The 57,671-nt window shown below is 39.4% G+C and carries 26 protein-coding genes (2 of these 26 cut by a window edge); 4 read left to right on the top strand and 22 right to left on the bottom strand.

What is annotated here, in order from left to right; all coding sequences use genetic code 11:
* A protein-coding gene (locus G4P69_RS08125) for a non-ribosomal peptide synthetase (RefSeq protein ID WP_208340926.1) crosses the window boundary here: on the bottom strand, positions 1-8,681 show its 5' portion. It extends 2,251 nt beyond the left edge of the window; the window shows 8,681 of its 10,932 coding nt (coding positions 1-8,681); its start codon is at positions 8,679-8,681; its stop codon lies beyond the left edge, outside the window.
* 110 nt (positions 8,682-8,791) lie between these two features.
* The gene (locus tag G4P69_RS08120) at positions 8,792-18,079 is read right to left on the bottom strand and encodes a non-ribosomal peptide synthetase (RefSeq protein WP_208340928.1); all 9,288 of its coding nucleotides are present in this window, start codon (positions 18,077-18,079) and stop codon (positions 8,792-8,794) included.
* Between the two features lie 564 nt (positions 18,080-18,643).
* Here G4P69_RS08120 and G4P69_RS08115 point away from each other — a divergent pair.
* Positions 18,644-20,065, top strand: a complete 1,422-nt coding sequence (locus G4P69_RS08115; protein WP_243902910.1) for a cytochrome P450 — start codon at positions 18,644-18,646, stop codon at positions 20,063-20,065.
* A gap of 144 nt (positions 20,066-20,209) precedes the next feature.
* Positions 20,210-20,875, top strand: coding sequence for a TMEM175 family protein (locus G4P69_RS08110; RefSeq protein WP_208340932.1), 666 nt, complete (start codon positions 20,210-20,212; stop codon positions 20,873-20,875).
* A 54-nt stretch (positions 20,876-20,929) separates the two neighbouring features.
* On the opposite strand, the gene G4P69_RS08105 is transcribed toward G4P69_RS08110, so the two are convergent.
* From G4P69_RS08105 to G4P69_RS08025, 17 genes are all read right to left on the bottom strand, one after another.
* Complete coding sequence (locus G4P69_RS08105) at positions 20,930-21,571, bottom strand: TetR/AcrR family transcriptional regulator (RefSeq protein WP_208340934.1); 642 nt, start codon at positions 21,569-21,571, stop codon at positions 20,930-20,932.
* 250 nt (positions 21,572-21,821) lie between these two features.
* On the bottom strand, positions 21,822-25,163 hold the full coding sequence (locus tag G4P69_RS08100) for a non-ribosomal peptide synthetase (RefSeq protein ID WP_208340936.1): 3,342 nt from the start codon (positions 25,161-25,163) through the stop codon (positions 21,822-21,824).
* Positions 25,164-25,273: 110 nt separating this feature from the next.
* Entirely contained in the window at positions 25,274-26,383 is a 1,110-nt protein-coding gene (locus G4P69_RS08095) for a TauD/TfdA family dioxygenase (RefSeq protein ID WP_208340946.1), read from the bottom strand.
* 55 nt (positions 26,384-26,438) lie between these two features.
* Positions 26,439-38,795, bottom strand: coding sequence for a non-ribosomal peptide synthetase/type I polyketide synthase (locus G4P69_RS08090; RefSeq protein ID WP_208349271.1), 12,357 nt, complete (start codon positions 38,793-38,795; stop codon positions 26,439-26,441).
* Positions 38,792-40,867 (bottom strand): acyl-CoA dehydrogenase family protein, encoded by a 2,076-nt coding sequence (locus tag G4P69_RS08085; RefSeq protein WP_208349270.1) that lies wholly within the window; start codon positions 40,865-40,867, stop codon positions 38,792-38,794. Before G4P69_RS08085 ends, G4P69_RS08090 begins: the two co-directional genes overlap by 4 nt.
* A gap of 197 nt (positions 40,868-41,064) precedes the next feature.
* A complete protein-coding gene (locus G4P69_RS08080) occupies positions 41,065-42,798 on the bottom strand; it encodes a fatty acyl-AMP ligase (protein WP_310834044.1) in 1,734 nt (577 codons plus the stop codon).
* An 86-nt stretch (positions 42,799-42,884) separates the two neighbouring features.
* Complete coding sequence (locus G4P69_RS08075) at positions 42,885-43,115, bottom strand: MbtH family protein (RefSeq protein WP_208349267.1); 231 nt, start codon at positions 43,113-43,115, stop codon at positions 42,885-42,887.
* A 685-nt stretch (positions 43,116-43,800) separates the two neighbouring features.
* The gene (locus G4P69_RS08070; RefSeq protein ID WP_208349259.1) at positions 43,801-44,091 is read right to left on the bottom strand and encodes an NHLP leader peptide family RiPP precursor; all 291 of its coding nucleotides are present in this window, start codon (positions 44,089-44,091) and stop codon (positions 43,801-43,803) included.
* Positions 44,092-44,366: 275 nt separating this feature from the next.
* Positions 44,367-44,708 carry an NHLP leader peptide family RiPP precursor gene (locus tag G4P69_RS08065; protein ID WP_208349252.1) on the bottom strand — a complete coding sequence of 114 codons (342 nt, stop codon included), beginning with the start codon at positions 44,706-44,708 and terminating at the stop codon, positions 44,367-44,369.
* A gap of 44 nt (positions 44,709-44,752) precedes the next feature.
* Complete coding sequence (locus tag G4P69_RS08060) at positions 44,753-45,088, bottom strand: NHLP leader peptide family RiPP precursor (RefSeq protein WP_208349243.1); 336 nt, start codon at positions 45,086-45,088, stop codon at positions 44,753-44,755.
* A gap of 265 nt (positions 45,089-45,353) precedes the next feature.
* The gene (locus G4P69_RS08055) at positions 45,354-47,036 is read right to left on the bottom strand and encodes an ABC transporter ATP-binding protein/permease (RefSeq protein WP_208349234.1); all 1,683 of its coding nucleotides are present in this window, start codon (positions 47,034-47,036) and stop codon (positions 45,354-45,356) included.
* A gap of 200 nt (positions 47,037-47,236) precedes the next feature.
* Positions 47,237-47,569, bottom strand: a complete 333-nt coding sequence (locus G4P69_RS08050) for an NHLP leader peptide family RiPP precursor (RefSeq protein WP_208349231.1) — start codon at positions 47,567-47,569, stop codon at positions 47,237-47,239.
* Between the two features lie 614 nt (positions 47,570-48,183).
* Positions 48,184-48,525: an NHLP leader peptide family RiPP precursor gene (locus G4P69_RS08045; RefSeq protein WP_208346750.1), complete on the bottom strand. Its 342-nt coding sequence runs from the start codon at positions 48,523-48,525 to the stop codon at positions 48,184-48,186.
* A gap of 280 nt (positions 48,526-48,805) precedes the next feature.
* Positions 48,806-52,135: a type 2 lanthipeptide synthetase LanM family protein gene (locus G4P69_RS08040; RefSeq protein WP_243902909.1), complete on the bottom strand. Its 3,330-nt coding sequence runs from the start codon at positions 52,133-52,135 to the stop codon at positions 48,806-48,808.
* Between the two features lie 18 nt (positions 52,136-52,153).
* Complete coding sequence (locus tag G4P69_RS08035; RefSeq protein WP_310834045.1) at positions 52,154-53,278, bottom strand: quinone oxidoreductase family protein; 1,125 nt, start codon at positions 53,276-53,278, stop codon at positions 52,154-52,156.
* 376 nt (positions 53,279-53,654) lie between these two features.
* Positions 53,655-54,011, bottom strand: coding sequence for an NHLP leader peptide family RiPP precursor (locus tag G4P69_RS08030; RefSeq protein WP_208346022.1), 357 nt, complete (start codon positions 54,009-54,011; stop codon positions 53,655-53,657).
* 45 nt (positions 54,012-54,056) lie between these two features.
* The gene (locus tag G4P69_RS08025) at positions 54,057-54,413 is read right to left on the bottom strand and encodes an NHLP leader peptide family RiPP precursor (RefSeq protein ID WP_208349218.1); all 357 of its coding nucleotides are present in this window, start codon (positions 54,411-54,413) and stop codon (positions 54,057-54,059) included.
* Positions 54,414-54,471: 58 nt separating this feature from the next.
* On the opposite strand from G4P69_RS08025, the gene G4P69_RS08020 reads away from it, so the two are divergent.
* Entirely contained in the window at positions 54,472-54,642 is a 171-nt protein-coding gene (locus tag G4P69_RS08020) for a hypothetical protein (RefSeq protein WP_208349211.1), read from the top strand.
* A 157-nt stretch (positions 54,643-54,799) separates the two neighbouring features.
* Here the strand turns inward: G4P69_RS08020 and G4P69_RS08015 are convergent, their stop codons facing one another.
* The 3 genes from G4P69_RS08015 to G4P69_RS08005 form a co-directional block, all read right to left on the bottom strand.
* Positions 54,800-55,156 carry an NHLP leader peptide family RiPP precursor gene (locus tag G4P69_RS08015; protein WP_208349209.1) on the bottom strand — a complete coding sequence of 119 codons (357 nt, stop codon included), beginning with the start codon at positions 55,154-55,156 and terminating at the stop codon, positions 54,800-54,802.
* 44 nt (positions 55,157-55,200) lie between these two features.
* Entirely contained in the window at positions 55,201-55,557 is a 357-nt protein-coding gene (locus tag G4P69_RS08010; RefSeq protein ID WP_208349199.1) for an NHLP leader peptide family RiPP precursor, read from the bottom strand.
* A gap of 301 nt (positions 55,558-55,858) precedes the next feature.
* Positions 55,859-56,203, bottom strand: a complete 345-nt coding sequence (locus tag G4P69_RS08005) for an NHLP leader peptide family RiPP precursor (RefSeq protein WP_208349190.1) — start codon at positions 56,201-56,203, stop codon at positions 55,859-55,861.
* Between the two features lie 1,223 nt (positions 56,204-57,426).
* On the opposite strand from G4P69_RS08005, the gene G4P69_RS08000 reads away from it, so the two are divergent.
* Positions 57,427-57,671, top strand: the 5' end (the start) of a protein-coding gene (locus G4P69_RS08000; RefSeq protein WP_208349186.1) for a sensor histidine kinase. 1,030 nt of this gene lie beyond the right edge of the window; only the first 245 of its 1,275 coding nucleotides appear in the window; its start codon is at positions 57,427-57,429; its stop codon lies beyond the right edge, outside the window.

Below are 57,671 nucleotides of genomic sequence, written 5' to 3'. Positions count from 1 at the left end.
ATTTCACTCCAGCCTTGAATATCTACCAAACGGCTATAGGAATATTGATTAATTTCCAACTGGCGATCGCGAATTGTTGGTAACCAATCTACAACAGGTTCAGCATTATTTAAATGCACTCGCAAGGGTAAGGTATTAATAAATAGACCGACCATCTCTTCAGAATTTGCTAATTCTGGAGGTCGCCCAGAAACTGTAATACCATAAACCACATCGTTAGAACTGCTGTATTTGCTTAAAAGAATACTCCAAGCTGCTTGCACAAGGACATTCAGTGTAACTCGATACTTACGAGCAGCAGTTTTGAGTTGGGTATAAGTTTGTTGAGATAATGTTTGAGAGTAGGTTTGGTGTTCTGTTGAAGCAGCTTTTAATCCTAAACGGGTTGCTCCTAACAAACCCCTCATAGCCGATTTCCAGAAAGACTCAGCCAACGCGGATTTTTGCTGCTGCAACCAATGGATAAATTTGCGATACAAAGGTGGTTCAGGGAGTTGATGGGGTATTCCTGTGGTTTCTACTTGGTAAAACGCGATCGCGTCCCGAAAAACAATTGGTAAAGACCAGCCATCTAAAAGTAAATGATGGTGAGTCCATAAAAATCGCCATTTTCTCTGTTCAAGTTTCACTAGCAAAAACCGCATTAACGGTGCTGTGTCGAGAGCAAACCCCTCTTGGCGATCTGTTTCTAGCAATTTAGCCCATTTCTTCTCGATCTCGTCTTCGTTAGACCAGTCATAGGATATAAAAGGCAAAGTGACTTGTCGCTGGATTTGCTGCTGAGGTTGCTCTAAATCTTGCCAAATAAATGCAGCACGCAGGCTGGGGTGACGCTCAACGCAGCACTGCCAAGCTTTTTGAAAAGCTGCGATATCTAGAATTCCCTCAATATCACCAATCAACTGCTGCAAATAAAGCCCTTGTGAAGATTCGTAATTGCTATGAAATAATATTCCTTCTTGTACCGGTGTCAGCGGATAAATATCTTCTGTTTCTGTTCGATTAGAAACATCTTCTTGTGAACGGCTTGCTGTTAACAGCGCGAGAGTGTGTTGATAAAAGTTATTTGCTAACTTCTCAATAGTTGCTTGAAGATGTAAATTCTTGCTGTAGACGAAGCGAATTTGTAATTGTTCGTTAACAATTAAACCAATAATTTCCAATTGAAACGGGCGTATTTCATCTTGATTGCGAGAGAATCCGGTATCTTCGTCAGCAGGAGAGAATGGTGCAGTTGCGGGAAAATTATCGTCGAATTGTCCTAAATAATTAAAGATGATACCTTGAGGAATTGCAGGTAAAGTGGGAGCTACTTCCGGTTGGCGGCTCAGTATTCCGTAATCTAATCCTTTGTGAGGTAGTTTCTGAAACTGCTCTTTGATAGCTGCTAGGTTAGCTAGATGGTCATCGCTACTTTTTTCTAATCGCAAGGGGAAAAGACTAGTAAACCATCCTACAGCGTCAAACACTTCAAGATTGCTGAAATCACTATCTCGTCCGTGACTTTCTAGTGCGATCGCTACTTCTGAGCGATTAGTCCAATCAGTTACTGCTCTTAGCAATGCTGTTAACAAAACTTCCTGAATTTTCGCTTCAGAGGTACGAGGTAGTTCGTAAAGTAAACTAGCAGTTTCGTCTTGACTAAAATTACATTCAACTTCAGCAGATGAAGATTCTTTATTTCCTGATATGGCGTCAGGAAAATCGAGAGGTAAAGAGAAATTTTCTACTTTTTGTTGCTGCCAGAAATGCAAATTTTCCCGATTTTGGTAATTCTGACTCAAACGCTCAAGTTGCAAAGCCCACTGATCGAACCCTGCAAATTGTCTAGGCATCACATCCATAGCTAGGTCTTGTAAAATAACCCGCCAAGAGACTCCATCTACAATTAAATGATGAATAATCAGCAGTAGTTTATCTTGTACTTTTGTCTGGAAATAAACTGCTCTAAATAAAAGACCACGTTCTAAATCAAGTTGAGCTTGAAACTGGTTAGCGATTGTGGTAATTTGTGTGGGGATTTCTGCATCTGGAAGTGTTCTAAGATCGATCTTATCGAAACCCAACAAATTCGATTCTGGGACTAATTCCTGTTTCCATCCGTTGGCAGTTCTGGAGAATCGTAAACTAAAAGCTGGGTGTTTCTTGGCAATTTGCAGCAACGTCTTTTCTAATTGCTCAACAGGGAATTGAGGCTTTAAATTGAGTAAAACTGCTTGATTCCAATGTTCGGGACGAATTAGGGGTTGTTTAAAGAACCATTCTTGGATCGGTGTCAGAGGAATCTCCCCAGTAACAGAAATTGTTTGTGTATCGGCTACAGTTTTCGCGCGCCCAATTTGGGCAGTTAGTTCAACTATTCGAGAATAGTTGAATAAATCACTTGGTGTAAAATAAATACCAATTACACGAGCTTTAGCAACAATTTGCATAGCCAAGAGGGAATCTCCCCCTAGTTCAAAGAAATCGTCCTCAATACCGATTGGTGATATTCTTAGCACTCGTTCCCAAATTTCAGCCAAAATTCTTTGGGTTTCGTTTTGGGGTGCAACGTATTGTCTTTGTAGCGCGGTGTTTTCTAGTTGTGGTAGGGGTAAAGCATTTAAATCAATTTTACCGTTGACAAGTAAAGGCCAATTCTGTAAAGGTACGAACAGCGATGGCATCATAAAATCGGGAAGAACTTGCTTGAGTGAACTACGCAATCTTATTTGCCAATCTTCAGGAGCTTGGTTTAGCTCCACGTAAGCCACTAACTGATTTATTCCTTCTTCTAAAATTACACCCTTAACTGCTGCACGTACGATCCAAGATTGAGCCTCTATCGCTGCTATAATCTCCCCTGGTTCGATGCGAATCCCCCTAATCTTCATTTGTCGATCCAAACGACCAAGAAATTCGAGCGTACCATCAGGCAAATATCTGGCGCTATCTCCAGTACGATACATCCGACTTCCTGGTTGATCTGAAAATGGATCTGGTAAAAAACTTGCTGCACTCAGTTGGGGAGCATCCCAATAACCGCGAGCTAATTGCTCTCCAGCAACAAAAAGCTCACCAGGAGTTCCAATCATCACGGGTTCCAGGTTGGTATCTAAGACGTATAAGCGAGTATTAGGTACTGACTTGCCAATCGCTATAGTATCAGTAGATTCTTGCTCTTGACAGAAGTGATAAGCAACGTCAATAGTTGTTTCTGCTGGTCCGTAAAGATTGACTAAAGGAACAGGTAGATTTGTGCGGAACTTGTTCCATACTCTTTGCTTGAGAACTTCCCCACCACTAAATACTAATCTCAGACTGGAACATTGAGCAAAACCAGGCTCTTGCAGTAGAATTTCCAGTAAAGTAGGAACTACTTGTAATAAAGTTACTTTTTCAGCTTTTATTGTCTCGACTAGATAGTTGCTTTCTTGATGACCTCCAGGTTTAGCCATCACTAATTTAGCTCCAGTCATTAAAGCAGCCCAAAATTCCCAAACAGAAGCATCAAAACCAAATGGTGTTTTTTGCAAAATTACATCTGTTTTATTAACAGCAAAAGCTTGTACAAACCATTCCATATGCTTAGCTAAAGCATGATGAGTAATAGCAATACCTTTGGCTCTTCCTGTTGAACCAGACGTAAAGATGAGATAAGCTGTATTTTCTCCCCGGATGGGTATGTCTAAGTTTTCTGCTGAGTGGCTGGCAATTTCGTCCTGAGAATTGTCTAAAAATATAACTTGATCCTTGGAATTATCCCCGTAATCCACGGCTAGATTGGATGTTGTGAGAATAATTTTAATTTGAGCATCTGCGATTATGGACTGAATGCGATCATCAGGATAATCAGGATCGAGTGGTACGTAACAACCACCCGCTTTTACAACCGCCAAAATAGCCCAAACCATTTCTAGAGATCGTTCCAGACAAATCCCTACATTACACTCGCTTCCTATACCGCGATCGCGCAAAAATCCTGCCAATTGATTGGCTTTTTGGTTTAGTTGCTTATTCGTCCAAATTTCACCCTGATAAGAGACTGCTGGTAAATCTGGGTTTGTGGCTGCAACTTGGGTGAAGATTTCATGAACCCATACGGTAGGTGAAGGGTTCAATTCCAACTGGTTATTTTCTGGAAGAACTAGATTTTTTATAGCATTGCTATAGTTCGCCTTAGGATCGTCAGCTAACACAGCACACACTTTCAAGACGTAATCGACCATTGCCTCTACTTGATGTTTGCCAAATTCATTGCTGTCGTAAGTTATATTAAAATGCAACTCTTTAGTGCTAACGTCTTCATTCCAAGTAACGTTTAAAGGAATATTAGTTTCCTTAAGAGATTCTGACCCAACTATCTCGATCTCTGAGGAATTCAGCAGTTTTTGATAAACGTGAAAGTGGACGAAGTTAAAAGAAGTTTCATAAATGGGTTGATTTTGATAAATTCTTTGTATTTCTGCTAAAGGAAAGCGCCGATAAGGCATTAAGTTTTGTTCATAATTCCAGGTAGCACGAATTAAGTCAAGCCAAGAACCTTTGGGAAGTTCGAGACGAAAAGGAATAGTATTAACGAACAATCCTAAAATGCGATCGCCACCTTCAACTTCTGGTCTACCGTTAGTGACCAATCCTGTAACGACTTCATTTTCTCCTGCACAAAAAGCAAGAAGTCGCAAATGAACTGCCAACAAAATAGTTTTAATTGGAATTCCTAACTCACGAGCTAGCAATCTCAAATTCTGAGCAATTTCTTCGTTTAATGTAACATTTATTTTACCGAGCCCAGGTTTCTTTATTCCAGGAATACGAGGTAACCTGGTAAAAGGAATCCCTGTCAGTTGTTCTTGCCAAAATTCTCTTTGCTTTCTATCTTTAATAGCTTCTCGTTCTAACGCAACAAATTGAGCGTAGGATATTTTTGGCTCTAAAGGTAATGTTATAGTTGCTTTACCCTCTAGGAGATGAAAATATAAACTAGTCAGTTCAGTAATGAAATTAGCTAAACTCCAGCCGTCAAGAATACCGTGGTGAACGGCAAAACTTGCTTCCACAAGATCGTGATCAAGCAAGTGGATATGACATCGCATTAATGGAGCTTTTTGCCAATCGAATTGAGTTTTAAATCCTTTAGTAAGAAAGGATTTAAAATAATTTTCCCGTTCTAATTCGCTCTTATCTGTTAAATCTGTAAATTGACTTTTCGCTGAAACATTATCAAAAATTATTTGTAATGGCTCGCTGAATTCTCCTAAGTAAAAAGCTGTCCGTAGCACTGGATGTTTTGCCAACACTTGAGCGTAAGCCTGCTGCCATAGTTCGAAGTTAAAATGACTACGAACCCGAAAACTAAAAACGTCGTTGTAGGCGGTTGATTTAGCAGTGTAATGGCTATGAAAAAGCATACCCATTTGCAATTGTGTTAAAGGATAGGCATCTACTACACCACCCATTTTTTCAAGTTTGGCTCTGTCTTCGGAAGAAATTAAGGCAAAAGGTTGTTCTAGCTTATTGATACTAGCTTTTTCTGTATCTGGGGTAATTGCTGCGGCTAAATCAGCTAGTACGGGAAAAGAAAAGATTTGTGAAATTTCTACCTTTAATCCTTCTGCTTCTGCTAGAGAACAAACTCGAATGCTGCGGATCGAATCTCCTCCTATAACAAAGTAATTATCAAATCTTCCTACTTTGTCTACTCCCAAAACTTTTTGCCAGATTTGAGCTAGTATTTCTTCTTGTTTTGTAACTGGAGCAACAAAATTTGTGTTGAGATGGGATCTATCGATCTCAGGATCTGGTAATGCTCGACGATCAGCTTTGCCGTTGACTGTAAGGGGTAATTGGTCTAAATAGACAAAATGAGAGGGAATTGCATAATCTGGTATATATTGCTGGAGATGAGTACGTAAACTTTCAATTGTGGGTTTACGGTCAACCGAGCAAACTAAATAAGCTATTAAATGTTTTTCGTGATTTGCATCCTCACGAAGCACAACGATGTTTTCTTTTACCTCAGAAACCTTAGCGATCGCTGCTTCAATTTCACCAATTTCGATGCGAAAACCGCGAATTTTAACTTGTTGATCGATCCTACCCAAATACTCTAGATCGCCATCAGGAAGAAACCGAGCTAAATCTCCAGTACGATACAAACGCCTGTTATCATCTCCAGAGAAACGATCAACCATAAAACGTAAAGCATTTTCTTCGGGTCGGTTGAGATAGCAGCGCGCTACTCCAGCACCTCCGACATAGATTTCTCCAGTTACACCTGGAGGTAGAAGATGACCATTAGCATCAACGACATAAACAGAAAGATCAGGAATTGGCTCACCGATAACGCTAGCTGAGATATTTTCTACATCTTGACGGCTAATTGGGCGATAAGTCACGTATACGGTGGTTTCAGTTATACCGTACATATTAACGATACGGGTTGTCTCCTCACCGTGGCGATCAAACCAGGGTTGGAGACTAGATAAATTTAGTGCTTCACCAGCCAAGATGATCAGACGTAATGTAGTAGGCTGTAAAGTTGGTAGCTGCTCTTCGGCTAGTAATAATTGTAGAAATGCTGATGGAGTTTGATTGAGTACGGTAACTTGGCGATCGCGGATGAGTTCTAAAAAGCGTTTTGGGTCGCGGCTAACCTGATAAGGTACAATCTCTAAGCGCCCTCCATAAAGGAATGCTCCCCAAATTTCCCACGCAGAAATGTCAAATCCACAAGAATGGAAAAATGTCCAGACATCTTGGCAATTGAATTCAAACCAATGTTCTGTGCTGCTAAACAAACGGGTAACATTATTGTGTGTGACCACTACTCCTTTGGGTTGTCCTGTGGAGCCAGAGGTATACATGATATAAGCACCGTTCTCTGGTTGTAGAGTTGGTGCTATTACTGGTTTGCTACTGACTTGTTTGTAAGGAGCATTTTCTTGATCGAGACAAATTGCTGGTACGGATTTTGGTAGTAAAGAAACAAGAGCAGTAGAAGTGAGAATTAGTTCTGTTTGGCAATCAGAAACGATAAATTTTATTCTTTGTACGGGATAAGCAGGATCTACAGGAACATAAACTCCTCCTGCTTTCACTACTCCAAGCATAGCCACAATAAGTTCCCAAGAACGTTCTAAAAACAGAACTACTGGTTTTTCCGGTTCTATACCTTGTTCTTGTAAAAACCGAGCCATTTGGTTAGAAAGTAGGTCTATTTCTTCATAAGTAAGATTACCTTCTCCCCAAGCAAGGGCAACTCGGTTACTATATTTGCTAGCACTAGCAGCAAAACGACTGGCTAGAGTTGTTCCGTCACTTCTAATTTGTGTCTGGGGTTCAATTGCAGCAGGAAGTTCTCTCGAAGCAAAAAGGGACAAAGAACTTAAAAAAGCATCATAATTATTTGCAGCATTAATTAAAAGATTCTTCCAGTGTTGTAGGAGTAGTTCCATCCCTACGTGATCGAAAATTTCCGAACTGTAAGTTAATTTAAATAACAGTTCCTCTTCTGGAACTACTGCTACAGTAAGAGGATAATGGGTAGTTTCCCAAAAAGATATTTCTGTGACATCCAAACCGAAATTTTCTGCTTTTAAAGATTTATCAAAAGGAAAATTTTCAAAAGCTAACAGACTTTCAAACAGTGATTGTCCGCGAGGTACGTCGCTCCATCCTTGAATATTTGAGAGACTGGAGTGTTCATATTGACGCATTTCCACTTGCTGTTGTTGCAGCTTTTGCAACCAGAGATCCAGTCTCTCTGCTCCAGAGACTAAAACTCTTAATGGCAAAGTATTAATAAATGGTCCAACGGTTCTTTCTATCCCCTTGAGTTCTGTTGGTCTTCCTGCTACCGTAATCCCAAAGACAATATCCTCGCTGCGACTGTAACGGTTCAGTAAAATAGCCCAAGTCCCTTGAATGACGGTGTTTAGAGTGACTTGACAATAGCGAGCTAATTTTTCAATTGAAGCAGTTTCAGCACGATCTAATTTTAATCTCAGTTCTACTTTACCCCTAGAAGTGGTTCGTTGTCTGGCTGGCATCATCACTAAAGGGGTATGACTGCTAAATCCCTTCATATAGTTGCGCCAGAAAGTTTCTGCATCGTCGGGATTTTTTTGTTTTAACCAGGCTAGAAAATCCTTGTAAGGGCGAACTGGTGGTAACGAAATTTCTTTTCCTTGTTGTGCAGCTTGATGCAAATAGAAAAACTCTTGCATCAATGGGGTTTGCGACCATCCATCAAGGAGCAAATGATGGTGACTCCAGATTAAATGCCAAGATGTTTGGCTCAGACGAATCAAAGTAACTCGCATCAATGGCGGTTGATCAAGTATAAACCCACGATGGCGATCTGCTGTTAAAAAATCGTCTAAGCGCTTATTTAAATCTGTTTGGCTTAAACCGCTCCAGTCTTGTTGCTCTATCTGAAAAGCCAGTTCCTTAAAAACTACTTGTATTGGCTCTTTTTGCCCTTTGGTAATGAACGCAGTTCTTAAAATCTGATGGCGGTTAATCAAAGTTTGCCATGCCTGATTGACTGCGTCTACAGAAACATTACCTTCTAAGCGGCAATTTAACTGCTGAAAATAAACACCAGATTCCAGTTCATAAAGAGAATGAAATAGTAAACCTTTTTGTAAAGGAGTTAGAGGGAGTATATCTTCAATTTTGTCTTTCAAATTTACGTTCATATTTTTTCCTTAATTTTTTAACATGGAGAATTTAAAAGTCGCAGCCATATTTCAAAATTGAATTATCGAAAATTTGTCGATAAATAAAGAGGCTTATATCTGGATATAATTCATTCTGAATCCTGAATTCTGACTTCTGTATTGCTTGCGAAATTTTCCAGGATAGAGCTTAGTTCGCTATCGCTTAGTTCTACCAAAGAAAAATCGCTAACACTGTAACAATCAGAGCTATCTTCTGATTTTTCTAAGTAAGAATAGATGTTCTCTTGATAGGTTAATGCTAATTTTGCGATGGTCTCAGGTTGATAGAAATTCTGGCTATAAGACAAGTTCACTTGTAGGCATTCATTTTTTATCAGAGCATTAATAGCCAACAGATGTGGCAGTTCTTGACCTGTAAACGTTTCCAAACCAGTTGGAGCGTTACTAATTTGGAAAAACTTACTATTCTTTTGCTGACTGTCTATTTGTCCGAGATAATTGAAACTAATTTGAGCTTTTTGTCGGCAAAGTTTTTCTCTGACGGTTGGGTCTGAAGACAAATAACGCAGCATTCCATAACTTTGACCGGAGTGAGGAACAACTCGTATTTGTTCTTTGACTTGTTTGAGTAATTGCTTTTGGTTGGCGTTTTTTGTCCCTTGTAAAAGTATGGGATAAAGGGAGGTAAACCAACCTACAGTTCTCGATAAATCAAGCTTGCTGCAAAGATCTTCACGACCGTGACCTTCTAAATCCACTAAGGCGCGATCGCAACCGTTCCATTGAGTTATTGTAGCTACAAGGGCTGCAAGGAGGATCTCTTGTACACTGGCACGATAATTAGCAGTTGCTTCAGTTAGTAAAATGCGGGTGCGATCTCGTGATATTTCCACCGATGCAGTAGCTAAGCTGTCTACGGTATTCTTTCCCTTAACTTGGTAATCAACTGGGAGGTCACCACAAGCATGGGAAATTTGATCTTGCCAAAACGAAACATCTGCTTGGATTTCTGAGGAATTAGCGAGTTGTTCTAGGCTAGTTGTCCACTGACGGTAAGAAGAAGTGCGACCAGGTAAAGAAACAGGTTGACCTAGTAAAGCTGATTCATAAGCTCGATCTAAATCTTCGCCCAGAATGCGCCAAGAGACAACATCTACAATTAAATGGTGTGCAAGTAAATAAAGCACATTGCCGTATTCTTGCAGGTTTTTGGCATACAGAAGCCGCAATAAAGGAGGACGATCAAGATTAAAAAGTCCTTGTTCTTCTGCTAGGATCTCTTCAAGTAACTCGTTTTGCCTATTAATAGGACAAAGACCAAAGTCCTCAACCCGCAAAGGAGGATTGACTGTTAGGTCAGTGTAAGATTGTTCCCATACCTCTCCATCCTGACTAAACCTCACTCTGAAAATATCGTGATGGGCGACTACATTTGCTAAAGCTACCTGCAAAGCAGGGAGGTTAAGTGGTTCTTTTACTTCTAGCGCTACAGTTTGGTTCCAATGATGGGGATGGGGTAAGTTCCGCTCGAAAAACCAACGCTGAATAGGTGCGAGGGGAACTTTACCTGTTAAGGGTTCTGATATTGCTACTTGGTTAGTAAGGGAACGAGCAACCTCTGCTAATCTGCTGAGGGTTTTAGCTTCAAAAATATCTCTAGGAGAGATCTCCAATCCGACTTCGCTAGCGCGAGACACTATCTGCAAACTAATAATTGAATCACCACCAATCTCAAAAAAGTTATTTTCTGGATGTACTGCTTCTATTTCCAGAACTTCAGCCCAGATTTGTGCCAGGATCTCCTCGATTTGGCTGTTAAATATTGCTGGTTTAGCAGCAGGTTGTTGGGGTAGCTTCAGTGCTTTTCTGTTTATTTTACCATTGGAAGTTAAAGGCCATTCCTCGACAAAGACAACCATGTTAGGCACCATATACGAGGGTAAAATCTCAGATAGATGGCTTAATATTTCGCTGATGGTCGTCTCTTGACGAGGGAGAACATACGCTACTAATTGCGGTTTTCCTGGTAAGTCTTCTCGCAAAAGGACTACTGCACTATCTAGTTTTTCGTAACCTACCAAAGCTGCTTCAATTTCTCCTAGCTCTATGCGATATCCGCGCAATTTGACCATATCGTCTTGGCGACCTAAAAAGCGAATGTTGCCAAAGCGATCGCGAACCCCCATATCTCCCGTGTAGTAAAGGCGTTCCCCAGCTACTGTAGAGAAAGGGTGGGGAATAAAAGCTGCTGCTGTTAAATCTGGACGGTGACAATAACCTCTAGCTAAGCCAATTCCACCAATATATATTTGTCCAGGTACTCCAGTCGCCACTGGTTCTAAATTAGTGTCCAGGAGGTACATTTGAACGTTAGGCATTGATTTGCCGATGCTGGGTTCTCCAACTAAATTGCTACAATCTGCTATACTGGCACAAACTGTTGCTTCTGTTGGTCCATAAGCGTTAAAAACTCGGCTCTTATTTTCCTTGCTCCAGCGTCGCAACAAATTCCCCGAAGAAGCTTCGCCAGCTAAAATTGTGGTTTTTAACTCTGGTAACTCCTCTGGCTTGATCGCAGTTAGCAGGGATGGTGGTAGGGTTATATGGGTAATTTTCCAGGTGGTTAGAGTTTGCCATAGTTCTGAACTGGGGGAGCGGTTAGCTTGATTTTTCATGTATAGGGTTGCTCCTGCACCTAAAGCCATGAAAATCTCTGAAATTGCTGCATCGAAACTCACCGAAGCGAATTGGTAAATTCGACTTGCTGGGGTTACATCAAAAGTTGCGGTTTGCGATCGCGCCAGATTTTGGATCCCTCCATGAGTTACCATCACCCCTTTTGGTTTACCTGTTGAACCAGAAGTATAAATTATGTAAGCAAGATGGGAGGGAAAGATTGGTAAATTAAGGCGGGCTACTTGTTGAGTCCAGTCAATTTCTGCAAGATTGATCAATCTATCTTCACCTGCTTGGAAAAATGGATCAGTTGCTTGATCGCTTATAAATACTTGTGCTTGACTATCCTGTACAATCCATTTCAAGCGTTCTGGTGGATAACTAGGATCGAGGGGTAAAAATGCTGCTCCGGCTTTTAGAACTCCCAACAACGCGACAATAAAATTAATTGACGAACTGAGATACAATCCCACTACTGATTCGTAGCTAATTCCTCGCTCTCGTAATCGGGAAGCTAGTAGGTTAGAGCGTTGTTCCAATTCTTTGTAAGTGATAGACTCATCCTCAAACACCAGCGCTGTAGCATCTGGGTTAGAGTCTACACGCTCTTCAAAAATTTGATGGGCTGCTTGAAAATCTCCCCATGTGATCTTTTGACTGTTTGCGAGGGCGATCGTTTCCTCTTTCTCTACTGTTGATAACAGCTCGATAGCACCCAGATGAAGGTCAGGATTTTCAGCCAATTGCAAAAGTACACGCTTCAATCGCTCCAACATGGTTTTCGCTGCTGCTGGAGACAAGAATTTAGTTTCAAAATTGAGTCTCAAAATTAACCCATTATCGGGGATAAAAGCTATGGTTAATGGGTAATTGGTTTTCTCGTAAAATTCTATATTGTCTACTTGCAGATCCTTACCTTGGGTTTTTAAGGACTGGTCTATTGGGTAATTCTCAAAAACTAAAATGCTTTCAAATAGAGGTTCCGCAGCAGGAAATCCAATAATTTGATGGATATCTGTTAACTTACTGTGTTCATATTCGCGCATTTGCAGATGGTGCTGCTGAATCTCTTGTAACCAATCACCAACAGTCACCGTGGGATTACAGCGCACTCGTAAGGGTAACGTATTGATAAATAGTCCCACCATATTTTCAATATCACCCAATTCTGGTGGACGTCCAGAAACGGTGACACCAAACAATACATCTTGTCCTGCACCATATTTGTGCAAAATCAGCGCCCAGGCTCCTTGAGCTAAAGTGTTTAGGGTTAATCGCTGTTTTTGCGCCATTTTTTGCAAGCTAGCAAATTCTTCTTCACTGAAATGTAAATCTAATTTTTCATAGGGAAGTTGATTTTCTATTACTTCTGTATCTTTGAGAAAACTAGATAACAAACGTGTTGGTTTATCAATACCTGCAAGATTTTCGCGCCAGAATTGTTTTGTTTGCTGCTCATCCTGGCGTACTAACCACTGGATATAATTGCGGTAAGGAGTCACAGGAGACAGGGAAGGGGAAACTGCTTGGAGTATCGATTGGTAAATAGTCAGGACTTCTTTAAACAAGATTGGTAAAGACCATCCATCCATAAGTATATGATGATGGTTCCATACCCACTGCCAAGTGTTATCATCTAAGCGCATAATGGCAAAACTCATTAAAGGCGCTTGCTCTAACACAAATCCTTGCTTGCGTGTGGTCGTGAGATATTGGTTGAGTTCATCTTCTTGCAATTGAGGGGATAAATGACGCCAGTCATATTCAACGATCCCAAACTCAACGACTCTGTTAACAATTTGCAAAACTTGTTTTTGACCAGACCATACAAAAGCAGTGCGTAGTACAGGATGGCGTTCCACAAGACTTTGCCAAGCTAAATTAAAAGCTGCAACGTCTTTTAATCCAGTGATTTTTCCTGTACCTTGTTCAAAATATAGCCCTTCTTCTGGGGAATACACTGTATGAAACAGCATTCCCTCTTGCATGGGCGAAAGAGGATAAATGTCTTCTAAATGGGGGAACTTGGCTTGTAAAAGGGAGAGGGAAGACTGCTCAATATCAATTAGGGGAAAATCTGAAGGTGTGTATCCTCCTACACCGGGTTCTGTACAATGCGCAAGTATCGCTAGTAGATTTTGTTGAAAGTCTTGCGCCCACTTAATAATAGTTTCTTCACGATGTAAGTGAGAACTGTATAGCCAATCAACTTGGAGCTTGCCATCAATTACAATGGCAAGAGTATCAAGCAAATGAGGGCGTACAGCATTAGGGTCGTGTAAAGATCCGGTATCTTCACTCGGAAGTAACCGAAATAAATCATTTCTTTGCTCATTGTTTCGATTCACCTGACCAAGGTAGTTACAGCTAACATCCCCAACACAGGTAAGAGTTTCTTTATTTTGCAAATATCTTAAAAGACCATACCCCAATCCTCGTCTGGGTACAGCACGCATTTGTTCTTTTACGGTAATGAGCAGCGTGTGAAGATCCTTGCATGATGATAGATCAATACGCAAAGGATAAAGAGCCGTAAACCAACCCAAGGTGTGTGATAGGTGGACGTCATTGCTTAGTTCTTCTCTTCCATGAGCTTCCATTATTATCTGAAGAACTTTGTTATTAGACCAGCTAGAAATTGTCTTGCTCAAAGCTGCAACTAGGAGTTCTTCAGGAGATGTGCGGTAAGCTTTATGAGCTTGTGTGAGGAAATTTTTTGTGTCCGCTTCTGTAAATGTGAGGGTGACGCTTTTTACAGAGGACTCTAAATTATTTGCGTGATAGCGAAACGCTGCTGCCAAGGGCAGATCGTCAAAGTCTAACGGTAATTGAAACTGGGTATCTTGAATCGTCTCCAACCAGAACGCTTGTTCTTGCTGAATAGCTTGAGAGTGAGTAAAAGATTGGAGAAAATAACTCCAGGTTTGAAAAGAACTTGTAGGTGGGGTCAGAGAGTCACCCTTAATTGCATTTGCTAAATCTTCGAGCAGGATGCGCCAAGAAACACCATCAACAATCAAGTGATGAATCACAATAAACAGCCGATAGGGGCGATTTATTCCCAATTGAAACAAAATTGCAGCACCTAATGGCCCTTGGCTCAAATTCAGAGATTGCTGCAAGCGAGTACAATGTTCTTGTATAGCTGTATTCTGTTCATAGTCGCCTAAAGTGGTTAAATCAATAGTTTCCGAAGCAAATCCACAATCATTTTCACAATAAAATTGTTTCCAGCCATCTATTCGTGGCTCAAACCGTAGCCGAAAAATATCATGGTGCAATGCAACGGTTCTAATAGCTGTGAGAATAACTTCAGTATCTAGGGATTCACTAACCTCTAATAGCACTGCTTGGTTCCAGTGGTTGCGGTTGGGAATGTTAAGGTCAAAAAACCATTTTTGAATCGGAACCAGAGGAGTTTCACCGCTAGCTTTTTCAACAACAGACGCTATAGAGTCTAATCTTTTCACCACTAAAGCAAGTTCTTTGACACTCTGTTGCGCAAATATATCTTTTACCGTCATTTCCCAACCTTGACGGCGCATTTCTGTAACCACCTGCAAAGCTAGAATTGAGTCACCCCCCAATTCAAAGTAATTATCTTCAACTCCAATAGCATCAATACTTAAAACTTTCTGCCAAACCTGACAAATTATTTTTTCGGCTGGTGATTGTGGGAGTACTAAGGTAGTTTTAGCAGCACCATAACTCCAATCAGCTACTGGTAGTGCTTTACGATCAACTTTACCTTGAGCCGTCAAAGGTATTTCATCGAGAAACACAAAAGCTGCTGGAATCATGTAGTCTGGCAACAATTGTTTTAAACTAGCTCGTAAGTCGCTAGATTCCAGGGGAACACCGTTAGGAACAATATAGCCAACTAGACGTTTATCATCTTCGCTTTGGGAGTAAGCAATCACTACAGCTTCCGCGACTTGCGGAATTGCTGCTAGTGCAGCTTCTATTTCGCCCAGTTCAATCCGGAAACCCCGTACTTTTACCTGTTGATCACTACGTCCCAAATACTCTAAGTCACCATTTCTTAAACGCCGAGCTAAATCACCAGTACGATAAAGTCTAGCTCCAGGTTTTTTACTAAAAGGATCAGGAACAAAACGTTGTGCTGTTAACTGTAGCTGGTTAAGGTAATTTCTCGATACTCCCATACCGCCAACATAGATCTCTCCTGTAACTCCCAACGGTACTGGTTCAAGTTGTTCGTCTAGTATATATAAGGATAAATCTGGAATCGGGGTTCCAATCACACTCCCGCAATTTTCTACAATATCTTTTAGCTCAATGGGACGATAAGTAACGTGTACAGTAGTTTCTGTAATCCCGTACATATTAATCAAGCGCGGGGAGCAATCTCCGTACTGTTCTACCCAAGGACGTAAACTTTGCAAATTTAAGGCTTCTCCACCAAAAATTACTGCTCGCAAAGCTAATTGATTGGTCGTTTCTTGTTGAACACGAATTAATTGGCGAAAAGCAGAAGGTGTTTGGTTGAGTACTGTTACATTGTTAGAATACAGCAATTCGTAGAATTTTTGAGGATCTCGACTTACCAAGTAGGGGACAATGACAAGCCTTCCGCCAAACAATAAAGCTCCCCAAATTTCCCAAACAGAAAAGTCAAAAGCAATGGAGTGGAAATTAGTCCAGACATCATTTGCACTGAAATGATACCAAAACTCGGTGGCTGTAAACAAACGAACAACATTTCTATGCTCAACTAGAACTCCCTTTGGTCTTCCAGTAGAACCAGAAGTGTAGATTGTATAAGCTAAATTCTCTGGAGAGATCTCTATATCAAGGTTCTCTTGACTACATTGCTCAATTGCGTCCCAATCTGTATCTAAACAAACCACGCGCGCTTGGCTTTGTGGCAAAGATTCGAGCAAAGACTGCTGAGTTAACAACACCTTAACACCCGAATCAACTAACATATGATTCAATCGTTCTGGAGGATAATTGGGGTCAAGGGGTACATACGCACCACCAGCCTTAAGTATACCTAGTAGTCCAACGACCATCTCAATAGAGCGTTCCACACATATACCCACCAGCACCTCTGGTTCCACTGCTAAATCTTGCAGGTAATGCGCTAGTTGGTTGGCTCTGTGATTTAATTGCTGGTAAGTTAACTGCTCTTCCTCAAACACCACTGCTATAGCATTTGGCGTGTTTTTGACTTGCTGCTCAAATAACTGATGAATACAGTTATTAGTTGGATATTCCTTTCCGGTGTGGTTCCACGCAGTCAACAATTGATGGCGTTCTGGTAGACTGACCAGGGGTAATTGATCTACAGGTAGCTGAGGATTGTGCGCGATCGCATTCAACAAGTTGTGAAAATGACCCGCCATCTGCTCAATAGTCGATTGCTCAAATAAGTCGGTGTTGTACTCCCATTCACCCATCAATCCCTGGTCAGTTTCGGCGATCGACAGCGTTAAATCAAACTTGGCAGTTGTGTTTTCTTGCTCTAACTTACTTAAAGTCAGACCAGGTAACTCTACCTTAGTAGTTGGTGCATTTTGTAACACAAACATTACTTGGAACAAGGGAGAATGGCTTAAAGAACGCTGTGGTTGTAATGCTTCTACTACTTGTTCAAAAGGTATATCCTGATGTTGATAAGCTTTGAGAGTGGTTTTCCTAACTTGTGCAAGTATGCTCTCAAAACTAGGATTATCTTCAAAACAGGTTCTTAACACCAAGGTATTCACAAAAAAGCCGATCAATGGCTCAATTTCTTTACGGTTACGATTGGCAATAGGAGAACCAATTAAAATATCTGATTGACCACTGTAACGATATAGCAAGGTGCTAAACGCTGCCAGCAGGGTCATAAATAGGGTAGTATTTGACTTGCGAGACAGAGTTTGCAGCTTTTGGGTTAGAGCGGTATTTAAAGTAAAACATTGAGTAGAACCTCGGTAAGTTTGTACACTTGGACGAGGGTGATCAGTCGGTAATTGTAAGACTTCCGGCGCACCTAATAAATTCTCTTTCCAATAATTAAGTTCAGTTTCTAAAAAGGAGCCACTTAACTGTTGTCTTTGCCAAACTGCAAAATCTGCATACTGAATAGGTAATTCTGATAGGGGTGATTGTTCTGCTACACAAAAAGCTTGATATAAACCGGATAATTCTTTCGTGAAGATTTCAATTGACCAACCATCAGAAATAATGTGGTGCATTGTCAGCAACAATGCATATTCTGTGGTATCCAGCTGCAATAAAACACACCTGAGAAATGGTGCTACCTCTAGATCAAAGGGGGTAGTTGCTTCTTGTTGTGCTAACTGTTGTACAACAGTTTGACGTTCTTTTTCTGGGTGTTGCTGTAAGTCTACAAAATTTATGTTTATAGTGGCTTCTGGATGAATAATTTGTGTTGGTAGACCATTCACAGTTTGGATACTAGTGCGTAGTACTTCGTGGCGGCGTACTATTTCTGATAATGCTTGTTGTAGAACTTGTAAGTTGAGGTTACCTTGTAAAAGAAATGCACCAGACGTACTGTAAAAGGGGTTTTTTGTTTCTAGTTGCTCTAAAAACCATAACCTTTGCTGGGCAAAGGACAAAGGCGCTAAATCACGGTTGCTTCTTTTGGGAATTTCTTCGTATTTCTGAGTATTAGTATTCTTATTATTCTTATTTTTGAGTTTCAGTTCTAATAAAGCTCGTTTTTCTGGCGAAAGATTAATAATTTTTTTATTAAAATTACTCATAATTAATAATAAAATATTTTCTTCATACAAAGATACCTTAGCTGGTACTATCCCAATTTTTACACCATACTACGAGCATCTCGCTCACCTCATCTGTTTAGTAAACAAGATACTCATTGAGATTTGCAGTTACATATTAACCAGAAATATACAGAAATTACTATTGAGTGTTTTTAGAGATATGCTGGATTTTTTTTCGATATAACAGTCCTAAATGATTTATGAAAAATCTTACGTGGTGTGGGCAGTACTTCAGGGCAAACGCACCTTAAACTGGCACAACAAGGATTGAATTTTTAGTAAATATATGTTAATTCTCCCTTGATTGATTTTGCTCATCTAGGACTAGCCCTTTCAAGGTAACTAACCAAGACACGTTGTTTCAGGGCGATCATCCTAACTTCCGTCTTGAAAAATTCAACATTTTGACGGTTGAAATGACTGTTCCCACATGTCCCGAAAAATGGGCTTTGAGTCATTGGTTACCTCCATAGCTGAAATAAATAAACGAGGATTGCTCATATTTTAGTTGACAAACATGAACAAAACTCATATTATGGAAATATGAGCGATGCTCACATAAAACAGCAACTTATGGAGTACCTGAAAATGAGCAAAGATTTACTGACCCTACCCCATCCCAATCCTGTAACCGCCCTAGAAGAATACATCTGCGATCGCTTGGGATTTCTGCAACGCTGTACCCAAGACTATGAAGGCATCGTACCTTTGAAACTTGGCGATGAATGGTTTTGTCTGTTGACTAATCCCGACTACATCACTCAAGTGTTAAAAGACCGGATGTTGTTTATCAAAGCCAAAGATGTACAACAACTAAGTGTTTTTTTAGGCAATGGCTTGTTGAACAGTGAGGGCGATTTTTGGTTGCGGCAAAGACGACTGTCCCAACCCGTCTTCCATCAGGAGCAAATTAACAGCTATGCTGCGGTGATGGTGGACTACACCCAACGAATGTTGGAAACTTGGCAGGATGGACAGGTGCATGATGTGCATGATGCTATGATGCGCTTGACGCTTAACATTGTGATGAAAACGCTCTTTAACCAGGATGTACAGGATACGGCAGCAGAAAACATTGCCCATACCCTAGATGTAGCCATGAGCTGGGTTGAATATCAAGAAGCGACGAATGTGAAGTTGGCATTGACGGAAATTGGGGAAGTACATTCGCTAAGTGCAGATATGCCTTCCGAGGATGAGGATATGGATCGACGCTATCGAGATGCGATCACTCTGCTCGATGAAACAGTGTATGGCATCATTAAACATCGCCGTGCCAGTGGAACAACAGGCAAAGATTTATTGGGAATGCTCATGCAAGTCGAAGATGCAGATGATGGCAGCCGTATGAGCGATAAACAATTGCGAGATGAAGCCGCAACATTAATTTTGGCAGGACATGAAACGACCGCCAACGCCCTATCTTGGACATGGATGCTATTAGCTCAACATCCCCATGTACAGAAAAAACTCAGTGCAGAACTGCAAACAGTTTTGAACGGACGGACCCCAACCCTGGCTGATTTACCCCAGTTAACCTACACCAATTGGGTGATAAAAGAATCTATGCGGTTGTACCCACCTGCTACCGATGTCTCACGAGAGGCAACCCAAGATTGCGAAATTGGTGGCTATTTTATTCCCAAAGGGACAACCTTAATTGCTAGTCAATGGGCTATGCACCGGAACTCGCGTTACTTTTCCGAACCAGAATTGTTTCAGCCAGAACGCTGGGCTAATGACCTGGAAAAAGAGTTACCCCGTGGTGTGTATTTCCCCTTCGGTGATGGACCTCGTGTCTGTATTGGTAAAAGTTTTGCTATCATGGAGGCGGTATTGTTGCTGGCTACCATCGCCCAAAAATTCCAAATGGATCTCGTTGCTGACCAGAACATCGAACTTCAGCCCTCGATTACCCTCCGAGCAAGATATGGCATTCAAGTTGTCTTGAAAGCAGCCTTATAGTTGGGTTTTGTGATGGATTGGGATCACCCTTGCTCACTTCCCACCACTAGGGAGTGTCTCGCTCCCACTACAAAATATTCCCCTTTGGTATTGGCTGTTGCTTTTATTTTCACCAGAGCCTAGTCTTGTAGCGGAGATTAAATAATGAATGAATTAATAGAGCAAGATACAATTATTCAAACCAATCAAAATAATTCCGAAAGCATTCTGTCTTTGGCGCGCTTGAGTGATTGTATTTTTGCTTTTGCAATGGCTTTAATGGTAATTGCGTTTGACTTACCACAAGATGCCAAAATAATGACCGATGGTGATATCAATGCGTTTCTATTTAGTCAGTTAAAACCATTAGGAACTTATGCTATCACTTTTGTGCTAGTTGGGAATTATTGGATTTCCCATTCCCAGCAATTAAAATATTTGCGGAGAACCGATAAAAACCATTTGTGGATTTCTGTTGTATATTTAATGGGCTTGTTTTTAGTGCCTTTATCTAATGATTTAGTTATGACATTTCCACAAAATTTTCTCGTAAAAGTGTGGTTTAGTTTGAATATTGCTGCTATCGGATTTGTTTGTTGGATAAGCTGGTGGTATGCAACAGGCGATCGCAAGTTAGTAGATAGTGATTTGGATGATGAGACAATTAGCTCAATGAAAATCAAAACCTTAATTGAACCGATATGTGCCTTGATTTCCATTGGGATCGCATATATTAACCAAGATTTATGGGACTATTTTTGGGTTTTTCTCTTCTTTGCCTATTCTCCGTTGGAAAAATCTTTGAACAAATTCGGTGTATTGTTTCGATAAAAGATAAATAACCAAGATAAGCAGTTAATTTTTTCTCACCGAATTCTCATCTAGTCACTTGCTAGATGAGAAGTAACTTTGCAGGTAACTTAAGGTGAAACGCTTCATTTCTGCTACCAGACGTTGACGAAACGGTTGTTCCTGACTGAGGGAAAGCCACATTAAAGTACTGATCGCTTTTGTTAACACAAAGGCGATTGCTTCATAGTCAGCTGTCTCTAACCCTGGTTCCCTTTGCGCAAGTAAGGTTGCCAAATCTCGGATGAGTTGGGCATCAGCAACATCTTCGACCGCTTTTAATTCAGGTATCTCACCCTGAAGTTGCATAAAAATAGCGAAATAACCAGGATTTTCAGAGAAATGCTGCTGCGTAATGTCGATGAACTGGTCAACAAGGATAGATAAGGGCAGTTCCACCAGATCAGGATTATCAAGTACTGCCAGTCGTTGATGTAGACGTTCCTCATGGCGAGCAGCCAAAGCCTGCATGATCGCTGTCTTGTCTGGGAAGAACTGGTAGAGTGACCCGATCGGTATTTGAGCACGAGCGGCGATCGCGTTGGTTGTGGTAGCGTCATAGCCCTGAGCAATAAAAAGTTCTTCTGCCACATCAATAATTCGGTAGACTCGCTCCTGACTGCGAGCTTGTCGTGGTTTTCGGCGCATTCCACCTATGCTTGATGAGCTTTGAGTCATAGGTTACCTCGATATTGTTTGCTGATAAGTGAGTGATACTCATATATTAACGCACTTCACTCTTTGATTCACTCTGGATAGAGAAAAACAATTGTGTATCCAAACTGGGCGCTGTTGCTCTGTCTGTAATGCGCGATACACAATTGTTCTAGTTCCCCGATAGATCTCCTCGACAACGGTATAGCCCACGTAGGGGCGCAAGCATGAGCACCCCTACAAATGGTGCTATTCATTTACGTCAAAACTCAGTTTATGACCGTGCAAAGTATAGCTGCTTTTCTTGAGATAAGATTTTTTGTACCTCTTCCTCTGAGAGATCGTCCAACTCAGCTAAAACTTGATCGATATCTTCGTCCTGTGTGCTTTGAAGCTGTAATTCAGTGATAGCTTCAGCGAATTCCACAACACTTGGTGTTTCAAAAATTTGCGGAAGGGGTAGTTCAACAGAGAACACTTGCCTTACACGAGATGTAACCTGGGTTGCAAGTAAAGAATGTCCTCCCAATTCAAAGAAGTTATCGTGGATACTGACATTTTCTACACCTAAAACAGAAGCGAAGATATTAGCTATCATTTCTTCATTTGGTGTGCGTGGTGCGATGTATTCTCTAACTCGTAGAATATCACCATCAGGTGCAGGTAGGGCTTTTTTATCTATTTTGCCATTAGGTGTTAGGGGTAAACTATCTAGGATTACAAAACTACTAGGCACCATGTAGTCTGGTACCTTCGAGGAAATAAATTCACGTAGTTCTGTCGTGTTAAGTGATTTATCTGAGGTAACTACATAAGCAACTAGGCGTTTGTTACCAGGAAGATCTTCTCGAAGAATAACTACAGCCTGTTCGATTTCGGTGTGGATATTTAAAGCTGCTTCGATCTCTCCCAGTTCAATCCGGAACCCACGGATTTTAACCTGATTGTCAATACGCCCCAAGTATTCAATATTCCCATCAGGCAAATATCGTGCCAAATCCCCAGTTTTATAAAGCCTAAAATCCCCCTTACTCCTCTGCTCCCTGCTCCCCAACTTTTGACTTTTGACTTTTGACTTTTGACTTCCCCACAAGGGCTGCTCCTGTGCTCCTGTGCTCCCTCTAAAGGGATTTTGGATAAATTTTTCTCGCGTCAATTCTGGGCTATTGTGGTAGCCTCTGGCTAAACCATCACCTCCGATGTACAATTCTCCTGAAACACCAATTGGTAATGGTTGGAGATCTTTATCTAAAATGTATACTTGGGTGTTGATAATAGGGCGACCGATAACTGGCTGACTGTGAGTAGTTTGCAATTGACAAAGTATAGTATCAACAGTGCATTCTGTTGGCCCATAAAGGTTGTAAAAATTAATACTGTTTGCCTCAGTTAAAGTTTGCCAAAGAGCAGGAGAAATCGCTTCTCCTCCTACCAAGAAGTATTTAGGTACATTATTGCTCAAAAGTAATCCAGCAGATATCAACAGTTCCATCTGTGATGGAGTGCAATCAAATACATCGATTTTGTGTTCTTGCAGGTAGGATAATAAGGCATCTCCATCAAATCTCACCATTGTTGGTATGATATTAAGAGTATGACCGTCAAGTAATTGAACCAACTGTTGTACAGAAGCATCAAAACTGAAAGAAGCATTTAAGCTAATTCGCAATGGTGAATCTTGAATTTGAGCATAAATAGCTTTATGAAGACCCTCTGCAAGATTTAAAACTGAGCGATGTTCAATTGCAACTCCTTTAGGTTTTCCAGTAGAACCAGAGGTGTATATCACGTAAGCCAAATTCTCGGCTTTTACTCCAGAGCTAAGATTATCGGTGCTGTGTTGGGAGATTTCACCCCAGTCTGTATCTAGATAAACCACCTGTGCTTGGTTTTCTGGTAAAGATTTTAGCAAAGACTGTTGAGTCAATAGCACGTTAACGCCTGAATCCGTGAGCATATAACTCAAGCGTTTCTGAGGATAATTCGGGTCTAGAGGTACATATGCACCCCCTGCTTTAAGTATCCCTAGCAGTCCTACCACCATCTCAATAGAACGTTCGACACAAATACCGACTAATTGCTCTGCTTTTACACCAAGGCTTTGCAGGTAACGTGCTATTTGGTTTGCTCTTTGATTTAATTGATAATAGCTTAACTGCTGGTTTTGAAACACTACTGCTACAGCTTCGGGTGTTTTTTCTACCTGCTCTTCAAACAACTGATGGATAGACTTATCTTTGGGGTAATCGTAACTCGTATCATTGAAGTTAACTAGAATTTTCTCTCGGTGACTATTGCTGATTATTCCCAGTTTTTCAATTGATTTTTCAGGATTATCCAGAATACTAGATAATAAAGTCTGGAATTGTTCCGCTATGCATTGAATAGAATCTTCATGAAACAAGTTTGCATCGTAATATAATTGCGTGATTATATCATGCTCATTCTGAGTTAAACTAAGTTTAACTTTAAATTTATCAAAACAGATATCGCGCTTGATGATGGAGAAACAAATATCATTTGTAATATATTTGTTGTGTTTAGTAAAATCAAAAGCAAACGGGACAAAAGCACTATTTATATAAATTTTGCTCTCATCAAGGATTGATTCCCAGCTAAAATATTCTTGCCAGGTATGAATATTATTTAATTCCAACTGTATCTGTTTTATAACATCATGGAAAAATACACCTTCTTGCAAACTAGACTTGAGTGGTAAATATTTAGCTAATAAACCAATAGAATCCTGTAGATCTTCGTACTTTCTATTTTCACAACTAACTCCGATAAATACTTCTGGTTTTTGAGTTAGACGCCAGAGAAGTATCTGCCAGGAAGCTAGAAAAAATAGATCAATTGAAATTTTATTTTTTTGAATAAATTCCGAAATTTGCTCTACTTGACTAGGGGGAAGAGTAGAACTTAAATAACGAGGGTTAAAAACACTTTCCTGAGTAAATTGGGTTTCAAAAGGTAGCTTTATACTTAAAAAATCAGTAATATTATATTTACGCCAGTAACCTTTTGCAAGGATTATCTCTTGTTCTTCGTCATTAGAAATTTGATTTTGCCACTCAGAGATATCGACATATTGTAGTACTTCATTATAGAATTCCTTACCTTGAGTGTAAGCACTATAAGATTGGCTAATTTTGAGTATTAAATTATCCAGTCCTTTGATATCAACGTATAGTGCAGGAAGGTTGACTAATAAGACAGAATCTTCCTCTGAAAGAGTGATTAAGGTAGAATGAAAAAGTGAGTTTTGTGAAAAATCAAAGGGTAACTCATTATATTGCTTCCATAACAATTTTATTTGAGTTACCTGAGCTTCTAAATCCATTCCCGTGTAATCATGCACACTGAAATTGAAATTACAATCAGAAGCAATAACCTGTAATGGTAAAGTCATTCCAGGTACAGAATTAAAAGTAGTGTGGAGAATTTCGTGGCTGGAGATTAGTTGCGCGATCGCAGCTTTTAAAGTACTTGGCTCGATCTTACCTTTGATTTGTACAGCACACTGAGCACGGTAGGGAAGATCTGACGAAGAACTTTGTAATTTCCAAAGGTGTTTTTGTTGCGGTGATAGTTCAAAACCCTCTATCATTTCCATCTTTGTTCTCCTCTATTATGAAAAATTTGAAATTGTAGATATTAAAAAAGAATTTAGGACTTTGATCTCAATTCTGAATTCTGAATTCTGACTTCTGAACGCCACATGCTTTATGCCGGGAAACTCCGAAGTTTGCCCGGAGGGAAACCCTCCTTGCAACTTCTCTCCGTCCACCGCAGTGGCTCCTCCTGAGTTCTTTCTGCTAACGGTTCACTCATGGCTAGAAAAACTTGGCGTTCTCCTTTGTAAGATTCTCTTCCGTGTGCAATGGACATATTGTCAAGCATGAGAATATCCCCTTCCTGCCAGGGAAAAGTTACTTTTTCTTGTTGATAAGCTTGGTTAATATGTTGAATTACATCTGGCGCGATCGCACTGCCATCTCCGTAATAAGTATTGTATGGAACTGTATGTTCATCAAACTCGGAGAGTAAATTTGTGTGGTGAAAGAAAGCAACGTGATTAAACCACATTGGTTCGCCAGTTTGGGGGTGATAATGAACCGCCTCACGAATTTGGCGAGTTTGTAACCGCGAGCCTCCTTTCCAAGAAAAATCAATTGAATTCTCTCGGCAGTATGCCTCTACTTTGGCTTTATCATCAGTCTGGAACACTTCTTGCCACGGTAAACCAAAGCCATCGTTATAGTTGCGAACTAGCATCCATTTCTTTTCAATAAATTCATTTCGAACTTTCTCGTCAATTCGCTGATAAGCTTTCCGCGCGTCAGCAATCGGAGTTTCGCCACCGTAGGGAGCAACTTTTAGAGAACAAAAATAAAGTTTCAATGGGTATTTAATTGTATAAGTTAACTCATGATGAAGTAATATCGGATATTCGGCTGGATAAACTGTAGATGTGTAAATTTGTCCTGCTACTGCTGTCCGAGGGGAACTGCGGTCTACGTATGTGAGCAATTCTCCATCAGAACTAGCCTTGACAAAGTCTTGAAATTGTTGCGTTGTTTTAACCTTAAAGCCTCTGAATAATAACGCTCGATGTTGTAAGAACAAAGTTTTCACCAAGCCTTGATTATTCTGAGTCCATTCTGTAATATCTAATCCATCAATTAGAGGTTGAATAACAAAGGGAATTGTTTGTTGAGAAGAAATAAAACCAGTTTGAATTAGTTTTACCGAAGATAAATTAACAGCCCGGCGCTGTACATTTCTCAAACTTGAAAACTTAGATATTCCCAGTTGTGTATTTTTTTCTTTCATTGTTCAAAATAAAATGAGAGTTATTCACACCTTTGTGTGAATCTAATTGATAGCTTCAGTTAACAACGCTTTCTACTTTAATTAAGTTACGCTTAATTTGTTTTAATTTTTTTAGAGATTGTTTTGACAATTCTTGTTTTTCTGATTCTTTAATTAAAGTTAATTCACTAACAGTCCGTTGAGGATTTTCCGCGATTCCTGAGAAAATAGTTTGCAAATACTTTGATATTGATACTATTGTGTTTCCTTCAAAATGATAAGTATCGTAATCAATCTCAATCAAGATTTCATCTCTAGGTACTGCAAGTACAGTTAGTGGATAATTATTTTGCCCCACACTCTCTATATTGCTTGTTTCTAGCACACTATTTTTACCTAACAAAGAAGTATCAATTGGATAATTCTGAAATCCTACAAGACTCTGAAATAAAGGCGTTCCTGATGGTAGTTCGCTCACTGATTGAATCTCAAATAGGGGAGTGTAAGAGTACTCCTGTAATTCGACAATTGACTGTTGTATTTGTTTGAGCCAAGGTATTATTTGCTGCTGTGGTGATATTTGCAAACGTAATGGAAGGGAATTTATCAGCAATCCTACCATATTTTCTACCCCAGGCAAACTGCCAGTTCTACCAGAAACACTCACACCAAATACTACATCTTGTTCACCACTGTAATGACTTAATAGTAAACCCCATGCACCTTGCACTATACTCGATAAAGTCACACGATGCTGTTTTGCTATGGATTGTAACTGGCGGCTGATTTCAGCAGATAAACGTAATTCAAGTTTTTTGTAATCCGATGGTTGTCGTTGTTTTTCAGATTTAGCTCTATGTACTATTAGGGAAGTGGGAGCTTTAAAACCTCGCAAAGTTTGCTGCCAAAACTCGATAGCAGCTTTTTTGTCTTGAGAATGCAACCAAGTAATATAATCCTGATAAGGAGATGGTGTTGGCAAATAAAGAGTTTTACCACTCGCTGAGGCTTCGTAAAAACTGAGAACTTCTTTAAGGAGAATTGACAAACACCATCCATCAATAAGAATGTGATGATGGTTCCAGATGAATGTGCAACTGTCTTCACTTAGTTGAATTAACGTACACTTCATCAATGGTGCTTGGTTTAAATTAAACCCAGTTTTTCTTTGTGCATCCAAAAACTCTTTTAATTTCTGTTGCTGCTCCGTTAGAGATATTCCTCTCCAATCAAGATTGTTCCAAGATAAATCAACATGTTTTAGCACTATTTGTAGTGGGGTTTGTTGATTTTCCCACACAAAGAATGTACGTAACGCTGAATGCCTATCTAAAACTTTTTTCCAAGCATTTTTAAAAGCAGTAAAATCAATATTACCCTTAATACTAAAACTTATCCTTTCACTATAGACTCCGCTTTCAGGAGAATAAAGGCTATGGAACAACATCCCTTGCTGCACAGGAGAAAGAGGATAAATTGATTCAATATTTTTAGGGTTGAATTCATTCAATAACTCATCCAGTTCTTTTTGAGTCAGCTTTGCTAATGAGAAGTCACTAGGTGTACATCCAAAACTATCTTCCGAATGACAGTGTTCTATTATTGTTCTGACTTTTTCAACATAGCTACATGCTAATTTTTCTACCGTAGTACGAGTATGAAGATTACTACTGTAAGTCCAATCAATTTGTAGTTCACCTTCTACCACTAGGGCATCAATCTCTAACAAATAGCTACGAATTTGCTTTGAACTATTGTGATCACCGGTCGATTCTGACGTGAAATTCCAACCAGTTGCAGATTGTATTTGGTCAAATTGACCTAAGTAGTTAAAACAAATTTCTGGAGTAGGAATTGTCTGTAGTTGTTCACTAATGGTAATCTCTTCACACAAATAACGTAATATTCCGTAACCGATACCCCTATTAGGAATTCCTCGTAACTTTTCTTTAATTGACTTGATAACTGATGCAAGTTGATCTACTTCTGGTAGTTGTAATAAGACTGGAAACAAACTGGTGAACCAACCTACTGTCCGAGATAAGTCTACATCTGTAAAGAGTTCTTCTCTACCATGTCCTTCTAAGTCAATTACTAATGCTGCATTACCCGTCCATTCAGCCAATGAAAGTGCTAATGCAGTTAGTAGTATATCATTTATTTGTGTGTTGTAAGCCTCATTGATTGACCCCAGGAGAGCTTGAGTTTCTTCGACACTCAATTTTACTGACACAGAAGCTGCACTACCAACAGTATTTTCTTGTTCAGTGTGAGCGTAATCTAACGGTAGTTGTGTTGTTAATGACCACGGTTGGTTTACCCAATATCCTAACTCTTGTTTGATAATGTCTGATTGTGCATATTCTTTTAATTTTTTTGCCCAATCAATAAATGCTGTCGTTTTAGCAGCTAGTTGTATTGGTTGTTGAGTAATGAGTTGTTGATAAATTTGTTCTAGATCTGATAATAAAATTCGCCAACTCACACCGTCTACTGCTAGGTGATGAATAATAATGAGTAGACGTGCATCACATTCTCTACCCAAGTTAAACATCACCACTTGCATCAAGGAACCATCTGACAAGTTTAAACGAGCTTGAAATTCTGTGGCTATTTTTTCTAAGGCTTGTGGTTGCTCTAGCGTAGGAGTTGATGATAAGTCTATTACGGTGAATGGTACACCATCATCTGGGGTATGGTTTACTTGTTTGTACTCAGATGCAACTGATGTGAATCGTAGACGTAGAGCATCGTGATGCTCTAGCAATTTTTTCAAGGCTGTTTTGATTAATTCAGGTTGCAAATGATTGGGAACCTGCAATAACACTGACTGGTTATAATGGTGTGCTTCTTGCATGTTTTGTGCAAAAAACCACTGTTGAATTGGCGTTAGAGGAGCAGAGCCAGTCACTATTCCTTGTTGACCAGTGACAGTTAGTGTTGTATTCGCAACTTTGGCTAGTTGGGCGATAGTTTGATGTTGGAATATTTGTTTGGGGGTAATTTGTATTCCTGAGCTTCTAGCACGAGAAACTACTTGAATGCTGAGGATAGAATCGCCACCAATTTCAAAGAAGTTATCGTGGATACTGACTTTTTCTTTGAGTAGCAGTTCTTCCCAAATTTTGGTTAATTTTTGTTCTATTTCTGTACCTGGTGCTACGTATTCCTGTTCTCGGTCAATTTCTCCGTCAGGTGCTGGTAGTGCTTTGCGATCTATTTTGCCGTTAGCTGTTAAAGGTAGGGAGTCTACAATAACAAACGCACTAGGCATCATGTATTGTGGTAGTTTCGATGTGAGAAACTCACGTAGTTGGTTGCTGGTGAGCGATCGCTCTATCGTGTCTACATAAGCAACTAAGCGTTTATTTCCTGGAATATCTTCTCTGACAATAACTACAGCTTGTTGGATTTGGGGGTGGTTGTGAAGAACTGCTTCGATTTCCGTTAATTCAATACGGAAACCACGAATCTTCACTTGGTTATCGACGCGACCGAGAAATTCAATATTACCATCAGGCAAATATCGTGCCAAATCCCCAGTTTTATAAAGCCGCTCAGAAGAAACCAAGGGCAAAAAGTGCTGCAATTTCCCCCCTGCTCCCTTGCTCCCCTGCTCCCCTGCTCCCCTGCTCGCTCTCAACGGATTTGGGATAAATTTTTCTTTTGTCAACTCAGGGAGATTCAGATACCCCCGCGCTAACCCCGCCCCGCCAATGTACAAATCTCCTGGAACGCCAATAGGTACTGGTTCTAAATGTGTATCCAGAATGTAGATTTCTGTGTTGCTAAAGGGTCTACCAATTGGGACTAAACAATCTGATGGTAGGTTAAGTGCTGTGCTTTCAAAATAGCAACTGTCAATAGTGCTTTCGCTCACACCATACGAGTTAATGACACGAGTGCTTGAAGTACACAATTTCTGCAACTGTTTATACTCTTCTATATACCAGCTATCTGAACCTACTGATAATACTCTTAGAAAGTCTAGGTTCTGCCCGGTTGTTTCCAGATATCTCATTAAGTTCCTAATTACAGCCGGTACAAAATCGCCACAATCTACTTTCTCTTTTTGCATTAGCTCATAAAGCTTTTCTGGCATTAATAATAATTCTCTGGGACAAAGTACTAACTTTCCTCCAGAACACAACGCACGCACGATATCTCCGGTAAAGACGTCAAACGAGAAGCTTGCCATTTGTAGATAGCTGCTAGTGTGGCTCTGCAACTGATAAGCTTCTTCCCAACCCCAGTAAACATTTACCAAACTCTTATGACAAATCATCACTCCTTTGGGTTTTCCTGTAGAACCTGATGTGTAAATTACATAGGCTAAATTGTTAGCCTGCACATCACTAACAGGATTATCTTCAGACTCTTGAGATATGACTTGCCATTGTGTATCTAAATTAACTATCTTTACTGAATATTCTCTAAGCCTAGACTGCAACTTCTGTTGAGTCAATACTATCGATGCCTGAGAATCATTTAACATCTCCCTCAGACGTTCCTCTGGATAAGCCGGGTCAAGGGGTATATATGCACCACCCGCCTTGAGAATCGCTAATAAACCGACTACCATTTCAATCGAACGTTCCACAAAAACGCCCACTAATACTTCAGGTTCCACACCTAAGCTTTGGAGATAGTGAGCTAACTGATTAGCGCGGGTATTCAATTCGTGATAAGTAACTTGCTCATCCTCAAAAACCACCGCTATAGCATTGGGGGTGGACTCCACCTGGGCTTCAAATAGCTTATGGATGCACTCCTCCTGAGAATACTTGACTGTCGTATTATTCCATTCTCGTAACAGTTGATAACGTTCTTGCTCGCTTAACAACGGTAGAGTGGTTACATTTTGTTGGGGGTTGTGGAGAATTGCTTGCAATACAGCACAGAAATGACCTATCCATCGCTGTATGGTGGCTTCCTGAAATAAGTCCTTATTATAATCAGCCTCTAATACTAAGTGTGTCTTGAGATCAATCACGTTAAACTCAAGATCATAATGATTGAAATCTAAAGGTCGTGGGAGCAGCTTTATCTCTAAATCCCCCATTGGCGCAGTAGGAAGCGGTGGTTCTAGGTTAAAGGTTACAGACACTAAAGGCGGACGACTGCGATCGCTCCCCAGATCAAGTTGATTTAAAAGTTCTGCAAAAGGATAGTCCTGATGCTCGTAGGCATCAAGCAACTTAGTGCGAACACGAGCTAAAAACTCTTGGGCTGTGATGTTTTCAGGTTCTAGTAAACTTTGAATGGGTAATAAATGGGAGGCGTGACCAACCATTGTTTGACTTCCAGCAAGCGATCGCCCACTAGTCGGAATTCCAACCACAAGCTCATTTTGTCCAGTAAGGCGATGGAGTAGGATCAGATAACCTGTTAGCAAAGTCATGAACAAAGTACATCTTTGCTCCTGGCTGAATGATCGCAACTCTTGGCAAAAGTTTGGGTCAAGTTCTAAGTGCTGGCGTCCAGCTCTATAGGTTTTGACAGGAGGACGAATTTGATCTGTTGGTAACTCCAGTACTGGCGGCTCTGTTGCGAACTGCTCTAGCCAAAAAGACTTGTGTGCTGCCATAGCCTCAGTTTGGCTTTGCTGGTTTTGCCAGGTTAAAAACTCTCTAAACTGTAGAGGTGACTTAAAAGAAGTTACTAAACCCGTGCAGAGATCAGTATAGAATAAGCTAATTTCCTGCAAAATATTTTCTGCAGACCACCCGTCTACCACAATGTGATGAGCAACAATTACAAGAACATGGCGTTGAGGTGCAAGCTTGAGTACCTGAATACGGAGTAAAGGGGCAATTGTTAGATCCAGAGGTTGACAATTTATTTCTCTTAGCCATGTACTTAGTTGTACCTGCTGGTCATTTTCTGCTTTCGCCAACTGGGAAGAGTGATCAATTAAAGGTACTTCCAACCTGACACTGGGTAAAATTTCCTGCCATTCCCCTTGAGGATCGATCACAGTTCGTAGAGCTTCATGACGGTTCACAACTTGCTGGATAGCCTGCCTGAGAAACTCTAGCGTTAGTTGACCTCGTAACTCCATGTAAGCGCTACTATGGTAAGCAACTGATCCTGCTTCTGAAATTTGAGCTAAAAACCACAGTTGCTTTTGTGCTTCACTGAGGGGAATTCTAATGGGCGTGGTATCTGAAGAATTTACAGGGTTAATAAAATTTGACAAAAGTGGTCGTTGATTGATGCTGGGAGTTTGACTGAACCGTGACCAATTTATTGGTATAATACCAACTTGAGCAATTGTACTCTTCAGTAATTGTTCCAATACCCGAAAGCCTTGCTCAGGAGCAATTAACTGAATACCAGCCTCTTGCCAGCGCTGATTAAGATAGTCTTTCCAAAGTTGCTGAAGACGAGAATTAAAATGGCTGGTCACTTTAGCTTCACTCCAGCCTCCCCAGTTCAAGCTTAATCCTGGTAATCCTTTAGCCCGGCGGTAGTGTATTAAAGCATCAATAAAAGCGTTAGCAGCCCCATAGTTACTTTGACCGGGAGATCCTAACAAAGCTACGATTGACGAAAAGACCACAAAGTGATCAAGGGGTATGTCTTGGGTCAATGTATGTAGATTCCAGGTACCTAAAACCTTAGGATCTAAAACAGTCTTAAACTGCTGCCAGGTTTGCTGCGTCAACCCTTTATCATCAATAACTCCTGCGAGGTGGAAAATATTACGAAGCTCTGGAAAGTTGCTTTCTTGCTGTTTATTTTTTATTTGAGCTAATAACCCGGATACTTCAGTAGCATTAGTTACATCTGCTTGCGCTACTTTAATATTTATTCCCGCCTTTTCTAATTCGTCTATGGTTTGCTGAACCTCTGGTGAAGGCGCTTGACGTCCACACAGAACCAGATGTTTAACTCCTTGAGACACGAGCCATTGAGCCAACTTAATGCCTAAAACGCCCAATCCTCCAGTAATTAAACAAGTTCCTACCAATTCCCTACTAGGATTTGACTTAATCAAGCTATTACCAAAATCTGAGGCGCGAATGACTTCATCAGCAGTTGAATAGCGAGCTAAACGAGGGACATAGCGCTCTCCCTGATGTAGTGCAATTTGATCTTCACCCTGAGGGGTAGTTAGTTCGATCAGTAATTTTCTAGCGCGCTCCTCAAGAGAATGATATGTATCTAAATCAATCACACCACCCCAATTATTAGGGTATTCCATAGCCACGGTACGAGCAAACCCCCATAAAGAAGCTTGGACAAATCCAGTAGGGGGCGTGTTACCGAGCATAACGGCTTGCTGGGTAACAAACCAAAATTTAGGAGGGATATCCTGAGAATTAATTTTGCTGATAGTTGCTTGCACCACAGAAAGTGCACTACCACAAATGAGTTGTTGGACTTCCTCAAGAATATCAACAGTTAAGTTCTCACTTGTAGGAGCGTTGAGGCTCCAAAGATGGACAATCCCTTTAATTGGTAATTGGTCATTTAATGTATAGCTTTCTAACAGATCACTGAACGCATTAGAGTCTGTTGGATCAACTATGTGAATGTTATGAGTATCTGATATAGTTTGGCTACTTGAGGGATAAATAAGAGAACAAGCTTGACCTTGTGCAGCGAGTTGATCAGCTAAGGAATTTCCAATACCCTGTTTGTCTGCAAAGATTAACCACTGTCCTGCTGCCTGGGTTAGGTTTATTTGATCCCCAACAATAGAACTTGGTTTATTGTGCCATTCAATAGTATACAACCAGTCTAGATCTGGCGATCGCTCTGGAAAAGTCCGAGAGTTTTGAAAATTTTCCCTTAGTGCATTCAAGTAAGGCAAATTGGCTAAAACATTTTCTGAATCTACCCCAAAATCTACCAAGCAAGCAATTTCATCAACCCCAATGGCGAGTAACTTTTCTACAATTGGACTACAAGACTCGGGTGTGCCAATTAAGGCACTAGTCTGAACATAACGATCATAGGCAGTGGACAAGATATAGTTTTTGTCATCTTGGGAAAGCTGCTCAAATTTCTCGGCTGACAAGCCTTGACTTTTGAGCAGTGATTGGAATAATTCCAGAGATGAAGATAAGTAATTATAAAAAGGTTGACGAGCAACTTCAAGCACTTGTTGCAAGTTATTACCAACAAAAGTATGGAGTAACACTGTTACTTGACCAGATGTTGGCTCATGTCCGTGTTGAGCTAGAGTTTGCCGATAAAGTTGAATATTGCGAGCAAGCTCTTCAACAGTTTGACCCATGAGATTGGTTAAAACTCCAGCACCAATTTGCCCTGCTTTAATATAAGTTTCTGGATTACTAACAATTGTCACCCAAGTTGGTAGAGTTTTTTGCATGGGCATCGGAAAGATTTTGATCTCTGTGGGATTTCCTGCTCCATTAATAAACGGAATTGGTTCTCCTCGCCAGAGCTTATGAACTGTTTCAATGCCCTCAAACAACAGATCACGCCGATGGTCATAAGCATCTGGAGCAAAAATAAAGTCATTAGGATGCCAACCAGAGGCAACGGCAATCCCTACTCGTCCTTGAGAAATATTATCAACTACAGACCAGTCCTCGACAACCCGAATTGGATGTTGGATAGGGAGAACAACACTCCCAGCTCGTAGCTGAATTGACTGGGTTTCTCGACTTAAAGCGGCTGCAAGTAACGCTGGATTGGGTGAAAATCCCCCAAAAGCATGAAAGTGTCGCTCTGGAAACCAAATGGCAGTAAAGTTATTTCGATCTGCAAATTTTGCACCTTCAAATAAAAGGGAGTATTTATCCTGGGTAAATTCTGCGTTGTAGGTGCCAAAGTAATACAGACTGAACTGCATCACTTTATCCGTTTGTAAAGTAGTTTTACCTTGTGAGGGGCTTTGTTGAGGCTTGGCTAAAGTTGGTTTGAGATCACCCTGCTTCCCCAAAAATTCTGGTTCTTCAGTACGGGTAGTCTGAAAAGCTTGTTTTTGAATAATAGGATTGCTTTTAACAGCCTCAGATGAAGAGGAAACTACAAAGGCTTGATTTGTTGGTTTGGTATCAGTTGCTATACTCTGATTTTTTAAAACAGAAAGTTGCTCTGTCATTAGCTGAGACATCTGAGCAAGAACTTTCTCAGAAACTTGAGCCATAGTTTGCAACTGCTGGCTCATAATTAGTTCTAAAGCAGTTGTGGCAACTTGATTGGCGACAGGGGTATTATTTAAAAGGTTCGGCTGCTGATTTTCTGTAAAGCTTACTTTGGTTGGTTCCGACTCTATATTTGAACTTGTACTATGGTTCGGAGATTCTGGTTTAACAGGTGAGGTATTTACAGTAGAGGTGTTTACCTGATTGACTGCTGGATCTTCTAAGTTGAACTCATCAGGCAGATGACTGTCAATATACTTGCTAAGAGCATCTAAGGTGTTTAGCTCTTCAAATAACTGACGCATGGTAAAACTAACCCCGAAACTTTCTTGTAAGTTTTGAGATGCTTCTAAAAGGACAATAGAATCTGCCCCCATTTCCAACAAGGACTTGTGAATATCTACTTTATCAGGGGGAAGTTGTAACACACCACCAATCAGCGATCGCAATTCTACTAAAATCTTCTCTCTCCGTTGTGGAGTGTTTTGCTTTTGCTGTTCTTGAGAATAAACCCCAGATACTGCACAGGAGTTAGTGGTCATGGTTGTAGACTCTTTTGTATTACACCAATAGCTTTGTCTTTGAAATGGATAAGTGGGCAAAACTACTTTGCATCGTTGAGGATACTCTAGGTCAAAGCCTTGCCAGTCCACTTTCACACCTGTAGCGTATAGTTGAGCAAGACTGCTAAGCATCTGTTGCCAATCGTCTTGTCCAAATCTCAATGAAGGTAACCATATCCCTGCACCCTCCGGTAGACACGATCTTCCCATTGTCAGCAAAACTGGTTTTGATCCGCATTCTAGAAAGACTTCACACCCTTGTTCATGTAAAGTTTGCATTCCTGTTGCAAAGTTAACAGGGGAGAGGATATGGCGACACCAATACTCAGGGGTTAACACTTCTTCACTAGCTATCTTCCCTGTAACATTGGAAACTAACTTAATTCGAGGTTGAGAGTAGCTGACTTGCTCAGCGACTTGTTTAAACTCTGCCACTATTGGCTCCATCAAAGGAGAATGAAAGGCATGAGAAACTTGTAGTTCTTTAGTTTTATAGCCTTTAGCTTCTATTTGAGCAGCTATATCTCGAACAACATCCTCTTTCCCAGAAATGACTGTGCTGTGAGAACCATTGAAAGCAGCAATAGCAACATCTGGCTTGTCTGCGATCGCGGTTTTTACCTCCTCCACAGGAGCCATTAGGGATACCATCATCCCACCAGCAGGTAACTGTTGCATTAATTTACCGCGAGTAGCAATCAGCTTTAAACCATCTTCTAAACTGAAAATTCCTGCTACTGTTGCTGCAACATATTCTCCTACACTATGACCCATAACCACATCTGGGTTTATTCCCCAGCTTTGCCATAATTGAAAAAGAGCATATTCAATAGCAAATAAGACAGGTTGAGTATAAGCGGTTTGATTAATAATAGAAGTATTTAAATCTTGATTATCTTCAGGATAAAGAATATTTAAAATAGATTTATTTAAATAAGGTTCTAGAATACTTTCACATCTTTCTAAGGAACGCCGAAAAACAGGTTGTGTTTCATAAAGTTGTCTTCCCATGTTGATATATTGAGAAGACTGTCCGGTAAACAAAAAGGCAATTCTAGGTGATTTAGTATTACTATATATTGTTCCAAAAAATACTCCACTAGCTTCTTCTTCAGCAATAATTTTTGCTAATTTATCCGCTAATTCGTGTTTATCAGATGTAATAATTGCTAAACGGTGGTTAAAATGCGATCGCCCGGTATTAGCAGTGAAGCAAAGATCAGCAAGCGAAGTTTTTGGATGAGTATCTAAAAAGGTTTCATAGCTCTTAGCTAAAGATTGTAAAGCTTCTGAAGTTTGGGTAGAAAGAGTGAAAATGTGTAAGGGACGCTCAGTTGTAGGTGTTGGAATTTCAAGTTCTGGAGCTTGTTCAACAATCAAATGAACATTGGTTCCACTCATGCCAAAAGAGCTGACTCCAGCTAATCTACTCCCCCCTTTTTCTAACCAAGAAATAGGTTCAGTTGGCACTTCAAAAGGAATTTTCTCCCAAGGGATATGAGGATTTGGAGTTTGAAAGTGAAGATGAGGTGGAATTTGCTGATGTTGCAAAGCCAAAACCACTTTCATTAAAGATGCAACTCCAGCTGCTCCTTCTAAATGACCAAAGTTAGTTTTAACAGAACCAATGTACAGAGGAGAATCTTTAGTTTTTCCTGTACCAAAAACTTTGCTGAGAGCTAAAACTTCAATAGGATCTCCTAAAGATGTTCCTGTTCCGTGAGTTTCTACATATTGAATATTTTTTGGATCAACCTTGGCATTTTTGAGCGCCTGACGAATGACAGCTTCTTGAGCAGTCCCATTAGGAGCAGTGATACCATTACTACGTCCATCATGATTAACTGCTGAGCCACTGATTATAGCAAGAATATTATCTTTATCAGCCAAAGCATCAGACAAACGTTTGAGTACTACCATCCCACATCCTTCTCCGCGCACATAGCCATTAGCCGCAGCATCAAAAGTTTTGCAATGACCATCTGGGGATAAAGCTTTCAGTTTAGAAAGACCAATTGTTACCTCTGGAGTGAGAATGAGGTTGACTCCACCAGCTAAAGCAAGGTTAGATTCTTTAGCACGTAGGCTTTGACAAGCAAGGTGTATAGCTACTAAAGAAGAGGAGCAAGAAGTATTAACTTGAAAAGTTGGTCCTTGCCAATCAAACACATATGCTAAGCGTCCGGCGGCTAATGGTCGCAAAGTTCCTAAACTATTATACGGATCAATGCTCAAGTAATCACCAGAACTAACGGAAAAGCGTGAGTACTCTTCTAGAAAAAATCCCAGAAACACTCCTGTCTGACTACCTCTGAGTTTTTCTGGAGCTTGCCCACTATGTTCTAAAGCTTCCCAAGTGACCTCTAATAATAGTCTTTGTTGAGGGTCAATAGCACCTGCTTCTCTGGGAGAAATACCAAAAAACTGAGGATCAAATTGATCTATATCTTCTAGAAAAGCACCATGTCGAGTGTAGGTTTTTCCTGGAGCGTTTGGATTAGAATCATAATGTGTATTGTAATCCCACCGCTCTAAGGGAACTTCAGTAATAGCATCAATCCCATTGTATAGAAAATTCCAATAGGTTTCAGGGTGATTCACCTGACCAGGAAAACGACATCCCATCCCAATAATCGCTATTGGTTCAGTCTTGTCGTGTTCAAGAGCTTCTAGTTTTTTAATTGCTTCATTGAGAGATAGAAGCAACCGCTTTGATGAGTAAATTGGATCAACTTTTTTGTTGCTCATCTGTAATTATCCATCAATAAAGTTTCTAATCGTTGCAGCCCACCAGCAATTGACAGTGCAATATCATCTTCCGAAAGCTCGTCTTCCTCCAGTGTTCTTTGATTTGGTAATGGCAACGAATCAGGCTGTGATTTGCTAGCTAAGTGAATTGCTAGAGATTCTATTGTTGGGAAGTTCCAAGCGATAGTTGGATCTAATTCTTCTCCTAACCAGTCGCCTAAATTTTCTGCAAACTCTACTGCTAGAACTGAATCTAAACCGTATTCAGCAAAAGATTTACCGGGATCGATCGCTTGAGGTGTCAGTTTTAATTCTTTTGCGAACCACTCCACTACCCATTGTTTAATCGACTCACTAGTTGGAGATAGTGAGTCAGTAGTTGTTGGTAACAAATTAATACTGCTATCTTTCAGAGCGAGTGTATCTAGCTCAACTGGCTGAGTGATTTTGTGAGAATCTACAGCCGATTTGCGCAGCAGTTCATTAATTTCGTCGTCTTCTCCTGAAAGAGTCTGTTCGAGATCGCCAATAGTTTGAGTATAATTAGCAATCACATCAGTGACTGTGTCTGCCTCAAGTAGAACTGATTTTGTCGGAGTTCCATCCAAAGCTTTTTTAATAATTTGCTCAAATTGTAACCTAGTCCATTCAGCAGCACGATGCAACTCTGGTGAGGAAAAATTAGTTGCTTGATACTCTAATGCAGCCAACAGAAACCCATAAGTAGCTATTTCGCCAATCACTATTTGTCCCCAACCTATTGCTGACGAACGCTTTGAGAAAGGCGCATTAACTCCTAAACATCGGCTATTAATTTCATTAGCAAGATCTTGCAAGCGGTTTGCTATTGCAGGTGCGTGTAAACCGTCAACTAAAAATTTAAAAAGAGATTCGCTACCATGCAGAATACTCGAACCTAAATACATATAGAGAGTTTCTGTTGGACCTTCAAAAATCCGAAGTATTCTAGCATCGCGGAAAATTTGTGGTACTATGTTAGTCTCTATATATCCACGACCACCTAAAAGCTGCAGAGTCCAATCTACTGCTTGCCAAAGTAATTCTGGAGCAGATGTTTTACAGACAACAAAAGCTTCTTCTGGAACAAACCTGCCTGCATCCAAGAAACTAGCTACTGTACTGACAAAGGTTTCTACCGTTGTAATAGCTGCCGTGAGACTACTTAAACAGGTAAGAGTGAAGGGATTATTTAAAAGAATACCAGTACTGATTTTGCGACGACTAGCATAGCGCTGGAGCAGTTGAACACAACGTTTCATTCCACCAACACATATACCAGCAAGACCCAGTCGAGTAAACATCATAGCATCTTGAGCTACTATCATGCCTTTTCCTGGTTCGCTTAATAAATCTTCTGGAGTCACACGTACTCCATTGAAATACATGGTATTTTGCACCATACCCCGCAGTCCCATAGTCAGAGCTTCAGGTCCAGGACGCAAGCCCGATGTTCCTTGACGCACCACAAAGCCAGTCATACCTAGAGGTCGATTTTCAGCATCATACTGCTGCACAAAAGTATTAATAACTCCTGCCCAAGAAGAAGAACCGCTCCAAATCTTGGTTCCATGCAGGTGCCAACCGCCTGTAGTATCTGGGATGGCTTGTGCAGAAATGTTTCTGACAGCAGAACCCGCGACTGATTCAGTAAGCGCGAACGAAGCTAATTGACGACCTTGAGCTAGAATAGGCAATAGTTCATCCTTAACTGCTTGGGTGGCATAATTTTCGATTGGTCGAATTCCCAGAGAATTATTCAAACCCACAAAGATGGCAAGAGAAAGATCTATAGCCCCAAGCTGACTCATGATCCTTACTACATCAAAGCTTTTGAGTCCCAACCCTCCATAGGCTTCTGAAACTTGCATTCCCATAAGACCTTGGTTACCAAAATCCAAGACGATGTAAGGGGGAATACAACGACGTTCGTCAATCAAACGGGAGTTAATGCGGTTATTATTATATTCCCGAAGCCAATTTATTAGTGTATCAGCTCGCTTTTGGCTAGTTTTAGATGATGTCAATTGGTACATATTTACTGTATCTATCATCGAGATTTGTTTAAATTGCAATACTTTTATAAAAAAGAATTCAGGAGTCAGGAGCCAGGAGTCAGAATGATAAATGCTGGTTAAAACCTCGTCTACTCGTTATCGAGATAGGGTTGGAACTTTTCCTAAAACACCATCCGGGAAAGGGTTTTGTATTCTGACTCCTGAATTCTGTCTTCTGACTCCTTTTTATAAAATTAATTAAGCGATAACTTAAAAGACAAAGGAACGTTGTCAGATCTCCAAATTGCTACCGATTGAAGACCACCCTCTAGGAATAACTTACGACAAGCATAACGTTGAATCTTACCACTAGAAGTTTTGGGAATAGTAGCAGGTTTTAGGAGGACTATTCCGTAAACTTGTAGTTGATGATCTAGTGAGACAGCTTTACGGATAGCTCCCACTACTTCATCAACGTTTAGTTGTTTTAGGTAACTACGTTCTACTTCCTGCACAACTACTAATCTTTCTTCCCCTTGTACTTCAAGAGAGAAAGCTCCACCACAATTATGTCGTAGTGCTGGATGGCTGTTCTGAACTGTCAGTTCGATGTCTTGGGGATAATGGTTTTGCCCTCGGATGATGATCACATCTTTAAGTCGTCCTGTAACAAACAACTCCCCATTGAGAAAAAATCCCAAGTCTCCTGTGCGAAGAAATGGTCCGTTTCCCGTATCTTCTAGATAAGCTTGAAACGTTTCTTGTGTTGCTCCTGAACGATTCCAATACCCACAAGCAGTACTTCCACCACTAACCCAAATCTCTCCTACTTGCCCTTTTTCACAGCAAGTTAAAGAATCTGGATTAACAATAATTACTGTTGTGTCTATATAAGGACGACCAACACCGACTAGTACTCGACTTAGAGGTGATGAGTGTTCACTCTCTACCACTAAATTTTCTTCTAGCTTGCGGGCTGATACCGACTCAATCACTGGAAATTGATTCTTGTTCCCACCTGTAGCAAACAAAGTCGTCTCAGCCATCCCATAACAAGGATAAAAAGCTCGGTAGTTAAAACCACAACAGGCAAATTTTTCAGCAAATTGCTTTAAAGTTTCTGCCCTTATTGGTTCTGCTCCATTGAAAGCTAGATCCCAACTGCTCAAGTCAAGATCAGCTAATTCTTCTGGTTGAACTTTTTTTACGCATAAATCATAAGCAAAATTGGGACCACCACTGGTAGTTGCTCTATATTTAGAAATTGTTGTTAACCAACGAATTGGCTTTTGCAGAAACGCTATTGGCGGTATCAGGATGCAGGGAATTCCTAAATAAATAGGCTGTAAAACATTACCAATTAACCCCATATCATGGAATAAAGGCAACCACCCAACAACGATACTTTTCTCCGTATGACCAAAAGCCTGATGAATTAGCCTCTGGTTGTGGATTATATTTCCATGAGTAACCATTACCCCTTTAGGTGTTCCAGTAGAACCAGAAGTGTATTGCAAAAATGCCAAACTCTCTGGTGTCACTGATTCAGGCAGAAATTCTTGAACTTTAGCTTCAATGGTATCAGTAGCTATAAACGTTAATAGGGTTAAGTCTGCTTCCTCTTCACATAGTTTCTGAATGTCAATCAGTATTGATGTGGTTGTTAGTGCTAATTTAGCTTGAGCATCATTGACTATGGAAAGTAGCCGCGAGAGCTTCTGATTACGTCTGGGAGGATAAACTGGGACAGCTATTACCCCTGCATATAAACAACCGAAGAATGCTGTAATAAACTCTAATCCAGAAGGATACAATAATAAAACCCGTTCTCCTCGCCATTGCTCAAGATGCGATGCGATCGCTCTCGCTTGTCTATCTAATTCTCTGTAGGTGAGGCTGTGCGATTCAGTTTCTCCATTTTCGAGGAAGATATAGGCTTTTTGGTCAGGCTGTATTTGAACCCTTTGTCGTAAGATATCAACTAACACAAATACTTTTCCTGGTAAGTTTTTAGCTTGATAAACTAAAATTTCACTCTGCGTCAGCCAAGAACAATGTTTCTAACCGAGGAATGTTAATTATTGAACGCTGTTTTATCATTTTCCATCATAGCTTTACGTAAGCTAAGAGGTCGCATATCTTTCCATACATCTTCAATGTAAGTCAAACATTCTTCTTTCAACCCTTCTTTGCCAACAGATTTCCACCCGGTTGGTATCTGTTTTTTCCATTTCGGCCAAATTGAGTATTGTTCTTCGTGGTTGACTACAACTAAATAGATAGTGTCATTTTCTTGTTCATTCATTATTAGTATTTTTCCCTTTTTTGAATCACGATTTAACTAAACTAGTACCGCAAGGCGGAATTCAAAATTCTGTTAGGAATACAGCGTAGGCTTTTCAGAGATTTTGGATGGTATGCTTATTTACGCCGCGCTGCACTAGTTTTACAATACTGCCAAAACAGCAAATACAAAACCCAATAATTTTAGATTTAGGGAAGAAAATTTTTATTGCGAAAGGAGTTGCTGGAGCCAGTGCGGTGGACAGTGAATCCTGCGTTGCAGAAAGATAGGCGACTAGTACTAGGTAGCGCCCTTCAACGTCAGAAGCATTACCTTACCTCATATCTTGCACCAATAAAATGATAAATATAAATGCTACCGGGACGATACTGATTGTGTGACTGCATTTAAATCAGCCAGGGATTATAAATCCCTGTCTAAGAGCTAAATTCCTCTATAAGAGGAATGGAAACGAATGTTTTATAGTTCAATCTTTGATACCTTTGTGGCGTTAATTCAGTATTTATATTTAAAGGTGCAAGATCTGAGTTACCCGTAAAGCTCCTATACATGCTCAATTCTAAATGCTGACAACCACATTTCTATGTCAGTAAACCCGTCTGCAGAACTGGTTCTTCAAAGCACTGGCTTCTTCTGAATTCTTACAATAGGTCAGCACTTTCTGCACACTTGCTATTTAAACCATTTAATCTTTAATCCCACCAATTACGCTTGCTAATTCATCTTCTGTTAATTCATCTTCTGCTAATTCGTCTTGTATTAATTCCTGGTATGGTAACAATAAATAGAGATGATTAGGAGTTTGCTGTAGCACCTGAATTGTTAGATCAGGAGGTAATTGTTGACCAAGCTCTTCAGAGATAACTGCTTTGGGATTATTTAATAACCTTTGCTTATAAGCAGGATCAATGCTAGCTTTATTCTTGATGCACTGTTCAATTTCTTGAAAATCAAATGTTTCAAAATTTGTAGCCATGATTTATGCCTAATGAGTTGCTACTTGAATGATAATATGGATAAATCTCTATTATGTGGGCAATATTTTTGTAAATTGATAGCAGTATTTTTAGGGTTTTCTTTTTGGTATTATATACCTTCTGACTGCTAATTCCTGCGCTGCACCAAAGGTTGATAAAAAAACAGACTTGTAGATTAAGTATGCAAGGCCTTGGAGGTTTTGCACACTCAAGAACTACAAGTCATACACTTTAATACAAAGAGTGCTTATCTAAATTTGTTGGAAATTCTTCATTAGTGGACATGTAGAAATACGGTGCTAACAGTGAATAGACCAACCACTGCACTCAGCGTACCACCAGCAGCAGCTTCTAGCTGTTCATCTGTGAGTTCTACTTTTGAGAAATCAGGCTTTGTTGGGAGTACAAAGTAAAGGTTATTGGGGTCTTCTACTTTGATATTCACCTGTAATTCTTCTGGTAATTCAACACCAAACTCGCGCTCAATTACTGCTTTGGGATTGCTTAGCAATTCTTGCTTATAAGCCTCATCTTTCCATGCTTTAGCAATAATTGTGGCTTCAAAATCTTTACGATTTTTGCCTTTCTCAATATTTTCTTCAGTTACTTGGCTCATGTTTTTGTCCTTCTAGATTCGATGATTTCGATTGAAATTCTTCTTTAGTTAACTACGACGAAGACGTATTTGAAAGGTATAAAGACCAGACCACCACCAGCAGCAGCCTCTAACTGTTCATGTGTGAGTTCTACTTCCAAATTTGAGAAATTAGGCTCTGTTGGGAGTACAAAGTAAAGGTTATTGGGATCTTCTACTTTTACATTGACCTGTACTTCTGCTGGAAATGTAACACCAAACTCGCGCTCAATTACTGCTTTGGGGTTGCTTAACAATTCTTGCTTATAAGCTTCATCTTTCCATGCTTTAGCAATAATTGTGGCTTCAAAATCTTTACGAGTTTTGTCTTTCTCGCTATTTTGTTCGGTTACTTGACTCATGTTTTTGTCCTTCTAGATTGAATGATTTGGATTGAAATTTGAACCTAACTGTATAGAATTCTACTTAACTAACTTCTAGTAATTCCAATTATATTTAATTGGTAATTAAATTATTTTCGTCTTAGATTAGTTAAGTGAAATCTGCTCTTTACACTATAAGAATAACAATATAAATAATAGAATGATAGTTAAAAATTTTCGATTATTAGGGATTTTTTTTATATCTTTATTCTTTGTTGAGTATTAAGTAGATTAGCCAAAATGATTAACTTAGCTCACTGGATCGGTGAACACTATCAAGATTAAAAAATATTTGATGATATTGCTTCAGAGTAGGACGATGTCCGATACTAATAAAGGTTGTTTGTGTTTCTAGCAGAAGATTATAAAGATGTTCTTCATTGTTTACGTCTAAAGCACTGGTTGCTTCATCTAAAATTACATATTTGGGCTGTGTAACTAAAATTCGAGCAAAAGCTAATCTCTGTTGTTCTCCCAGAGAAAGAACATCACTCCAATCTTTCTCTATATCCAAACCCCCAAATCTTTCTGGTAAGCTTGACAAATTAACTTTTTTAAGTACTGCGTAAAGTTCTTTGTCGCTCAAATCACCCTTGCCATAAGGATAAAGTAACTGCTCTCGTAAAGTTCCTAATATCATGTAAGGGCGCTGGGGTAAAAATAGCATTTCTTCTAAGTCCGGACGAAAAATCACGCCCTTTCCTGAATTCCATAACCCAGCTAAGGTACGCAATAGAGAACTTTTACCACAACCACTATCTCCCATAATTAATAATCCTTGCCCAGATTGAAGTACTAAGGAAATATTTTTTAATAGAGTTTTTTCATAATTAGGAGTCTGGATTGTTAAATTTTCAAAAGCTAAACGGTCACCTTTAACAATATTAATGATATTAGTATTCTCAATTACTTTTATTGGTTTTTTGAGATAATCTAAAAAGATGTATAGACGATTGATTGAAGCAGCAAACTTTGTAAATTTCTCAAATTGATGCATAATCAAATTTGCAGAAAAAGCTACTTCCCCAAAAGCCCCTCCTGCTTCAGTTACTTTGCCTACTTCAATTTCACCTGAAAGAATTTGATTACCTAGAATCAATGCTGGTATGATCCAAGGTAAATACCCAAATTGATTCTTAAATAGATTTAAATAAACCTCTGTCCATAATATTAATCGCTTTAAATTCTGAAATACTTCATCGAAGAGAAATTTAATTTTATTTGATTCCTGAAAAATACCGTTATAAAAAGCTATGGATTCTGCATTTTCTCTGACACGAACTAATCCAAAGCGAAAGTTGGCTTCTTTTCTGATTTGTTCAAAATTCAGTATTGTTAGCTTTTTGCCATAAAACCCAATAGTGATAACGTAAGCTAATATAGAGTAAACCACCAGAGCAATAACTAAACTTTTGGAAATCGACCAAAGAATGAAACTAAATGTAATAACCACAAAAACAGATTCTAGACAATTAACCAGAAACTGAACAGACTGCTGGCAGAAGCTAGACACATCTTCAGAAATACGTTGGTCTGGGTTATCAATCTCTTTACAAAAATTGTGTATATCATAAAAAGCACGATTTTTAAAATATTGATTGAGTAAATAATCGGTCAACGACCGTCGCCAATAAACACCTATAACCTCTCGCAAATAGCCATAACCAGAATTGAGAAATGCAAAGATGAATATCCCCAGAAAAGCAACTAATATATCGTGTGAAAACCGTAATTTATCATGAGCAGAAAGTGCAGAAATCAAGTCTCCCTGCACATTATTTAATAATACCTTGATTTGAGTATTAGCAAATAAAAGAAAGGCTAGAAATACAAGTAAAACTAGCGATCCTCGTTTTTCATTGCCCAACCAATAAAGTTTTGCGATCGCCCAAAACTGTTTAACTGGTCTTAAGTTCCATCCATTCATCTATAAATACTAACGATTTAAATAAAAAAACTAGTGAAAAATTCAAAAAAATCGGTATTCGTTCATTAATAGCAGTATTTTTAGAGTTTTCTTGTACCGGAGGTACATAAGAAAAAAGATTTGTAGATTAGGTATGCAAAGCTTTGGAGATTTTGCACACTTAATGATCTACAAATCATGAATCTTAATACAAGGAGTCCTTATTTATTGGCTAGAATGTAGCTGAAAGGTAGAGGTATAAAGTTTAGACGACCACCAGCAGCAGCCTCTAACTGTTCATGTGTAAGTTCTACATTTGAGAAATCAGGCTCTGTTGGGAGTACAAAGTAAAGGTTGTTGGGGTCTTCTACTTTGATATTCACTTGTACTTCTTCTGAAAATTCAACACCAAACTCGCGCCCAATTACTGCTTTGGGGTTGCTGAGCAACTCTTGCTTATAAGCTTCATCTTTCCATGCTTTAGCAATAATTGTGGCTTCAAAATCTTTACGAGTTTTTTCTTTCTCGCTATTTTGTTCGGTTACTTGACTCATGTTTTTTTCTTTTTAGATTAAATGATTTGGATTGAAAATCGAACCTGTTCGTATAGAATTCTACTTAACAAATGGTTAGTAAATGCAATCATATTTGATTGAAGTACTTGATTTAATTGTCTTTTATCAGTCAAGTGAAATCTGCTTGATTCACTATAATAATAACTACTTTAAAAAGAAAATGTTAGTCAAAATATTTCGATGTTCAGGTGTTTATTTTATATTTTTTCATCTTTTAAAAATTTTTCGATACCTTCTAACTTCTAATCTCTGCCTTAACTCAGATCTCTTTAAATATAAATACTGAATTAACGCCACAAAATTATCGAAGATTGAACTATAAAACATTCGTTTCCATTCCTCTTCTAGAGGAATTTAGCTTTTAGACAGGGATTTATAATCCCTGGCTGATTTAAATGCAGTCACACAATCAGTACCGTCGCGGTAGCATTTATATTTATCATTTTATTGGTGCAAGATATGAGTTAAGCTGAAGATGAATAAAAAAAAGACTTGTAGATCAAGTATGCAAGGCTGGTTTTGCACACTCAACGACTACAAGTCATACATCTTAACACAAGGAGTTCTTATCTGAATTTATCTGAAATTCTTCATTAGTGGAAATGTATAAATATGGTAGCAGCAGACAATATCGAAAAAACTGCACTCGCTCCACCACCAGCAGCAGCCTCCAGTTGTTCATCTGTGAGTTCTACATTTGAGAAATCAGGCTTTGTTGGGAGTACAAAGTAAAGGTTATTGGGGTCTTCTACTTTGATATTCACCTGTAATTCTGCTGGTAATTCAACACCAAACTCGCGCTCAATTACTGCCTTGGGGTTGCTTAGTAATTCTTGCTTATAAGCTTCATCTTTCCATGCTTTAGCAATAATTACTGCTTCAAAATCTTTACGAGTTTTGTCTTTCTCGATATTTTGTTCGGTTACTTGACTCATTTTTTTCTCCTGATTAAGTAATTGTCTGCTTTTTATTTGCTGCGTGAAATCTACTTAATTCACTACAAAAATAATAACTAATTAAATAAGAAAAAAGAGGTAAAAAACTTTCGATTAATAGGTGCTATCTTAATATATTTATTTATGATAGGTGTGAAATAGTTCTAGTTACATTTCTCACAAAGTTAAAAGAAAGTGCTAGGGAATGAGGCTCATAAAAAAATGTATGCAGAAAAAACCTGCATACAAGTCTGTTTAAGGTTGGCTCATAGATATGACATTATTGCCAGAGCAATATAGAAGGTAATTTGTTGGGGTAGAGTAATCTCAACAGTTCATAGCCAATGCCCGCAGTTCCTTGACAAAAGTTAGGATGGTAAAGTTCTGCTGGTAAGTTAGGAAGAAGTTGAAAAGAACCAGTTTGCTTCGCTCTATCTAAGATTAGAACTGTTTGTTGACGAGCTATTTCCAGTAATTCTGGACGTGAAAGGTGTTTTGCAGCTACCAACAGAAGTTCAACACGACTTAAGTTACCACAGGCAAGATTATCGAATCCTTGTAAGCCAGACTGATAAATTTGAGGCAAAGCTATTTCAATTGCTTGACGAATTTCCTCTGTATCTAATATGCTTAAGCTTCCTAATCGAGCTAAAACAATACCAGGTATCCCATAACACCAACTTGTTAGAGCAGAAATCATCTCGCTATCAATGCCAATTGATTCTCTTTCTGACCAATTGTTAGTAGCAATCAAACTTTGCTCATAGCTAATAGTTTCTTCTGCTACTGACAGAAACACGGGATTTTTAGTAGCTGTGTACAATTGTATTAAGGCGTAGGCGATACCAGCTATTCCGTGAGAAAAGCCTGTTAGTGGTTTTCCTTTTGAGTTTATCCAGATGCGATCGCCTTTATCTGTGGTGACGAGCTTGTCTAATAAATGCTCACCCCAAGCAACAGCCTTCATTAAAATTTCAGGTTCTTGCGTTGCTTTATACACAGCTAATAAGCTGAGGATATTACCCGCTGCACCATCGAGAATCCCTAATCCTTGTTGAACAGTAGCTTCATTTACTGTAATCCAAGAAGTAACTCGCTTAGCATCTTCAATGAGCTGTGCTTCTCCTAAAAATTGGGAAACCCGAACGAAAGTATAAGCAACAGAGGCTAATCCCTTTGCACCACTAATAACTATAGCCTCTTTGAGCTTTTTCGTAATATCTTGCTCTTGCAATGTCTTGCGTAGAGTTTGCAACGCTCCTAATGCTAAATCCCTGTATTCGTCTCTCCCTGTGACAGATGCGAGTGCTGCTAGAAACACTGATATTCCACAATAGCCATTATCTAACCCATATTCTAGAGGTCGCAGTTGAAATCGCTGTGCCTCAGAATTGTATTGCATCCCAACCCAGGCTACGCTATTATTACTACCACAAATGGCTCGTTTCTCCAATTCTTGTCCGATGGCGATCGCTTGCTGTAAAATAGCTGTCTCACTGAAACATACAGCCTCGCTGGTAATCACCTCACGACTACTATCCAAGGTTAGTACATTGGGAGCTTCCTCTAACCTATCTGAGTAGAGTGAACCTTGAATAATACTAACCTGTGTGGCTAGATCATCATCGTTGAAATGTTGCAGTCGGGAGATGACGTCTTCGTAACTTGGTTTATTCAGAAAGTTTTCGAGAATATCCTCTGAGTTGATGGTGACAGTATCACTATCTGAATAAGCGCTGATGTAAGGAATGTCTAATTGTTCTATAGCTTTCTTTTCTGAAGCTCCCATTCTCCAAAAAGGAGGTTTTTCATCTGAAGTAAGAAAAGCTCTAGTAAGAATATCTAACTCAATACTGCGTTCTACACCATACCGAAGACATTCACAACTCAAAGAATTGCGTAAAAATGCATCGTAAACGCTAGTGTTACGAAGCACAAGACGTACTTCCTGAGAGCTAAAAGCAGTTAGAGGACTGTCAGGTGATAAAAGATCTTCTCTGCGTTCTACGAAAAACTTATACATTTGCTCAAACCCAGCAACAAGATCTTGAACATGGTGGTTGAGCAATGTATCAATTCCTTCTCCAAAAGGCTGATTTTTTTTCAGTGGTAACTCAACCTCTCCTTGTACTAACCTCATTCCATCTGTATTAATGTCCCCCCATTTCATCGCTTTCACTGAGCTATTATCTTCACCAAAATTTCCCAACCCACCGAAATCAAAGACTACTCCTTGAGTCTGCTGGTAAACGGAAGCATAAACTCCCGGTAAAAGCGCAGTAGATACGACAGAATCTAACATTCTTTCATTAGCTTTTGATTGAGCGTCAGGATCGTCTTTTGGTGTCCAAGCTTGATGGTGTAAAAGCGTCTCTACATCTATAAGAACCGGCTGTTCTCCACAAGCAATCAAGTTTTCACAATGACAATCTGTACCTCGTAATGCATAAACAATGCACAGGAGCATCCCAGCACGCTGGTAGTAGCGACTTACTGCTTGTTGATCTTCACAAGGCAATGTATTTACAAATTCTATCCAACCACCATGATTAGAGCAATTAACAATTTTCAGCGTCTTTAGAGGTAACGTAATTTCTTGCTCGTTTAACCAGGTAAGAAATTGAAAGTAAGCCTGTTCCAAGCCTAAATTCTTAGGTTTGTAAACAATTTTTAAGTCTGAGGCAAATTTGATGATAATAACAGAGCGTCCACGTTTGTGAGGATCAGAAAGTCCTAACTCAACATCAACAACTTGTCCAAGTTCTTTATCTGGTTGAAAAACTTGTTGAATTTGGTCGTAATCTGCTGATAATCGATAAAAGAACTCTCCTACAGTTTCTACCCAGAAATTTACCGCAGTAGCAGCTAACCTTGCAAGTGTACTATACTCTTTGAAAAAAGACAGTAAACCATCACTGAGCAACGTTTGCACAAATTCTATGTACTGATCTTTAGAGGAATTACCTCCAAGTTGTTGAATTAAAAGGGTTAAGTGAGAGCCTCTACTAGCGCGGAAAATTGAGAATTCTAAATCTAGTGGTAAACTAAAAATCTCCACTAAACGTTCTAGTAAATTACGCTCTAATTGAGCATGAGCACTGTCTGATAATAGTTGATAGTTAGAACCAATTTGTTTCAGTAGTTTCTGTTTCGCTACCTCTACAAACGATAATAGAACTTCTTCAAAAGCTATTGGTTTTTCAGGATCTAGATACTGAAAATTTTGTAAATTCCTCTGGGAAAAGATTTGCTGAGCAAAAAAATCAGCAAGTTCCATTACTTCTCTTAATGTATCAACCCAACTTGGTAAATACTCTTGATTTTTCAATCGAACAGAACCTAGTGCATGACGAACTTTGTTAATATCTAGTTCATCCCAAATCAAACGGTTAGAAAATTTTGTTTCGTCACCCTTAGCACTAACCTGGCACCATTTTTTCAATCGAGCATCAATTAAGTTTTCCTCTCTTCCTGTCTCATCATGAATAAATTCTTCACTAAGACGTTCAGAAAGTGTACTAGATTTTTCGACAATCTTTACCAGATCTGGCTGAGATATTTTAATCGAGGTTTGAGAAGATTTTTGTGCTTTTTTTGAGATGATTTTCATTTGATTTAATATTTATTATTAATCATATTTATAGACAACTTTGCCAAATCTATCTTTCGCATTATAAGTTCTTTCAAAAAAAGACTTAACCTGATTACCAGTGAATACAGAGTCAATCGGTATATTTAATTTTCCTGTGCTATAATCCTGGATGGCATTTTCTAAATCCTCTTTATCACCAAGGCAATTTCCAATGATTTGAAGATTTTTCACCATAGCGATGTTCATGATTCGATTAAAATCTAAAGAAGATAAATGAGGATCCTGATTGATTAATTCGAAGTATTGATCGTACAATCCACAGGTGATATATTTAGCATTAAAAGCCATTATTTGAACCGCTTCTTCTAAGTAGAGATCAAAAAATGGATCAAATACACAATCGAATCCTCCGTTTTTTTCAACAAATTCTCGAATAAATTTATTCTCCGTTAATTTATTGTTTTTGGATTCAAGTAAAATAACTTCCTTAATCCCCATTGCTCTCAGTTCTTCTTCAAAAAGTAATGAGGTTGTTGTTGCAAAAATATTAACATTATATTTTTTTAAAGCACTAATCACAAACAATGAAGTATTGGATTTAGCTGCGGTAACTAAAATGTTAGAACCTGGAGTTGGGTTTAGCTTTCTAACCACACTGTAGCTAGTTTGTCCTCCAATACTAAAAGCAGCAGCAACATCATCAGGCATGTCATGAGGTACTTTTACTAACTTTTCTTGATGAAGCACCTGATACTCTTTTGAGCCGTGATTACTTGGTATACCTGGGAGTGAGCCTGAAGTGCTTGAATAGGGATAAGCATTATTACCAATAACTTTATCGCCAATTTGGAAATTTATAACTTCTGAACCAAGATTAACTACTTCTCCAACAAAATCAGATCCGACAACATAAAATGAATCGTCTAATCCGAAATTCATCATTTTAAAGATAAGAGCTTTATCACGATAGTTACAAGAAAAGGCTTTCTTCTTTACTAAAACTTTAAATCGATTTTCCGGAGCATTTGGATTAAATTCAATATTCTCGCTATGAACCAACCCACAAAATACAGGGACATTATTCATTTCTATGGTATCAATAAAGTTACTTCCAGAAATGGAATTTCTTATTTTTTGACCACAAATAGCAATATTTCTCACAATAAATCCTCCTCAAAAAATTCTCTTTATCAAATTACTCAGTTAATAGTTTTGTCTTTGTAGGGGTTATAACAATACTGCTCGGAATCGCGAATTTCTAGGTTGAGGCAAGCTGTCTTGAGCAGGGGGAGAAATTGAGGCAGTTCAGGTCATTTTGGCCTCCCCTGCTTCAAGAGCACCCCCTGCCTCCCCTGCTTATCCGAGCAGTATTGGGGGTTATAACGTTTTGCACCCCTACAAAGATAGAGGCAGGTGTTGCATAAATGCCAGATGAATCAATCAAATACAGGTATGCTCAACTGGTGGTACATCCGGTAATTTTTCACCAACCTGCTTTATCTTGACTCAAATGAATACCCACCTCCATTGATTCTGACTAATGGAAGCGAAGACTTACAGCATAGCTGGCATAAGCAATAGTACCACTAAGAACTGCTGCGGAAATTTTCGGGGTTGTTAGATCAACACCACCAGCGATCGCTTCGAGTTGCTCATCAGACAGTTCTTGTCCAGGAATTTCAGGACGCATAGGTAGGACAAAGTACAAATTAGTGGGGTTCTCTTCTAAGACTTGTACTTTAATTTCTTCTGGAATTTGTACTCCAAATTCCTTCTCAACTACAGTTTTGGAGTTGTTCAGCAATTCCTGCTTGTAAGCGTTATCTTTCCACGCTTGTGCAATGATGTGCGCTTCTATTTCTCTACGTGTTTTTGGTTGGTTTTGTTCACTCATTTTTGTTTCTCCTATTGTGATTGCAAAATAAACAAGTCTTCAGACTCACTTAGTTTTTGATATGGATAAGTATCCTGCTGCTGCTGAAGTCAGTGCAGCTGAAGCAAATATAAGACTGAATACTCCAGCCGTCCCGCCACCAGCGATCGCTTCGAGTTGCTCATCAGACAGTTCTTGTCCAGAAATTTCAGGGCGTATGGGTAGAACGAAGTACAAATTGGTGGCGTTTTCTTCTAAAATATTTACTTTGATTTCATCTGGAATTTGTACTCCAAATTCCTTCTCAATTACAGCTTTAGAATTGTTGAGCAACTCTTGCTTGTAAGTGTTATCTTTCCATGCTTGCGCAATAATATGCGCTTCTATTTCTCCACGTGTTTTTGGTTGTGTTTGTTCGCTCATTGTTCTTACTCGTGTTTTGGTGATTTAAATCCGCAGAATCTTTCTAGAGGAGACTTTTATGATTCCTTTACGGGGAAGGAACTCAGTTAACACGGGAGCAGTACGATTTTGTGGGATGACACCAACATTAGGGTACAAAATTACCTGTCTTAGGTGGCGATCGCAACGAAAAATCGATTTTTATCGAGAATTAAAACTAGATCCAACAAAATCGCATCGCTCCCGTTAACAGTCAGTCAAAAGACATCTCCAGAAATTGATGTAGGGGCGTAGCTTCTGGTTTCTCGCAGAGTAGGGTGTTCGCCCTTAGCAAGGAGTTCAAGGAACGCATCATTAATTTTCGGAGATGTTTAAAGGAAGATTAGTCTGAATCTAGGAGGAGCTGACTAACCGAGGCGAAGACTTACAGCATAGGTCGCATAAGCAATAGTACCACTAAGAACTGCTGCGGAAATTTTCGGGGTTGTTAGATCAACACCACCAGCAATCGCTTCGAGTTGCTCATCAGACAGTTCTTGTCCAGGAATTTCAGGACGCATAGGTAGAACAAAGTACAAATTAGTGGGGTTCTCTTCTAAGACTTGTACTTTAATTTCTTCTGGAATTTGTACTCCAAATTCTTTCTCAACTACAGTTTTGGAGTTGTTCAGCAATTCCTGCTTGTAAGCGTTATCTTTCCACGCTTGTGCAATGATGTGCGCTTCTATTTCTCTACGTGTTTTTGGTTGGTTTTGTTCACTCATTTTTTTTCTCCTATTGCGATTGCAAAATAAACAAGTCTTCAGACTCAATTATTTTTTGATATGGATAAGTATCCTGCTGCTGCTGAAGTCAGCGCAGCTGAAGCAAATATAAGACTGTATACTCCAGTATTTCCACCACCAGCGATCGCTTCGAGTTGCTCATCAGACAGTTCTTGTCCAGAAATTTCAGGGCGCATCGGTAGAACGAAGTACAAAGTAGTGGGGTTTTCTTCTAAAACATTTACTTTGATGTCATCTGGAATTTGTACTTCAAATTCCTTCTCAATTACAGCTTTAGAATTGTTGAGCAACTCTTGCTTGTAAGCATTGTCTTTCCATGCTTGTGCAATAATATGCGCTTCTATCTCTCTGCGTGTTCTTGCTTGTGATTGTTCGCTCATTTGGCTTATTTCTCCTTAAGTAAAAGCTAATACCATTTTTATATGAAGCTCCATATATTGACCCCCGGCTACGCCGTCCCCCCTTGCCAAGGGGGGACTACAGGGGGGTAAAATTATGTGCAGCTTCACAAAAAATTGGTATAAGTGGTTAGACTATAGCAGTCCTAAATGATTTATGAAAAATTTTAAGTGGTGTAGGGTGGGCAGTGAGGAACGTATTTTGCTGACTACATCTAAGTTTTGGTAGGCACTGCCCACCCTACGTGTCGTTCAAAAATCAAGTAGGAGTCCTATAAGAAAATCAATTGGGTCTAGTAGCAATGGTAATAAGTGATGCTAGAAAACTAAGTGCACTTTTCAAGGCTTCGTAAGGTGTGGTACCACCAGCAATGGCTTCGAGTTGCTCATCAGACAGTTCTTGTCCAGAAATTTCAGGGCGCACTGGTAGGACAAAGTACAAAGTAGTGGGGTTTTCTTCTAAAACATTTACTTTGATGTCATCTGGAATTTGCACCCCAAATTCTTGCTCAATAACGGTCTTGGAATTGTTGAGCAACTCTTGCTTGTAAGCATTGTCTTTCCATGCTTGTGCAATAATATGCGCTTCTATCTCTCTGCGTGTTCTTGCTTGTGATTGTTCGCTCATTCTTCTTTCTCTTGTTTCAGTTTTACAATGTAATTTGTATGCAGAACATCCAGTTAATTTTCTGTTTTTTTTTACAGTAAATCTATAACAACAGCAATCTTTTGTGTTGAATTTAATAGATTATAAAACTGGATTATTCTTTTTACAAAAAACAGGATTGCTTCGTTTCATTAGTATATTAACCAGAATATTATGCGAATTACTATCAAGATTTTTTCGATACTTACCGGATTTTTTTTCGATTCATCCACTCCAAAAATACTCAAAAATCAAAATATGAGTCAGGAGACAGGAGTCAGAAGGCATCGACCATAACTCAGATCTTGCACCTTTAAATATAAATACTGAATTAACGCTACAAAAGTATCAAAGATTGAACTATAAAACATTCGTTTCCATTCCTCTTCTAGAGGAATTTAGCTTTTAGACAGGGATTTATAATCCCTGGCTGATTTAAATGCAGTCACACAATCAGTATCGTCGCGGTAGCATTTATATTTATCATTTTATTGGTGCAAGATATGAGATAAGGTGATTTACAGGAATAAATATACCGCCGCAGTTGGTTTCGACTTCGCTCAACCAACTGAGGGATCGTGAGTTGAGCGAAGTCGAAACTCGCACTCCCCAGGTATTTTCTTTCTCGCAAATCACCTAAAGGGATGGTATTCTAAGTACTTGTGAAAAATTAAACATACATTAGGACTTACGCACTATACAAATCGAATATTATGTGCGTTAACGGATAATGGTTGTTTCAAACCTGTAGCAAGGCCTTGCGCCCCTACAATGGATGGTAATACCCTCCTAGGTGAAAATATCTTTCGTTCAGGCGCTATTAATTCCTACCTCATATCTAATGATTTCTGTCAAGGCGTAAGTCCTATTTACTATGTGATGATCTCTGTGAATAAGTAAGTCAGGAATATTAGTTACACATCTTGCGTACTCCGTACCAATGTAATCTTTGTCTTAAGTACGGTAACTAGTTATTTCTAAAATAAATATTAAATTTTATATCATGCTGAGCGCAGATACTTTCTTTTTGCGTAGCAGTCTTGACCAAAATCTAGTCTTTTACATTGTTACGTTAACATTAACTCAGTTCACTTGAGCTAAAATAACTTTTGTGAACTGGTTTTTATAGTTAACTTAATCTTAAACTAAATAAGTTAACTTAGTAAACGAAGATCCTGATTAACTTAAGTTCAGGAGCATTACCTGTGACACAAAGTCAACACGTTTCAGAGACAGTAGTTGAATCATTAACTTCACGGAGTTATATGAATTTAGTCGATTCTGCCTTAGAGCAAGTTAGACCACGGTTAGAATTACAGTTTACTGAGTTGGTGCTTGATTGTGTTCCATACGCTATTTTCTTTGTAGATGTAAATGCACAATTTTTGTATGTCAACGATTTGGCATGTAGCTTAGCTGGTTATTCCCGTGAGCAATTGCTATCCACGAC

This window comes from Aetokthonos hydrillicola CCALA 1050 (assembly GCF_017591665.1).
Classification (GTDB): Bacteria; Cyanobacteriota; Cyanobacteriia; order Cyanobacteriales; family Nostocaceae; genus Aetokthonos; species Aetokthonos hydrillicola.
Note: the sequence above shows the minus strand (reverse complement) of the source record. Positions and strands in the feature narration are given on the sequence as shown.

Excerpts from the sequence above, each read along its gene's own strand:
- G4P69_RS08050 (WP_208349231.1), bottom strand. The coding sequence starts at position 47,569 with ATGAGTCAAGTAACCGAACAAAATAGCGAGAAAGAAAAAACTCGTAAA.
- G4P69_RS08090 (WP_208349271.1), bottom strand. The coding sequence starts at position 38,795 with ATGAGCAACAAAAAAGTTGATCCAATTTACTCATCAAAGCGGTTGCTT.
- G4P69_RS08115 (WP_243902910.1), top strand. The coding sequence starts at position 18,644 with ATGAGCGATGCTCACATAAAACAGCAACTTATGGAGTACCTGAAAATG.
- G4P69_RS08015 (WP_208349209.1), bottom strand. The coding sequence starts at position 55,156 with ATGAGTGAACAAAACCAACCAAAAACACGTAGAGAAATAGAAGCGCAC.
- G4P69_RS08045 (WP_208346750.1), bottom strand. The coding sequence starts at position 48,525 with ATGAGTCAAGTAACCGAACAAAATATCGAGAAAGACAAAACTCGTAAA.
- G4P69_RS08025 (WP_208349218.1), bottom strand. The coding sequence starts at position 54,413 with ATGAGCGAACAAACACAACCAAAAACACGTGGAGAAATAGAAGCGCAT.
- G4P69_RS08005 (WP_208349190.1), bottom strand. The coding sequence starts at position 56,203 with ATGAGCGAACAATCACAAGCAAGAACACGCAGAGAGATAGAAGCGCAT.
- G4P69_RS08085 (WP_208349270.1), bottom strand. The coding sequence starts at position 40,867 with ATGATAGATACAGTAAATATGTACCAATTGACATCATCTAAAACTAGC.
- G4P69_RS08105 (WP_208340934.1), bottom strand. The coding sequence starts at position 21,571 with ATGACTCAAAGCTCATCAAGCATAGGTGGAATGCGCCGAAAACCACGA.
- G4P69_RS08110 (WP_208340932.1), top strand. The coding sequence starts at position 20,210 with ATGAATGAATTAATAGAGCAAGATACAATTATTCAAACCAATCAAAAT.
- G4P69_RS08075 (WP_208349267.1), bottom strand. The coding sequence starts at position 43,115 with ATGAATGAACAAGAAAATGACACTATCTATTTAGTTGTAGTCAACCAC.
- G4P69_RS08040 (WP_243902909.1), bottom strand. The coding sequence starts at position 52,135 with ATGAAAATCATCTCAAAAAAAGCACAAAAATCTTCTCAAACCTCGATT.
- G4P69_RS08070 (WP_208349259.1), bottom strand. The coding sequence starts at position 44,091 with ATGGCTACAAATTTTGAAACATTTGATTTTCAAGAAATTGAACAGTGC.
- G4P69_RS08100 (WP_208340936.1), bottom strand. The coding sequence starts at position 25,163 with ATGGAAATGATAGAGGGTTTTGAACTATCACCGCAACAAAAACACCTT.
- G4P69_RS08120 (WP_208340928.1), bottom strand. The coding sequence starts at position 18,079 with ATGAGTAATTTTAATAAAAAAATTATTAATCTTTCGCCAGAAAAACGA.
- G4P69_RS08010 (WP_208349199.1), bottom strand. The coding sequence starts at position 55,557 with ATGAGCGAACAATCACAAGCAAGAACACGCAGAGAGATAGAAGCGCAT.
- G4P69_RS08065 (WP_208349252.1), bottom strand. The coding sequence starts at position 44,708 with ATGAGCCAAGTAACTGAAGAAAATATTGAGAAAGGCAAAAATCGTAAA.
- G4P69_RS08095 (WP_208340946.1), bottom strand. The coding sequence starts at position 26,383 with ATGAAAGAAAAAAATACACAACTGGGAATATCTAAGTTTTCAAGTTTG.
- G4P69_RS08020 (WP_208349211.1), top strand. The coding sequence starts at position 54,472 with ATGATTCCTTTACGGGGAAGGAACTCAGTTAACACGGGAGCAGTACGA.
- G4P69_RS08030 (WP_208346022.1), bottom strand. The coding sequence starts at position 54,011 with ATGAGTGAACAAAACCAACCAAAAACACGTAGAGAAATAGAAGCGCAC.
- G4P69_RS08060 (WP_208349243.1), bottom strand. The coding sequence starts at position 45,088 with ATGAGTCAAGTAACCGAACAAAATAGCGAGAAAGACAAAACTCGTAAA.
- G4P69_RS08055 (WP_208349234.1), bottom strand. The coding sequence starts at position 47,036 with ATGAATGGATGGAACTTAAGACCAGTTAAACAGTTTTGGGCGATCGCA.